Here is a 57,671-nt window from a genome sequence, read left to right as displayed (position 1 = left end):
TTCATCAACTTCATTTTCAAGATCTTTTCTTTCAGAATTGTATTGATCGTCGATCGTGTAATATTTTTCCTTATTCGGAATAAATTTTTCCTTCAGGTCTCTTCGAAAGTAATAGATAAAAACAACTGCGACTGCAAGGATGATTAGAATTGTATTCATGAATTCAAAATATAAATGCACAAAGTATTCTACATAAAATTATATAGGATACTTTGTACATTATTCATGGTACACGGTGAATTTATCGCTGCATATTTTTAGCCTCGATACTCAATGTGGCGTGTGGTACAGCCATTAATCTTTCTTTCGGAATTAGTTTTCCCGTCACTCTGCAAATTCCGTAAGTTTTGTTTTCAATACGGATCAAAGCATTTTTTAAATCACGTACAAACTTCTCTTGTCTTCCGGCAAGAATCGCATTTTGCTCTTTGCTTAGGGTTTCTGCACCTTCTTCAAATGCTTTGAATGTTGGCGAAGTATCATCCGTCCCATTATTTTGGTCATTGATGAAACTCTCTCTGATAAGCATTAAATCTTTCTCTGCTTTATCTATTTTTGCCTGAATAATTACTTTAAATTCTTGTAAGTCGGCATCACCGTACTTTTGTCTATCTTCTCCCATGTCTTTATTTTTTAAATGATACAAAACTGCTTTCTTCTTCTTCGCAATTCACTATCAAATTATTATTTCTTTTGAACTTCTACATTAAATTTGATATCGTCAATCTCAATTTCGTTAAAATTTGAAAGTGAATTTACAATTTCTATTCTATCTGACAATACTTCTGCTGAAATATATGCATTATTGTTGATAATTTCTTTTTCGAAAGGATTTCCAGCTTCCAAGCGTATTGTAACTCTGTCTGTTAGACTAAAATCTTTTTCTTTTCTTAAATTCTGAATTCTATTGATGAATTCTCGCGCAATTCCCTCTGCTTTTAATTCCTCAGTAAGTGTTAAATCCAAAGCGACCGTTAATTTACCTTCGCTGGTAACCGTCCAACCTGGGATATCTTTGGTGAAAATTTCTACATCATCTAAAGAGATTTCATAACCTGCAATTTCCATTTTTCCTTCTTTTTCTAAAGTTGAAATCTGGTCAGCGGTAAAGTTTGTAATTTCTCCAGCCACCATTTTCATGTCTTTTCCAAGTCGCGCTCCCAAAGTTTTAAAGTTTGGTTTAATCTGTTTAATGATTAAATCCGCTGCTTCATCAGCATTAATGAGTTGCAGTTCTTTTACGTTTACTTCCTGTTTTACCAAATCTGAAACTGCTAAAATTTGTGCTTCCGTTTTCTTGTCCAAAACTGGGATCATCACTTTCTGAAGTGGTTGTCTTACTTTTATGTTTTCTTTCTTTCTTAATGAAAATACCATCGACGTAATTTGCTGAGCCAAATGCGTTTTCTCTACCAAATCCTGATCGATCAAACTTTCCTGAGCTTTCGGGAAATCACTTAAGTGAACTGATTCTGCACTATCTTTTCCGGTAATTTTATTCAAATCCTGATACAATTGATCCATAAAGAACGGCGCAACTGGAGCAGCAATTTTCGCTACCGTTTCTAAGCAAGTATATAAAGTTTGGTAAGCAGAAATTTTGTCTTCAGAATAATCTCCTTTCCAGAATCTTCTACGGCAAAGTCTTACGTACCAGTTGCTTAAGTTGTCATTAACGAAATTATTAATGGCTCTGGCAACTTTCGTTGGTTCGTAATCTTCGTAGAAAGAAGTCACGTCTTTTACCAATAAATTCAGTTCTGATAAAATCCAACGGTCAATTTCCGGACGGTTTTCTACGTCTTTTTCGACGTAAGTAAATCCGTCAACATTTGCATATAAAGCAAAGAATGAATACGTGTTGTACAACGTTCCGAAGAATTTACGGCGAACTTCATCAATTCCTTCTAAATCGAACTTTAAATTTTCCCAAGGATTCGCATTCGAAATCATATACCAACGCGTTGCATCGGGACCGTATTTTTCTAAAGTCGCAAATGGATCAACGGCGTTTCCTAACCGTTTCGACATTTTCTGTCCGTTTTTGTCTAAAACTAAACCATTCGACATTACATTTTTATACGCCACAGAATCGAAAACTGAAGTTGCAATGGCGTGTAAAGTATAAAACCATCCTCTCGTTTGGTCAACTCCTTCAGCAATGAAATCTGCCGGGAAGGCTTTATTTGAATCAATCATTTCCTTGTTTTCAAAAGGATAATGCAGTTGCGCATAAGGCATTGAACCTGAATCAAACCAAACATCGATCAAATCAGATTCGCGTTTCAATGGTTTTCCTGAAGCAGAAACCAAGATGATTTTATCAACAATATTTTTATGCAAATCAATCTTCGCATAGTTTTCTTTCGACATATTTCCAACCTCGAACGCCGCAAAAGGATTTTCGGTCATGAATCCCGCCTCCATTGATTTTTGGATTTCAGTCATTAATTCTTCTACAGATCCGATGATGATTTCTTCTTTCAAATCTTCAGTTCTCCAGATTGGCAAAGGAATTCCCCAATATCTTGAACGGGAAAGATTCCAGTCATTAACATTAACGAGCCAGTTTGCAAAACGTCCTTCACCGGTTGATTTTGGTTTCCAGTTGATGGTTTCATTTAATTCTACCAAACGGTCTTTAACCGCCGTCATTTTAACAAACCAAGAATCGAGAGGATAATATAAAACCGGTTTGTCAGTTCTCCAGCAATGCGGATAACTGTGAACGTATTTCTCTACTTTAAAGGCTTTGTTTTCAGTCTTTAAAAGAATTGCTAATTCTACATCCCAAGATTTCTCAGGTGCAGTTCCGTTATCGTAATATTCGTTTTTAATGAATTTCTCTGCAAATAATTCCGGTGTATTTCCACCTTTTAGAAAACGACCTTGCAAGTCAACCAAAGGAACAAGATTGTCGTTCTCATCTTTGATCAGCATTGGCGGAATATCATTTTCTTTCGCAACTCGCGAATCGTCTGCACCAAAAGTCGGGGCGATATGTACGATTCCTGTTCCATCTTCTGTAGTGACAAAATCTCCAATAATTACGCGGAATGCTTTGTCTGCATTTTCTGCAGGTAAAAACCATGGAATCAACTGTTCGTATTCTGTTCCGGCTAATTTATCACCGGTAAATTCCATTAAAACTTGATAAGGAATTGTTTTATTTTCTGAACTGTAGTTTTTGAAATCTTCGTCTGTTCCTTCAAAATATTTTTTACCGAAATTCTTCTGTACAAGTACACTCGCTAAAATAATGTGGATCGGTTCAAAAGTATATTGGTTAAAGGTTTTCACCAAAACATATTCAATATCACGTCCAACTGCTAACGCGGTATTTGATGGTAAAGTCCAGGGAGTGGTCGTCCAGGCAAGAAAATACACATTTGCTTTTGGTTTCTCAGCCTCGAATTCTTCCCAATGCAATGCGCCACCACAAGAGGCTCCAGCGATTTCGGAAGGGTCAATATTTGATTCTGGATAAGCAATAGCGGAAAATTTTTTCCAGGTTTCGCTCGCGTTTTCAGGGGCGCGTTTCAATTTAAATTGCGCAACCACAGTCGTGTCAGAAACATCACGATAAGTTCCGGGCTGATTCAATTCATGAGAAGATAAACCGGTTCCTGCCGCCGGGGAATACGGTTGAATCGTGTAACCTTTGTACATTAAATCTTTATCGTAAAGTTGCTTCAAAAGCCACCAAACGGTTTCCATGTATTTCGGTTCGTAAGTAATATACGGATCTTCTAAATCTACCCAATATCCGATTTTTTCCGTCAGATCATTCCAAACATCGGTGTAGCGCATTACTGCATTACGACAGGCTTGATTGTAATCTTCTACAGAAATCGTCTTTCCAATATCTTCTTTGGTAATTCCCAATTCTTTTTCTACACCTAATTCAATAGGCAAACCATGCGTATCCCAACCGGCTTTACGAAAAACCTGTTTCCCGTTTTGGGTTTGGTAGCGACAGAAAATATCTTTCAGCGCTCTCGCCATCACGTGGTGAATTCCGGGCATTCCGTTAGCAGAAGGCGGACCTTCATAAAAAACGTATTCCGGTTGACCTTCGCGTATATCAACAGATTTTTTAAAAGTCTGATTCTTTTCCCAAAACTGGGTAATGTTCTCGGCAACGGCTGTTAAATCGAGATTTTTATATTCGGTAAACTTCTTCATTTTCAAACAGTTCAATAAGAAATATTCTAATTAATTAAGGTTGCGAATATAATGATTTTTGGGGAATTATGCCATAGGGAAATTGCTAAAGATTACTGAGCGGGAATCTCTAAAACGACCATGGTTCCTGTTGGTTTATCCTCTTTGTGCAAATCATGGTAATCGATTTTGTAATATTTAGAGCCGAAATAGTTTTTCAGCATTCCATCTGCGATTTTTGTTCCTAAAGATTTACTTGAGTTTTGATGACGAATTTTATTTTTAGCCGCTTCTTTTCTGCCAATACCATTATCTATAATTCGTATTTCGATATGTTCATTTTTAGATAAAACATGTACATCGATTTTTTTAGTTTCCAGTAATGCAACGCCGTGCAAAATCGCATTTTCTATGAACGGTTGCAAAACCATTGGCGGAAGTTTAATATCTTCTGGATTAAGGTGCTCATCGATGATTATGTTGAAATCAATTTTTTTATTGAACCTTAAGTTTTCGATATCCACGTACACTTTAATTGTTTGTAACTCTTGTTCTAAGGTAAAATCCTTCACCGTAGAAGAAACTAAAATTGTACGAATGATTTTTGAAAATTTGGTAAGGTAGTTTACCGCATTTTCGGTATCATGTTCTAAAATATAATATTTAATGGAATTAAGTGCATTGAAGATGAAATGAGGATTCATCTGCGTTTGTAGAATGGAAAGTTTTAAATCAGAAATTTCCTGTAAGTATTTAATTTGTCTATTTTCAACCTCGAGTCGTCTTTGATTTTCAATATTTATTTTATCCTTTAATTCAACATTTTTTTGCATTTCTGCAATGAGGTTTCTATTATACGCAACTTTTTCGCGATAATTATTCCGTTGCCGGCGTCCTAATGCAAATGAAAAAGCAATATTTTCTACCAGCAATCCGAGGTAATAAATAAAGTCCCCCATTTTTTTAGTCAAATTTAAAAATGGTAATTGGCGAATGGAATGTTCTCCTAAAATGGAGCAGATGAATAACATAATTCCACCAAAAATAATGTAATATTTAAGTTTGTTTTTAATTTTAGTTAGGATGTAAAACGATACTATTGTGTGAGCAGTAATGAGATAAGGGAATGTTTTTTTAAAGGTTTCAAAATAAAAATCAGTAATGCCAATTTTAAGGATAATAAAAGTGACAGTTGCAATAATTATTAAAATAAAGGGTGGGTAAATTATTATTTTATGCCAGGTTTTATTTTTCTTTTTCACTTTCAGAAACTGGGCGAAGAATAAAAAATAAAGACTGTTGAAAATGATGGTGAAAAGTTGCTTCGACCGAAAATCAAAACCAAGATAATTAGAAAGATCATGTAGAAAACCACTTTCGGCAACTGAAATATAAGCCAGGAAAGAAAAAAAAGTGTAGAAACTATAGAGTAAATAAGATTTGTCACGGTTTTGAAAAAACAAAACCATGTGGTAAGTCGATAACATTAATAATCCGCCAAGAACAGCATAGAGAAGGCTGCCGTAACTGTCTCGCTCGATAATGTTGTTAATTGCTTCGAACATTTTTTGGAGGAATTAATTGTTAGAACTTTTATTAATTTTTTCTAATTATTAAAAGTATCATTTTTAAATAGATTTACTTCATTTTTTTATTTTGAGGTTGAAACTTTTCAAGAATAAAATAAGACAGGAATCCGAAAACGATCGAACAGCATGTTGCTAAAATAAAACTACCTATAATATATTGTGTTAAATTATTTTTGATGAATTCAAAATCAAAACTTTGATTTTCTAAACTGGTTGTATTGCTCACAAACGGCTGACCGACCATCATCGCTAAAAATATAATCAGCGGAATTAACGGAGGGAAAGTGATTTGTGAAGCCATGAAAGTCAACAGTTTATTCATTTTAAAATAAACCGATAAAGTAATTGCTAAAAAAGAGTGGAATCCCCAAAATGGAGAAAGTCCAATAAAAAGTCCCAAAGCGATTGATTTTGCTTTAGTTTCATTGTTGCCATCACTTTCCAATACATTTTCTTTAAAGAATCTCTTCAAACCTTTTCTGCGAAAATAGCGGTAGAACACTTTCTGACTCTGAATGGTATTTTGGATGAATTTTTTCAAAAGTAAGTTGTTGTCACAGCAAATGTAAGGGTTTTGTTTCTTTTATATTTTAATTTAAAACTATTGAAAAAAGTCATAAAACCTTTGTATTAAAAAAAAACTTCTACTTTTGCACAAAATTCCGAGGATGTCAAAAAATTTAGTGATCGTAGAATCACCAGCAAAAGCAAAAACGATTCAAAAATATTTGGGAAAAGATTTCGAGGTGAAATCGAGTTTCGGACATATCCGTGATTTACCTAAAAAAGGAATGGGAATCGACCTGGAAACCTTCACCCCAGATTACGAAGTTTCTGCTGATAAAAAGAAGTTGGTCGCGGAGTTAAAAGCCGCGGTGAAAAAAGCCGATATTGTTTGGTTGGCTTCGGATGAGGACCGAGAAGGGGAAGCAATAGCCTGGCATTTGGCACAAGAATTAAAACTGAAAGAAGAAAATACGAGAAGAATTGTATTTCATGAAATTACAAAAAATGCTATTCTTAAGGCGATTGAAAATCCAAGAACTATTGACCAAAACCTGGTAAATGCGCAGCAAGCCAGAAGAATTCTCGATAGAATTGTTGGTTTTGAAATGTCACCTGTTCTTTGGAAAAAAGTAAAAACCGGACTTTCAGCAGGTCGAGTACAATCGGTTGCAGTTCGTTTGGTCGTAGAACGCGAATTAGAAATAAGAGGTTTTAAACCCAAATCGACTTTCAAATTAGAAGGAGTTTTTCTTAATGATAGTAAACAGGAAATTACCGCAAAACTTAAAAAGGATTTCGTTCAGGAAAAAGAAGCCGAAGACTTTTTAAATCAATGTAAAAGTACCGATTTCAAAGTTTTAAATGTTGAAATAAAACCGGGAACCCGCACCGCTTCAGCACCTTTTACCACCTCAACTTTGCAGCAGGAAGCGAGTAATAGATTAGGTTACGGCGTAACTGCAACTATGAGAGTGGCGCAGCGTTTATATGAAGAAGGATATATAACTTATATGAGAACCGATTCCGTGAACCTTTCGCAAGAAGCTATTAACGGAGCAAAAGCGCAAATTCTTTCTGAATACGGCGAACAATATTCTAATCCAAGAAATTATACGACTAAATCAGCCTCTGCGCAAGAAGCTCACGAAGCAATTCGTCCGACTGATTTTTCAGTTAAAAGTATCGGTGATGCACAATTAAATAAATTATACCAGTTAATTTATAAAAGAACTTTGGCCTCCCAAATGGCGAATGCTAAAATCGAAAAAACCGTTATCGAAATCGGTAATGCTCAACTTCCACAACATTTTGAAGCACAGGGCGAAGTCATTGTTTTCGATGGTTTCCTAAAAGCGTACGGAATTCTAAAAGCAGAAGATGACGATGAAGAAAACAACGAAAAGTTGTTGCCGAAAGTTGCGATAGGAGAAGAGTTAGATTATAAAAAAATAGAAGCGACGGAAAAATTCACACGTCCTTCTGCAAGATATACCGAAGCAGGTTTGGTGAAGAAGTTAGAAGAGCTCGGCATTGGTAGACCTTCAACTTACGCACCGACCATTCAGACGATTCAGAATCGGGAGTATGTAGACAAGCGAGAAATCCTACCACAGGAGCGAGAAATTATGAAGATGACTTTAGGAAAAACCGATCTTAAAAAGGAAGTGGTGACCGAGAAGTTTGGCGGTGATAAAAATAAATTTGTTCCGACTGATATTGGCGAAGTGGTAAATGAGTTCCTGACGCAAAATTTTGCTGAGGTTCTTGATTATGGATTTACGGCAAAAGTGGAGCAGGATTTTGACCACATTGCAAATGGAGAAGAAAAATGGAAAGAAGTTTTACAAGGATTCTATAAAGATTTCCATCCCAGAATTGCTGATGTAGAAGAAAATGCAGACCGTGCAAATGGAGAAAGAATTTTAGGGGTAGATCCGAAAACCGGGAAAAATGTTTTGACCAGGATTGGCAGATTTGGACCCATGGTTCAGATTGGTGAACAGGATGATGAGGAAAAACCGGTGTTCGCAAGTTTAATGGCGAGTCAGAATATCGCGACAATCACTTTAGAAGAAGCACTGGAGTTATTCAAAATCCCATTTGATTTAAATGAGTTTGAAGGTCGAAGTGTAACCATTAGTGTTGGGAGATTTGGACCTTATGTGAAATGGGGTGAAGCATTCATCAGTATTCCAAGAGGGGAGGATCCGCTTTCTATTACGCAACAAAGAGCCGAGGAAATTATTAAAGAAAAGAAAATTGCTGATGCGCCGATTGCCAGTTATAAAGGAGAACCGGTAACAAAAGGAACGGGGAGATTTGGTCCGTTTATTAAATACCAATCTTTGTTCATTAACGTTCCGAAGCGTTATGATTTTGAAAACCTTTCCCAAAACGACATTAATGAATTGATTGAAGCCAAGTTAGAAAAAGAAGCCAACCGATATATTCAACAATGGGAAGAAGAAAAAATCTCCATTGAAAACGCGAGATGGGGACCAATCGTAAAACATGGAAAAAATATTTTTAAAATCCCAAAAACGAAAAGCGACGAGAAATATACGGTCGAAGAATTGGCAACAGTTTCATTAGACGAAGTTAAAAAATGGATTGTCGCTCAAGATAAAAACGCGTTTAAGGTAAAGGCTAAAAAAGCACCAGTCAAGAAAGCGGCTCCTAAAAAAACGGCTGTTAAAAAAGTTGCAACTAAAAAGAAATAGTTATTCTTTTACAATATTCTATAAATCCCACTGACGAGTCAGTGGGATTTGTGTTTTCTGTAGTTATTTGTTGGTTATGTGTCGTTTTTAGTGTATTATAATTATAATTTTATGATTATTTATGTCAGTTGATTAGTGATTTACCGTGCTTTTGTATTAAACAGATAAATTTTATAAAAGTTTTGTAATGAAAGATTGATGTCGTTTAAAAAATATACTTATCTCATTTACAAAATGTTAAAGTAATGTTAACGTGATGATGACAAAGATCAGGTAGTTTAAACAGTCAATTTTTTCGCAAGTTTCTGATAATATGTAGTTTATATTTATATATTTGTTACCACACAAAAAGAAAGAAAAACGAACAACACACAAAAGATGTTAAAAAAATAGCAATATTAATTTGTATAATTTTTTTAATAATGAGAAAGAGTAAACTGTTAGTTTTTTGTTTTATCGCGCAATTCGGCTATTCGCAAGTCCCGAATGAAGCCAAAGCACCCAATAGTTATATTTATGATATTGGTCTAGCACAAGCCAACAATTATGGAGGTTTAGAGATTCCGGTTTCTAAAGCCTACAAAATGTGGGAGAGTTATGAATACTTAAAATCCAATGGTTCCGCAAATCCTATTCCTGCTGGTACTCAAAGTGCATCTATTTATTGGGAAGATGTTCCGGGGCTCATTGAACATGTAGAAATTATACCTGGTACTGATCCCTCAAAATCCAAAATTAAAGTTGAGGTTAATAAAGGAATTGGAAAAGGAAATGCAGTTGTTGCTTTTAAAGTAAATGGTACCATTTATTGGAGTTGGCATATTTGGGTTACCGATAATCCGGAGAATGGAGTTACCTACAATTACGGTATTGAAGCCGATATGGACTTGAATCCTATCACCATTCAATATATGGATCGAAATCTAGGCGCAACATCCAATAGTTTCTTAGATAATCAATGGCAAAAATCCGGTGGATTGATGTACGAATGGGGAAGAAAAGATCCTTTTCCTCCATTAGTTTATAAAGATTCTTATTTCTATGAAATTTCTGGTGAAGTAGGTGTGTTAAAGCACAAACAGATTGATCCCGTAAATACAATTCCTGTTAAGGTGAGACCTTTTGATGAAATTGAAAAAAATATTCAATATTCAGTGAACAACCCCATCACCTATATTATTAATACTGACAACACTGGAAACTGGTTTTCTAGTAGCAGATATAAAGTTGCGGGAGCAAGTCCAAATTATATGACTTGGGATTTATGGTCAGACAATGCAAAAGGAGGAAATAGTAATGCAAACAGTTCAAGTACGGTTTTAAAAAATGAAAGCCGTTCCTATGAATTAAAATCAGAATTGGATCCTTGCCCGAATGGTTGGCGGGTTCCATCTTATTATGGAAGAGAAACACAGAATAATAATTTAGCCTTTTTTGGAAAGAAGGATTGGCAAAATGATGACAGCAATGTAAATTTAAGACAACTTTTTCCTAATTCTCAAAATGCAAGTCTTAATGGTGTTAAAGTCTATCCTGGTTTAGGAATGGATTTTACAAATGCACAGGGCGGATCCAGAAATATTGGAGTTTTACCAATTTCGGGGGGTTATGTTTATTATCCTAATTCAGCGGCACCAACTGCACCGGTAGGCGTTACTTTTCAGGATAATGGAGCAAATGGTGGATTGTGGAGTTCAACTTTTGCGTATGATGGTGCAAGATTATTTTCTATGATTTCTGATCCATTACGTACGAATACTAATGTTGGTCTTCATGCAATCTACATTAATCAAACCAACCCTACCAAAGCAGGGAATGCAGTAAAATGCATGAGAGATCCGAATATGGCAAAAATTGGAAATTTTCCAACGCAATATTATCAGACCAATAGAGATAAATTCAAGGATGGTTTAGATAATCCAAATTCTTATATAGTAATCAATCAAAATCATTTGCAAATTCCTGTTAACAAAGCGTTTGCTGTTTATAGTCAGTTGCTTTCTAATCAGGAAGAAATCGCTTCGGATAATTTGATGGCCAAAGTTTTATGGACCACCAATTCAAATCTAATTACTGCGGTGAAGGTTATTCCCATGGGTAAAGATCGTAGGCTTTCTTTGATTGATCTAGAAATTAATCCTGCTGAAAAAGGGAATGCTGTAATCTCTTTGCATAATGATGATCTTGGAGCACCTGCCCTTTGGAGCTGGCATATTTGGGCGCCTGAAGATGATCCAACAGCCAATTCAATTACTTATACTACAGAAGCACCAATTCCTACTGCTTATAATTTTGTAAATGCGACTAACAGTAAATTACCTGCGATTAAAACAGAATTTATGGACCGGAATCTAGGTGCAGAAAGTAGTGTGTTGGAGTCAGGTTTAGCAAATGGCCTTCATTATCAATGGGGAAGAAAAGATCCGATACCAAACTTTTTGACGGCAAATTCTCAACTCATTCATAGTACGAGTGGTGGTGGTAGAGTTCCAGTACAAAATTCACCAGTTAAACCGCCAAGACCTAAAAACATTACCATTAGTGCAAAAGAATACGGAACAGATTATACCGATTCTTATGAAAACTATGGTTCAAAAAGTGCCAACAAGAATAAAAAGATTCGCGAGAATATTATCTATTCTATCAATAACCCAATGCGTTTTCTTTATCAAAATAGTACAGGAAATCTTTATGATGGAGGTAATCATTATGCAAATGATCTTTCAAAAGTAAACGATTGGGTATCTGATGAAAGAGGTGAGGCTGATAACCGATGGGGGCATGCTGATGAAAAATCACCTTTCGATCCTTGTCCGGATGGATGGCGCGTACCAGATGTTTCGTTCACTAATCTATATACAGGATCCAAAGGAAATTCTCCGTGGTACAATGGATATAAAAATGATGCTTACGGAAAACCGGGCGTTATTCAGGATCAATGGCATGCCATAAACACATTCTATGGTGGGACGATTGAAGGAGAGTACGGCTGGAAATTTACAAGCCCAACCTATAATATTGGTGCTTTTCCGAAAGATGGAATTCGAGGTGAGTTAGGTGGAAGGAATATTCAGATGACGCGTACTGGAGTTTGGACTGCCTCGCTAGCAGACTATAATACAGGATTTGCCTTGGCGCTACAATTTCAGGGAAATACGATGCAAACTGGTACTGGTGTTTATCCGCAAGCAGGAATGAGCGTTAGATGTGCAAAAGATGAAAAGCGGCTTTTGGGTAATCCAGTTCAAGGAAATAAGCAGCCGATTGTAGTTGAAGATAAACCACAAAGTGTAGTCGCGCAGCAAATTGACAATCAATTAAAAGTGTATCCAAATCCGTTCAAAGACCAATTCAATATTAAGGGTAAAGATGTTGAATCTGTAGAATTATACGATTTAAGCGGTAAGTTATTATTGAAAACAAAACTGGTAAATGGAACGGTAAATGCCGGAAATCTACTACAAGGAATTTATATCGTTAAGATTATCATGAACGATCAGTCTTTTGTTACCAAAAAAATGATCAAGCAATAATTATTATTTCATTTTAAAGTAAAAGCATCACCGTTTGGTGGTGCTTTTTTTGTTATTTTTGTTCAAAATCTATAAACCTCATTATGAACCTCGAAGATATTCTAATTCCACCAAGAGCAATTGAAACCGAAAAATGGCAACTCGGAAATACTATTTTTAATGAAATAAAGGAAAATTCAATCGTATTGGTTTTTTGTTCTGATTATCGTGGGATTGAAAATGGAAGCGCAGAAATTCTCGATTTCAGAAAAGTAAGAAATGAACTTTATCGATTGTCGAAATTGGATTTCGAAATTCCAGTTTGTGATTTAGGAGATTTAATTTCCGGTAAATCTCATCAGGATACGCATTATGTTTTGCAGGAATTTTTATCGATGTGTCATAATAAGAATGCGATTCCTGTGGTTATTGGCGGAAGCAATGATTTGGCGCTTTCGCTTTTTTCAGCGTTAAATTTTCATCAAAAGAATATTAACTATACTCAGATTTCTAACCTTATTTCATTGGTAAATGATGGCGAGGAGTTAACAGAGAAAAATTTCCTTTCTAAAATTTTAAGTTCAAAAACCTTTAGCATAAAAAATTATCATCATCTCGGTTATCAGAAACATTTGAATGAAATGGATTCTGTGAAATTAATGAAAGAAGTAGAATTTGATGTCGTTCGTTTGGCTGAATTAATGAACAGCACAGAAAAAACCGAGCCGTTTTTCCGTCGGGCAGATTTGGTGACTTTAAATTGTGACGCTGTAGAAAGTATGGGTGATGGCTTTTCGGTTAATCCACAAGTGAATGGTTTAAATAAACGAGAAATCTGCGCTTACATGAAAGAAATCGGTCTGAGTCAGAAATTGAAATCAGTCGGAATTTTTAATTATAACGTCAATTCACGACATTTTTTAAATCACCAACTTTTAGCACAAATGATTTGGCACCTTATTGAAGGAATTAATATTCAGAAATCACATCCTGTTGAAAAATCTTTTGAAACCTATTGGATAATGATTGACGATGAGAAATATGCATTCCAGCGCGAGACTTTCAGTGATCTTTGGTATTTTGGGGATGAAGAGAAAGTAGAGAAACTGATTCCGTGTTCGCTATCGGATTATGAAACAGCAAAAAGAGGAATTATAAATCCTCGTCTTCTGAGAAATTAAACCGATTCTTATGCGGTTTCGTGGATAGATTAAAATTCTTATTTTTGACGCTTAAACACAATGATGAAAACCGCTCTGTCAAAGATTTTTAACACTCCTTTCTTGCTCATTTTTCTTGCCGTTTTCGTGAAGATTCCTATGTTTTTTACGAAGAATATTCAGGAGGATTCTTTTATTACTTGGCGGGTTGCGCGAAATTTTGTTAAATATGGCGTAATCGGTTTTAGTGGTGATGAAAGAATTTCTGCTTCTACCACACATTTGTACGTTCTTATTACTGCGTTTTTCCAATTGGTTTTTGGCGAAGGATTTATTTATCCGGTGCTTATTTTTAGCGGGATTCTTTTTGCAATCGGTTCTTGGTGGTTGGCGAAAATCCTTTTCCCTAATGAAATAATGAAGCGTGGTTTTTTCTTTCTATTGCTCAATATTACACCGCCCGCTTTAACTGCTTCTTTCCTAGGAATGGAATATGGGATTTTATTTTTCCTATACAATGGATTAATTTATTTCGGACTTTTTAAAAATAAAAAATGGGCGTATTTCCTCTTTCCAATTCTTTTGCTTTGGACGAGATTAGACGCTGTTATCTTTCTCGGGATTTTCTTTTTGGGGGATTTGTATCTAAAAAGGAAAATCAACTTCATTTATATTTTGGGCGGAATTATAGGCGTTGTAACCGTTGTTGGATTTAATTATTTGTATTTTGGTGAAATCGTAAACCATACTATTACTGCGAAAAAGATTGCTTATAAAAATTTAATGCAGAATAACAGTCTTAAATTTTTGCTTTATCAATGGGCATATTATGGTGGATTAATTAAGAAATACGGAATCTTTACGTTTTTGCTTTTCGTAGCATTTCTTACCTTTTTGGGATATGCGATTTTTAAAATTATTAAAAATAATAAAGTTGGAACCTTAACTTCAAAACTTGTTTTGGTTTTAATTCTCGTTTTTGCACTTACTAAAATTACTCTTTTCTCCTTTCTAAAAGCCTATTTCGATTGGTATTATTGGCTTCCACGAGTCTTTCTTTTTGCGGTGATATTGTATTATTTTTTGAATATTAATATCTGGAAAAGGAAAAGTGTTCTTGTTGGGATTTCAATTTTATTTATCGGACTATATTTTTTTCAAATGGTCCAATCTTGCACGATTGGTTATATGGAAGAACGGCAAAGAATGACCATTGCTGCAGATATTAATAAAGATGAGGTTGGTATTGAAAAATCCATTTTGTTGGAGCCGGCGGGAATTATTCCGTTTTATACCCAACTTTATACTTACGATGAAGTTGGTTTGGTGAATGCGCGAATCAATGATGAAATGCTGAATGATGAAGATTATTGGTGGATTAATTCAGTGAATAAATTTCATCCTGATTATATTTTAACCATTGCTAAAAAACCTGGAGATAACGATAGTTTTTATAAAATAAAGCCAGAAAGCATTGCGCAGTTTGATCACGATTATGAATTGGTGAAAGTTTATCCAATTGCAAAAATTCATGACAATGCACCTTTTGTTTTAAAATGGATTTATCAGTTAAGACCAATTGGTAAAGATTATTTTCTTTATAAAAAACGTACTGAAAAACCATAATCTCATGCCGAAAGTTTCCATTATTGTTCCCGTTTATCAAGTTGAGAAATACCTTAGGAAATGTTTAGATTCTTTGGTGAATCAAACTTTGGATGAAATTGAAATTTTGGTTGTTAATGATGGCAGTCCAGATCATTCACAATTGATCATTGATGAATTTCAAGAACGATATCCTTTAAAAATTAAAGCATTCCTAAAAGAAAATGGAGGTTTAAGTGACGCCCGAAATTTTGGTTTAGATAAATCGAACGGAGAATTTATTGGTTTTGTTGATAGTGATGATGAGGTATCAAAAACCATGTTTGAAGAAATGTATTCTTTAGCAAAAAAGTATGATGCAGAAATGGTTATTTGCAATCTGCAGAAAGTTGATGAAAAGAGGAATGTTACTCAGCAATTAACTCAGATTCCGAATATGCCTGAGAAAATAGATTTAAAAAATAATTTTTCAGTGTTTTCTGATCTCTCTTATTTTGCCTGTAATAAAATTTTTAAAAGCGAACTTTTTAAAAATAGAAGATTTAAAAAAGGAGTTCATTTTGAGGATATTCAGTTGATTCCACAATTATTATTGGATTGTAAAACGGTTGCACAAACTCAAAATTACCATTATCAATATTTAGAACGATCCGATTCAATTACAAAAACACATACCAGAAAAGGTCTCGATATTTTGAAGGCTGTAGAAGATGTGATTGTTGCTTTTGAGAACTCCCAGTATTCAGATAAAAAGATAGAACTAAAGAATTTCAATATTTTGGAAGGTGTTTATTCCTACTTGGCGTATTTGGCTTTTGTAAAAGAAGATGATGTTTATCGGGAAATGAATAAGGCGTTAAACAACTTTATTAAAAAGCATCATATTTCTAAGCGAAAAATATTCACCTATCAGCGCTACGAAAAGAATTATCTCTTATCTTTACCGCTAAAGAAAAAAATTTATTACATCCTTTATTTTACAGGACTCGGTCAATTTGCGAGAAAATTAATATAAACACAGAAATTTATTGATGCCAATTCTACATCCTATTTTCATAATCATTTTCCTTTTTCTTGCCTTTGCGAGTTACTGGGAAATTTTTCGATTAGAGAAAAAGCAGAGTATTTTTGTTTGGATTGCTGGGGTTTTAGTAATTGCAGCTGTGGGTTTTCGTCTTAATGCCGGTGCAGATTATCCAGTTTACAAAATGCTTTTTTCTGGCTTTGCAATTTACACCACTTATGGTGATGTTTTAGACAAAGCGCTTTTTCGCTCCAGTTCGGAAGAAATTGAGTGGATCTTTGTTTTGATCAACAAATTGGTATTCGATTTCGGACTGCCTTTCTACATTGTAACATTTATAATGGCTTTGATTGCAGTGAGTTTAAAGTTTACTGCGATTTATAAAAATGTCGCCTTTCCAACTTTAGCTTTGATGTTTTATTTTATGCCTATTATGTTTTTTGAAGATTCAGGACAGATGCGGCAAGGATTAGGAATTGCAGTTTGTGTGGCCTCTTTTAAATTCATCAAAGACCGTAATTTGTTTATGTTTCTCTTATGCATGTACATTGCTTTGGGATTTCATAAAACATCAATCGTGTTTTTGCCGGCGTATTGGATTGTAAAAATTCCTATGAATAGGAAAAGAATATTTTGGGTTTTGGTGGTTGCCCTTTTATCTTCTCCTTTAGAGTTGTATCGACTAGGCGGTGGATTGTTCGGTTCTATAGCACCAGACGATCTTTCGGGTGCTTATACGGGTTATTTAGATGATCGGTATTATGGAACAGAAGTAGAGACAGGACTTAATGATATTGTTAAATTGTTTTTTATTGGTATTTTAATTAAGTATGATAAAGAAGGATGCGATCGGGTTTGGTGGTATGAATATATGAGAAATTTAGCGGTTTTTGGGCTCGCTTTATTTTATTTCTTTAGATCCAATCAAATTTTTGCGGTACGGCTTCCCGGAGCCTATATGTTTTTTGTGACCATGTTCTGTATGACCAGTATTGTTTATGCCGTAAGAGGTAGAACTAGACAAATTCTTTATTTAGGATTTATGACTTATTTTGTGGCGATGTTTTTTTACTTTGGTAAAGGTAATGGTGCCAGAGGAGGATTTTCAAGCGATAATTATACTAACGCACTTTGGTAAATACGATGAATGAAATAGTAAAAGACGGATTAGAAAACTTGGGAATTTCCCTTTTTTATGCAAAATTATTTTTGGGCATGGTATCGTCATTTGCGCTAACTTTTTTTTCTATTCCAACCATCGTAAAGATTTCGCGTAGAAAAAACTTGATGGATGAGCCCGGTCTTAGAAGTTCTCACCTGCGAAAAATACCAAACCTGGGAGGTGTCGCTATTTTTTATTCTTTAGCCGTATGCGCTTCTATCTTCGCTTTTGAACTTTTTGACCTCTATAAATTTTTGTTTGCTTCATTAGTCATCCTATTGTACATCGGTGTGATGGATGATATTGTAGTCATGCGAGCCTACAAAAAACTGTTGGCACAAATAATCGTGACTGCATTGATGGTGCTTGGTTCTGATGTTAGAATCAGAAGTTTTTTCGGAGTATTTGGAATCTATGAATTGAGTTATACCTTCAGTGTTATTTTCAGCATGCTAACCTTCATTCTTTTAATTAATGCTTTTAATTTAATAGACGGTATTGATGGTTTATCTGGCGGATATTCAGTAGTTTGCAGTGCTTTGTTCGGTATTAGTTATTTTCGCTTAGGTGAATTTAATTATCCGTTGGTGGTTTTGTCCGCGGTGATTATTGGGTCGGTTATTGGTTTTTTATATTATAATCTTTCGCCCAATAGAAATAATAAAGTATTCATGGGAGATACTGGATCGATGATTCTGGGCTTTTTATTAGCTTTTACTGCAATTTGTTTTATCGATATATTCATCGATAAAAAACTCCCGGAAGTTCCCAGATATTTCCTTCAATCTGCACCAGCTGTAACGGTTGCTATTTTAATTCTTCCTATTGTTGACACCCTAAATGTGATCATTATTCGTTTGATTAAGGGACATTCTATATTCGAGGCTGATAAAAACCATATCCATCATTCTCTTTTAGAATTGGGCTTAACGCATCGTAGATCCTCTGCTTATATAATGGTTTATTATCTATTTGTTGTTGGTGTTGCCTATTATTTAAGACATATCAATGTGAATTATTTGCTCATCGTCGTCATAGTACTAGGATTCATAGGAGCTTATATTCCCCGCGTTATTTTACGAACTAGAAAGAAAACCTATTAATAATTTGTTATTTTTGCAAAACTACATTACAACTGATGAAAATACTTAAAACACCTTTACTACTTTTTCTGCCTTTTTTACTTTTTTCGTGCATTTCAACTAAAGATGTGCGGTATATGCAACCTAATGAAAGTTTGGTGATTAATGAAGAAGGTTTGGTTCCCTACAATGTTCCTATTTATCGCATTACCAAAAATGATATTCTAACCCTAAATGTTGTAACAACACCCAAAGGTGACGCTGCGCAATTTTATTCATCTCTTAATGCTTCGACTGGAGGTGGAGAAGGAGGTGGAAATGTGACTTTTTCTAATCAAGGTGGTCAGGGTAGCAGCCAAGGCGGAAATACCACCATTTATTTCAATGGGTTAAAGGTTGATTCTAATGGCGATGTGAATATTTTTGGAATCGGTTATATTAAAGCTGAGGGACGCACCATTGAAGACATGACCAAAGAAATTCAAGAGAAAGTAAACCAGAACTTTGTGGAAGGTAAATCTGAAGTTCGTCTTAATACAGATGGTATTACCTATTATATTTTAGGAGATGTAGAAACGGTAGAGATTAGCGGTGAGAAAAAAGCCCATAAAAATACCTTAACAATTACAGAAGCTTTAGCAATTAATGGAGGTTTGAACCGTACAATCGATCGTACCAATATTGTGATTCACAGAAAATTGCCAGAAGGAATAAAAAAAGCCAGAATAGATCTAACAAGAGAAGATGTCATGAATTCACCTTATTATTGGGTTCAGAATGGTGATGAAATTTTTCTTAATACCCGATCAAAAAACCTAAATGGTTTCGGAAAAGACCCAATTCAGACCTTAACAACTGGAGTTACTCTTGTAACAACCGCTATGACGATTTACTTACTTTTAACAAAACTCTAAGATGATTCCGGGAAAAGAAAACACAGATACATCTGCGACACAGGATAAAATTGGATCTTTTGCAATTTTCGATTTTGAGCATTTCTTGAGAAAAGTTTTAAAAAACTGGTATTGGTTTGTAATGATGGCCTTATTAGGGTACGGGATTTCCTGGGTGTACAGTAAATATTATGCACAAAGGATTTATGCCTCCTCATTGTCTTTAAGTATTTCCAATAATACCGCAAGTTACTTTACACCAAATCAGTCCATTAATTTTATTTGGGGTCAAACTGGAAATCAGGATGGAGTTTATCTTAAAAAGATGCTTCTTTCCCGTTCGCACAACGAATATCTCGTAAAGCAGTTAGATTTGTACGTCAATTATGCAACCAAAGGATTGATTAAGCAAACCTATCTGGATAAATATGACTCGCCGGTATTTTTCGAAATTGATAAAACATATCCACAACAGGTTGATTATGATATTACCATTATTCCCAAAGGTGGCAACCGCTATGAAATTGTCTTGCCTAAAGAAGGTCAGTCTACATCGGTTTATTCATATGTAGAAGAGGGTTTTAAAACCATTCCCAAATATGGCAGACCCGAAAATAAAATTATCGCTCTGAATCAATGGTATACTTCACCAAATCTTAAATTCAGATTAGTATCGAATCCACAACCGAGCCCAATTATTTTCGAAAATTTAGTAGTAACTCTTTCTACAGTTAATAATACCGTCAATAATTTGGTAAACACCATTAATGTTGATTTTGACAAAGAGATTAACACGATTATGATTATCGGAAAAAAAGGCTACAACCTAAATGGAACCGTTAATTTTCTTAATACTTCGGTGGATGAACTTCAGAAAAAAAGATTGATTGACCGAAATGTAGTCGATAAAAACACCGAGGAATATTTATTAGATAACCTTACTAAAATCCGAAAAAAATTAGATTCCAGTGCGACGATTTTGAATCATATGAAAGTTTCCGAAGGTTTATATAACATTAAAGACCGCGATGAAAAATCATTAGAAAACATTAAAAAACTTGATGCTAAAAAAGCAGAGTTTCTTACCCGAATCAATTCTTTAAACAGTATTAAAAATGCTTTAACTTCTCAGAATTTAGATCAAATGATTAGCACTAATGCCGCAGGAGTTGAAGATGGGGTTTTTAATGCAACAGTTTCTGAACTCAAAGCCTTGTATGCAAAGCGTAGAGAAACGGCCTTAATTTACACGCCGAACTCAGAGCCGATGCGAGAGATTAATCGGTTGATTAATGAAGCAAGAACAAATTCCAATGGTTCGCTTAAAAATTATTACAGTACTTATCTTAACGAAATTAATAAAATCGATAGCGAAATTGCCAGAGCCAATATTGATTTGGTTTCTTACCCAGAAAAGGAGCGCAAGTATATTGATGCTGAGCGGGGTTACAATATGATTGAAGCAACTTATAATACTTTGCTTTCCAAACAGAATGAAACGCAAATTAGAGTTGCCACTAATAAATCTGATATCAATGTAATTGACCCAGCGAAGAATTTGGGACAGGGACCTATTGCGCCTAATATTGCCAAAACAAAATATTCCATTATTGGTGGATTAATGCTTTTGCCACTGTTTCTAATTCTTATCGGGCAAGTTTTGGATAACAGAATAAGAAACATCAAAGAATTATTGCAAGCGACCAAAATTCCGCTTTTAGGCGTTATTGGGAAAAACACTCATGATAATAACCTTACTGTTTTAGAGCAGCCTCGTTCTTCAATTTCTGAAGCATTTAGGGGAATTAGAGCCAACCTTCGCTTTTTGCACAAAGAGGACAATCAATCAAAAGTGATTCTACTAACTTCGTCAATTGGTGGAGAAGGAAAAACGTATGTCTCCATTAATATTGCCTCTGTTTTGGGATTAAGTGGAAAGAAAACAATTCTTTTGGGAATGGATCTTAGAAAGCCGAAAATTTTTGGTGATTTTAAAATTAATAATCAATACGGAATCTCCAACTATTTGACAGGGGAAGTCCAAATGGATCAAATTATCAATAAGACTTCAATCCCAGATTTGGATGTGGCGACTTCAGGTCCAATTCCACCGAATCCATCTGAGTTATTGATGAGTCAGCGAAACATTGATTTTATTAATGAATTAAAGAATTACTATGATTTCATTATTATCGATTCGCCGCCCGTAGGTTTAGTTGCAGATCCATTTGAATTAATGAAATATGCTGACGCCAGTATTTATGTTGTAAGGCATGAGTATACCGAGAAGTACATGCTGAAAATGATCACCGAAAAATACCATAACCACGAAGTGAAAAATTTGGGATTGGTCTATAATGATTTCCAGGCTGATCACGGTTACGGGTATGGTTACGGTTACGGGTATGGTTACGGATATGGCTACTTTGAGGAAGATGCCAACTATCAGGAGCCAACCTTAATTAAGATTAGAAATAAAATTAGAAAAATATTTGGAAAAAGTTAAAAAATAAGACCCTCTTTTTTTGAGGGTCTTATTTTCCTAAAATCATAAAAAGAAGAATTCAACGTTTTGATAGCAAAAAATTATGCTTTTTTGAGGTTAATTAACAAAAAATTAAGAATTTCTTTAAGCTAAAAATGTTTTATATTTGCAAAATTATTTATGAAAATTGATGTACAGTCATTCATGCTGAAAAAAGTTATCTACTCACTCATTGCATTGTTTTTTATTTCGGTTTCCTATAAGGGACAGCGCCATGAAATAGGAGTGCAACTGGGTATGAGTAATTTGGTTGGAGATATCGGAAGAACAAACTATATTTTTCAGAAACCTGTAAGACGTAATATTGCTGATTACGGAGTTCCTTTCTACGGGAGTATTCTTTACCGAATGAATTTTAATCCTTATCAAACGGTAAGGTTGAATTTAGCGTACAATCATATTCAGTTTATTGATGCTTTGGCGAAAGAACAGTACCGAAGAAATAGAAAATTGTGGGGAACCAACTCAATCGTAGAAGCAGACTTGATTTTTGAATACAATTTTTTTCCAGTAAACGAGGAGCAAAAAGGAATGTTAAGTCCTTATATTTTTGGGGGCTTAGGGGCAATGCTGGCAAGTGCACCACAACTTGTTGTTGAAAATGATTTTAGAAGAGATGCGAATGGAAATGCAATCACGCCAACCAATGCAAGTGATTTTGAAACCAATTCAACTTACACATCGGGAAAGAAATTAACCATGGCAATTCCTTTTGGAGTTGGGTTAAAATATAAATTTAATTATAACTGGTCGCTGTTTGGCGAGTTCATGTTTAGACCAACGTTTTCAGATTCTATCGACTACAGTATGATTGATGATAAAAGCGTGAAAGTAACTTATAATAAAGATATTTTGGCGGCAGGAAGCACCAGCAAATCGATTTTGCAGGAAGATCCTTATAAAACGGTAGCAGAAGCTAACGTAGCAAAACTTCTTGAAGATAGACAAGTAGGAAATATCAACTCTAAAGATTGGGTAAACACTTTTTCTATAGGATTGAGTTATTCATTCGGTAGACCACCATGTTATTGTGATTAAAATGCAGTCGATAAAAGAAAAACTAAATCTGGAACATCTTCCAAAACATGTTGCCATCATTATGGATGGGAATGGGAGATGGGCGAAATCCCGCGGGAAGGAGAGAACCTTTGGGCATAAACATGCAATCCAGGCAGTGCGAAATGCAGTGAATGCCTGTAATGAAATTAACATTCCTTACCTTACCCTTTATACCTTTTCTTCCGAAAATTGGAAGAGACCAGATGATGAAGTCAGTACGCTGATGGGTTTGATTTCTGAAACATTGCTTTTAGAAGCTGAAGATATTTTTAGCAAAGGATTACGAATGCACATTATTGGTGATATTGAAAAATTACCGCCATTAGTGCAGGAGCAATTGATGCAGTTGGTAGAAATGACCAAAAATAATACGAGAGGAAACCTTATTCTAGCGCTAAGTTATGGCTCGCAAAAAGAAATTTTAAATGCAGTAAAGCAAATAGGTTCCAAAATAAAAAGTGGGGAATTAAATGAAGAAGACATTACGGAAGAAGTTTTTGAAAATCATTTATATACCAAAGATTTCCCACCAGTCGATTTGTTGATCAGAACCAGTGGCGAAGTGAGAATCAGTAACTTTCTGCTTTGGCAAATTGCTTATGCAGAATTGCAGTTTTTAGATCTTCTTTGGCCAGATTTCGGCAAAGAAGATTTCTTCAAATGCATTTATGATTACCAGTGTAAAGAAAGAAGATTCGGTAAAACAAGTGAACAACTTGACGAACAATTATAGATAAAAAGAAATAGTTAGCAAGATAAAAAATGAAGTTTAAATTCTTACCCATCATTATGTTTGTGGCATCCGCCCATTTTTATGGTCAGGTTACGCCGCCGCAAAACACCCAGGAAAGCACAACTGTTCAAGCTCAAGATGAAGCCGGAACTTATATCCTGAAAGACATTGTCGTAGATGGTGTAAAAAAATATACTGCTGCCCAAATTTTAAGATTTACAGGTCTTAATAAGAACGAAAGCGTAGAAATCCCAGGACAAAAAATCAGCAACGCGATTAAAAAATTGTGGGAAACACAGTCTTTTTCCGAGGTTGAAGTCTATATTGAAAGCATTGAAGGCGATCAGGTTATTCTGCGTTTTAACCTCCAGGATTTAAAAGAATTAGGGGAAGTTAAATTTAAAGGCAAAGGAATTGGTAAATCCAAAAACGAGAAGTTAGCAAAAGATAATAATCTAAAGCCGGGAACCAAAATTACCCAGAATTTAATTTCAACGCTTAAAACCAATATTCCAAAAGAATATGTAAAAAAAGGTTTTGCGGATGCTAAAGTGACCATTCAAGATCAGGTAAATGCGGGTGACCCTAATTTAGTTGACTGGACCATCACCGTAGATAAAGGCAGAAAAATTAAAATTAGCCATATCGAATTTGAAGGAAACGAAAACATTTCCGATAAAAAACTTCGTAAGAAAGGATTTAAAGAGACCAAACAAAAAAGTTTGAGTATTAAAGGAATCTTAAAACCTTCTAAATTCATAGAAGAAAAATATGAAGATGATAAAGACAACTTAATCAACTATTATCGTTCTTTAGGTTTCCGTGATGCGCAAATCGTTTCTGATTCAGTATGGAGAAATCCGAAGAATCAATATGAAATTAATGTAAAACTGAAAGAAGGTAAAAAATACTATATCGGTGATGTTAATTTCTTAGGAAATACTGCATTTACAACTGATTATTTACAAAAAGTATTAGGTTATAAAACAGGAGATATTTACGATGCGGTAGGTTTCAACAAAAAAGTTGGAGAAGATGGTGGTAAAGAAGATGATTCAGACATCAAGTCGATGTATATGAATAGCGGATATCTTTTCTCTAATGTTACCCCGATTGAAAAATCAGTAGTTGGTGATTCTATCAATTTAGAAATTAGAATTAATGAAGGAGAAAAAGCAACCTGGAATCGCGTTACCTGGAGTGGAAACACAACCACGCATGACCACGTAATTCTTCGTTCATTAAGAACTAAGCCTGGTAGTTTATTTGCAAAAAGTGATATTAAAAGAACTTATTTTGATTTAGCGGGAATGCAGTTTTTTGACCCACAGCAAGTTGGTCAACAAATTGTTCCTAATCCACAAGATAATACGGTAGATGTTCACTGGACTTTGGTTGAGAAGGGTTCTTCTCAAGTACAGTTGCAAGCTGGTTACGGTGGAGGTTCATTTATTGGAACTTTAGGACTTACTTTTAATAACTTCTCTTTAAGAAACTTCTTGAAGTTCAAAGACTTTAAGCCAGTTCCCCAAGGAGACGGACAAACATTATCGATTCAAGCTCAGGCAGGTCAGTTTTTCCAGAATTATGGTATTTCATTTACAGAGCCATGGTTATTCGGTACCAAGCCAACTGCACTTTCTATAGGAGTTAATCAGTCTTTGGTAAGATATACTGATCAGTTTGGAGCAACACAGAAATTAAATATTTTCTCAGCAAGTGCTGGTTTAAATAGACTTTTAAGATGGCCTGATGATTATTTCTCTTTGTACACTGGCATCCAGTACCAGAGTTATGATTTTGAAAACTATCCGTTCCAGTTTGGAAATACAACCGAATATAATGGATCTGCGAAAAACTTTAGTTTTAATATCGGTTTAAGCAGAAACTCTGCAGGTTTAGATCCAATCTTCCCAACTCAAGGTTCTAACATAGAAGCTTCTGTTAAGTTTACGCCGCCATATTCACTCTTTAGTGACAAAGACTATTCTACAATGTCAGCAATTGACAAGTACAAATGGTTAGAATTTTACAAAGTGAAAATGAAAGCCGATATTTACAATACTGTTGTAGGAAAAGTAGTTTTAAGAAGTACCGCTGAAATGGGATTCTTGAACGGTTATAATAAAGAATTGGGTGCGCCGCCATTTGAAAGATTCTATGTAGGTGGAACCGGACTTTTCGGTGGAAGATATGATGGTAGAGAATTAGTTCCGCTTAGAGGATATGAAAACGCTTCTTCTACAGGAGGAATGTTGGATGATGTTACGCCTTACGGTGGAGCTACAATCTATAACAGATTTGCCTTAGAATTACGATATCCAGTATCAATGAATCAAACGGCGAAGATTTATGCACTTACTTTCTTGGAAGGTGGTAATGCTTATAACTCATTCGGAACGTATAATCCATTCCAATTGAAGCGTTCAGCCGGTGTTGGGATTAGAGTTTACATGGGTGCATTCGGTTTAATTGGATTTGATTTCGCTTATGGATTTGATAAAACGACAATGGGTACAGAACCTGCAGGTTGGAAAACACACTTCCTGATGAATCAATCACTATAAAATTAGTAACTATGAAAAAGTTTCAATTATTATTCATATTCCTTCTTGCTTTTGCAACAACTGCAACTGCACAGAAAATAGGAGTGGTTGATACCAATTATATACTCGAACGATTGCCTCAGTACAAGGAAGCAGAGTCCCGATTGAATGAGCAAATTACCAATTGGCAAAATGAAATTCAAACTTTACAGTCAGAGTTTGAAAAGAAAAGAACCACTCTTGAAAATGAAAAAGTTTTATTAATAGGTAATCAGTTGAAACAACGCCAAAAGGAAGTTGACGATTTAGACAAAAGAATTAAAGCAATGATCAATAATCGTTTTGGTTCAATGGGAGAAATCAACAATGCAAGGTCTAATTTGACCAAACCTTTCCAGGATTTAATCTGGGGCGCAATTAAGACGGTGTCAGAGAAAAATACCTTGGGCATAGTTCTTGATAAAAGCAATAACATTAGTGTAATTTTCCTTGATAAAAGATATGATTATACAGATAAAGTATTAGATTTGTTGCTGAAAAATTCTCCTTCCATAAAGACGGAAAATAGTCAAAACTCAACAAAATCTAATGGCAGAAGTATGGATGAGAGAAATGAAAAGATGAAAATTCTGAAGTCAGAAAAGAGCCAGAGATCGGATGGGAATGCCGAAAAAATAAAGTAATTAACAAAAACCAACTATAAATTTATTTAACCTCAATTATGAAAAAATTAAGTGTATTATTTGCAGCAGTTTTGATGTTTGCAGCCACAGGAGTTGCTCAAGCGCAGAAGTTTGCAATGATGGATTATGACGCAGTATTATCTGTAATGCCAGAAACAAAAAAAATGACTACTGAATTAGAAGCTTTTAGTAAAACAAAAGGTGACGAATTAGGTAAGCAAGCAGAAGCTTTTCAAAAAGAAGTACAACAATATCAGCAAGTAGACGGTCCTAAAATGACTGAAGCGCAAAGAACCGCTAAAGAAGCTGACCTTCAGAAAAAACAACAGAATTTACAACAAATTCAAACAACTGCTCAAAACGACTTAGCTCAAAAAAGAGATACAGCGGTAAAACCAATTATCGAAAAATTGAACAAAGCAGTAGAGAAAGTTGCTAAAGCAAACGGTTACGACTTTATTATTGATGCACAAGCATTAATCTACAAAGGTGGTCCAGATGCGACTCCATTAGTGAAAAAAGAATTAGGACTTTAATAGATTATTTTATTATCCTAAACCATCCCGATTATCCGGGATGGTTTTTTTAATTTTGTACCATGCAAAAAGAAATTTCAAGCCTCTCCAGAATTCGATTTAGCGACTGTGATCCTATCGGGCACCTCAATAATGTGAAATACCTGGAGTATATGCTCAATGCCCGAGAAGACCATGTAGAATCTGGCTATGGCTTTACCTACGAAGAATATACCCGGAAAACAGGATGTACCTGGATTACCATTCAAAATGAAATTGCTTATCTAAAAGAAGTTCGCTATAATGCCAGAGTCGTTATTTCCAGCAAAACAATTGAAGTAGGCGACCGCATCTCTAAAGTTGAGATTTTAATGAAAAGTGAAGACGGTAAAACCATTCACTGTGTTTTGTGGGTGACCGTTATTTATTTCAATATGAAAACGCGTTCTTCCGATTCCCATCCTGAAGATACCAAAAGGTTATTTGAGAAATTTCTTGTCAATTTAGAGGAAAAAGATTTTAAAAGCAGAGTCGTACATTTCAGAAGACAAAATAAAAAAACAAAAGAAGCATGAAGAAAATTCTCGTCATTGGAGGAAATGGACAACTGGGAAACTGTTTCAAAAAAATAGCACCTGATTTTAGTAATAATTTCGAATTTAATTTCGCAGGATCTGAAGATTTAGATATTACAGATAGTAATGCGGTAGATAATTTTTTCGAGGATTATCAACCCGATTTTTGCATCAATGCAGCAGCGTATACTGCGGTAGATTTAGCAGAAACCGAAATTGAAAAAGCATTTGCTGTAAATGCCAGTGGAGTTGCAAATGTAGCAGAAGCCTGCAGAAAGTCAAAAACGATTTTAATCCATATCTCCACAGATTATGTCTTTGATGGTGAAAGTAATATTTCCTATTCCGAAGATAATTTCACCAATCCACAGGGAGTTTACGGTGCTTCTAAACTGAAAGGTGAAGAACTTGCGCTCGAGCACAATCCCAAAACGATTGTTATCCGAACTTCTTGGTTGTACTCGGAATTTAATAAAAATTTCGTGAAAACGATGCTGAATCTTTTCACCATCAAAGACGAATTGGGAATTGTATCAGATCAGTTTGGCCAACCGACAAATGCTAATGATTTAGCCACTACAGTGATGAAGATTATTTCTTCGGAACCGAAAGTTTTTGGAGTTTTTCATTTTTCTAATTATCCAGAAACAAACTGGTTTGATTTTGCAAAGAAAATTGCAGAATTTTCCGACTCTAAAATTAAACTGAAAGCCATTACAACAGAAGAATTTCCTACGCCTGCAAAAAGACCGAAACGCAGCACCATGGCTTTAGATAAAATAGAAGAGGTGTATGGTGTGGAACCAATCCATTGGGAAAACGCTTTAGAAGAATGTATCGAAATTTTAGCAACAACCCACGAATGAAAAAATTTCTCTTTTTATATTTAATCGTATTTTCACCTTTCTTTTTTGCTCAAAATGTCGTGTTGAATAAAGTAGTGAAATCCATTTCCAACAGCGATAAAATGTTGTATAAAATTAATCCTGATTTACCAGCAGCGGAATATTTGGGAGAAGTTGAAGTACAGGGATTTTCAGATAATGATGCTGAAGTATTTGGAATGATTTATAAAAAAGCAAAAGAAATTGGTGCAAACGCTTTTTCATACCAACCATTTGAAGAGGTCGATGGAACTTTTTCTAAATTCGATCCCATTCATTATAAACTGAGTTTGTATTATGTGCCGGTTTCAGATTTCCCGAAAGAAGAAAATACGGTATACTTTATTTCATCGCCTTATAAAAAACAAACGATTTCCATTAACAATGAAAAAATGGTTTTCGAGCCTAGAACCTATTCTGTTTTAAAACTTGCTCCAGGTGAAATTTATACAGTATCTACCAGAAAGTTATTAGGTTCGAGTATAAAAATTGCGGCGCAGGAAAATCAACCTGTTCAGTTTTTTCAACTTTCAGGTCTTTCCGTAAATTCAAATCAAAATGGAAGTCCCGGAATTAATCTGAAATCTGGAGATATTATAAGGTTGGAACAATCTTACGCACAATTTCTAACAACCATTTATCAATATTTTAATAATTAATATTACCGAAATGAAAGTAGATATTTTAGCAATCGGCGCGCATCCTGACGATGTAGAGTTGGGCTGTGGCGGAACTTTAGCAAAACTGATTTCCGAAGGTAAAACAGTCACTGTAGTCGATTTAACACAAGGCGAACTTGGAACACGTGGTACTAATCTTACCAGAGCCGAAGAAGCCGCAAATGCTTCCAAGATTCTGGGATTTTCTGATCGCGTAAATCTTAAGATGAAAGATGGTTTTCTTCAGAATTCCGAGGAATACCAAATGCAGATTGTAAGAGTGATCCGGAAATACCAACCTGAAATTGTTTTTGCGAATTCTATTGATGATCGTCATCCCGATCACGCAAAAGCATCGAAGTTAATTTCTGATGCCTGTTTCCTGTCTGGACTCGTAAAAATAGAAACTACTTTAGATAACGAAAATCAAAAAGCCTGGCGACCAAAACAGATTTTCAATTATATCCAGTGGAAAAATGTGACGCCCCATTTCGTTGTTGATGTTTCTGATTTCATGTCTAAAAAAATAGAAGCGTGTCTTGCTTATAAAACTCAGTTTTACGATCCTACTTCGAAAGAACCGATGACTCCAATTTCATCAAAAGATTTTTTAGAAAGCCTTACTTATCGCGCTCAAGACTTGGGTAGACTCTCTGGAGTTGACTTTGCAGAAGGTTTTACGAGTGAAAAGTTGCTCGCATTTAAAAATTTCGACGGAATAGTTTTGTAGTATATCGAAAAATCTTATATTTGCAACCTCAAATGGTGATTGTAGCTCAGTTGGTTAGAGCGCCGGATTGTGGTTCCGGAGGTCGGGGGTTCGAGACCCCTCATTCACCCCAGTTAAAACGCATTGATTTTCAGTGCGTTTTTTCTTTTTAAAATGATTTCGGCGGAACCTTTGGTTCCGCCGAAATTGTATAAACTGTAAATCTTAGCCTAAGATTTAAACGTTGAAAAAGTAAATTACTTGCTCAACTGCTGGTAACTTTTCTGAATAAAATCGGTTAAATCTTTTCCTTTCAATAAATTTTGGGAAAGTTTCGCTAAATCTAGCGCATATTTTATTTTGGAATTTTTGGTTTCTACATCTTCATTTTTTAAAATCTCAGCAGCCAGTTCACTATTGGAGTTCACTACCAGATTGTACATTTCAGGGAAACCACTCATTCCAAACATTCCGCCGCCACCAGTTGCCTGCATGTCCTTCATTCTTCGCATAAATTCTGGCTGGGTAATAATGAAGGGTGCATCCGAACTTTCTAAATCTTCAACCTGAACGGTGAACTTGGTATCATTCACGGCTTCTTCAATATTTTTCTTTAAAGATTCTTTTTCAGTTTCATTCAGTTTGAAAATTGCGGAATCTTCTTTTTTAATCAAGTTATTGATATGATCTGCATCAACTCTCGCGAAAGAAATTTTCTCTTTTGTAGATTCTAATTTCTGAATTAAATGCGGTACAATTGGTGAGTCTAAAAGCAGAACTTCATAGCCTTTGTCTTTCGCTGCCTGAATGTAACTGTGTTGCTCATCTGCATTTGTTGCGTATAAGACAACGAATTTTCCGTCTTTATCTGTTTGAAGAGGTTTTACTTTTCCTTCTAATTCAGACCATAAATAATAAGTTCCGTCGGTTGTTGGGTATAAGGCAAACTTATCAGACTTATCAAAGAACTTATCCTCAGAAATCATTCCGTATTCGATCACTATTTTGATGTCATTCCATTTTTTCTCGTAGTCTTCACGGTTTTCATTAAATAAAGAAACCATTTTATCAGCGACTTTCTTAGTGATGTACGAAGATATTTTCTTCACCGCACCATCTGCTTGAAGATAAGAACGCGAAACGTTCAACGGAATATCTGGCGAATCAATTACACCGCGCAATAACATTAAGAAATCTGGAACAATTCCTTTCACCTCATCGGTTACATAAACCTGGTTTTGGTATAATTGAATTTTATCTTTCTCAATATTTAGACCGTTGGTCAATTTTGGGAAATAAAGAATCCCCGTTAAATTAAACGGATAATCTACATTTAGGTGAATATTAAATAACGGCTCATCAAACTGCATTGGATATAATTCATGATAGAATTCTTTATAATCAGCCTCAGAAAGTTCACTCGGAGTTTTCGTCCAGGCTGGAGTAGGGTTGTTAATAATGTTATCAACTTCAACAGTTTCTGCTTTTGCATCTTCTGCAGCATCTTCTGGCAAAGGCAACGTTTCTTTTTTGGTTCCAAATTTAATTGGAACAGGCATGAATTTGTTGTACTTTAATAACAGTTCACGAATTCTGAATTCTTCCAAAAACTCTGTAGAATCTTCAGCAATATGAAGGATGATTTCTGATCCTCTGTCTGTTTTATCAGTCGTTTCTTCTAAAGTATATTCCGGACTACCGTCGCAAATCCAACGAACTGCTGGTTCATCTTTGTAGGACTTCGTAAGAATCTCAACTTTTTCCGCCACCATAAAGGCAGAATAAAAGCCAAGACCGAAATGACCGATGATCCCAGAATCTTTTGCTGAATCTTTATATTTTTCTAGAAACTCTTCCGCTCCCGAAAAAGCAACTTGATTGATGTATTTTTCAACTTCCTCCCCAGTCATCCCAATTCCCTGGTCAATGATTCGAAGTGTCTTTGCTTCTTTGTCAATGATAACTTCGATTTTCGGATTGCCATAATCTATTTTGGCTTCACCAATGCTGGTCAAATGTTTTAATTTCAGCGTAGCATCTGTTGCATTAGAAATCAGTTCACGCAAAAATATTTCGTGATCGCTGTAGAGAAACTTTTTAATTAAGGGAAAAATATTTTCCACCGATACATTAATATTTCCTTTTGTCATGTTAATTGATTTTTAAATTATGAAATTCAATTCTCAAATAAAACACCATTCTAAAGAAAGTGACACTTTGTCAATTTTTTTTGGGCAATTCCCTCGCAGCCGCTTACAATTTTTTTTCTACAATTTTCCCACCGCTCGGGTCGGGCTATCCACTGCAACTCCTCAAGCCATTGCATTCCCAACGCCTTTTCCGGGGTTTCCGTTTCTATCCCTATTGCAAAGCAGGATTTCAGTAAAGAAGACCGGTTTTCAAAAAATATAAGAAATTTTAATGTGAGTGAAAATGCGAATATAATTATGTCTTAAAGTCCGCCGCAATTACTAAAACTAATTTCCGAAAAAACAGCTCGATTCTTGACGATTCAATTTTTAAAACAAAAAAGACAGCGCAATCGCTGTCTTTAAATTTAAAGCCGTATAAATATCAACTCGATATTCTATGCTTTTTTATTTTTAATCTCTTCTCTGATTTTACCTTCCAGTTCTTCAGCAAGTTCAGGATTATCTTTCAACATATCTCTAACCGCATCACGACCTTGTCCCAATTTGGTATCTCCATAACTGAACCAAGAACCGCTTTTCTTCACGATTGCCATATCAACAGCCGCATCTAAGATTTCTCCGGTTTTAGAAATTCCTTCCCCGTACATGATGTCAAATTCTGCCATTTTAAATGGAGGTGCAACTTTGTTTTTCACAATCTTCACTTTCACACGACTTCCTACTGCTTCATCACCTGTTTTTATCGGCGCACTCGCTTTTCTGATATCAATCCTTACCGAAGCGTAAAACTTCAAAGCATTTCCACCCGTTGTCGTTTCAGGGTTTCCAAACATTACACCGATTTTCTCTCTCAACTGGTTGATGAAAATTACGGTACATTTTGTTTTAGAAATAGTTCCTGTTAATTTTCTCAACGCCTGAGACATTAATCTTGCATGAAGTCCCATTTTAGAATCTCCCATTTCACCTTCGATCTCCGCTTTTGGAGTCAAAGCCGCAACAGAGTCAATAACGACAATGTCAACTGCGCCCGAACGGATTAAATTATCCGCAATCTCTAATGCCTGTTCACCATTGTCTGGCTGAGAAATAATCAGGTCATCTAAATTAATTCCTAATTTGGAAGCATAGAAACGGTCGAATGCGTGCTCAGCATCAATAAACGCTGCAATTCCGCCGGCTTTTTGTGCTTCTGCAATCGCGTGTAAAGTTAAAGTCGTTTTCCCCGAAGATTCCGGACCATAGATTTCAATAACTCTTCCTCTTGGGTAACCGCCCACACCTAAAGCCATGTCAATCCCTAATGATCCCGACGGAATTACTTCGATGGTATCATCAACAGAAGCGCCTCCCAAGGTCATTACCGTTCCTTTACCGTAGGTTTTATCTAATTTGTCTAGCACTAAAGCCAGTGCTTTTTTCTTATCTTCGATGCTGCTCATTTGTAAAATTATTTTTTCAAAAATACGGAATTTAAACTTGAATAAAAGTCAATTGAAATTATAATTATTACTTTTTTAAATTTTTTTTGAAAAATAATTGTTTGATAAGAAATAATTTTCTAGATTTGCACCACCAAAATAATGACAGACCCATGGTGTAACGGTAGCACTCCGGTTTTTGGTACCGTCAGTTGGGGTTCGAATCCCTGTGGGTCTACAAATTAAGGTTAAACGCTCTGAGAAATCAGAGCGTTTTTTGTTGCAACTAAGTTGAAAATGATGCTTTCATTTAACATCTTAAATAAAAAAGCCGTTTCACAAAATAACTTGTGAAACGGCTTTTAATTATTTAAAAATTCTAATGTTCTTATTCTTTTGTGAAAGTGAAACTTTGACCAGCTTGATTCAGTTTGAAACTTTTCTTGTCTTTAGCGAACTCTAATTCAATTCCCGCCATGGTGAAACTGAATTTATCTGATCCATCATAATCCAATGGAAAAGCAGGTTGACCTTCAACTTGAGCTACCAATTTATTATTTTCTTCTTTCAAAACTATTTTTATGGGAACTTGCTTACTCGTAAATGAACCGGTATAATTACTTAAAATAATTTTTTCGGCATTTCCAGATTCCATTTTTAAGATGTTGTCTGCAGGATTCGCATCAGGCAAACTTCCTTTTGGATCTAATTGGACCGACAAAATTTCTTTTTTGGTTGGAACTTCAAAAGTCCATTCCGTATTTCTTTTCCAAATTTCTACTGGTAATTTTATGTTTTGAATCGTTCCATCTTTAAATTTAATGTCTAAGTTTACAGGCATTGGCAATTGTCCGATGTTTTCAATTTTAATAATTACTCCTTTTGTAAAATCACCGTTTACGTATTTTGCGCTTTTTACGGCTTGGTCGATTTTCCATTTATTTAAAAACCAACCTCTCCAAAACCAGTTCAGTTCTTCTCCTGAAACATTTTCCATGGTTCTGAAAAAATCATCTGGAGTAGGATGTTTGAAAGCCCATCTCTTAATATATTCTCGAAGCGCTTTATCGAAACGCTCTTCACCCAAAATATTTTCACGCAACATTTGCAGTCCCGCACTTGGTTTATAGTAACCTAAAAACCCAAGATTTCTTTCCTTTAAATTATCTGGCGCTGTCATGACGGGTTCCATATTATCATTATTAAAACCGAAAGACATTTGCTGAAGTGTTTTCGGTTGATAATATTCTCCATTATTAAAGTCCTTTTCAGAAATACCATTGATGAATGTATTTAATCCCTCATCCATCCAAGCATATAATCTTTCGTTAGAGCCTACAATCATCGGAAACCAATTATGGCCAAACTCATGATCGGTTACTCCCCAAAGATCTGCTCCCTTTGAATTCATGTGACAAAATACAATCCCTGGATATTCCATGCCACCTTCATTTCCTGCAACGTTTACAGCGGTTGGATAGGTGTATTCATACCATCTTTTTGAGTAATGTTCAATAGAACTTTTGGTGTATTCTGTCGATCTTCCCCATGCTGCATTTCCATCACTTTCTACCGGATAAGCAGAAATTGCTAAAGATTTCTTTCCACTTGGTAAATTAATTTTAACTGCATCGAGAATAAAGGACGACGAAGAAGCCCACGCAAAGTCCCGTGTGTTTTCAATTTTATATTTCCAAGTTTTAGTTGATGTAGAAGTTTTTGCAGTAGCGTTTGCTTCTGCAGCAGAACGAATAATTACCGTTTTGTCACTGTTTCTCGCTTGATCCCATTTTTTGTTTTGGTCGTTAGAGTAAACTTCTTTTGGATTTAATAATTCACCGGAAGCAACTACATAATGATTGCTTGGGACGGTTAAGTTTGCAGTGATATCGCCATATTCCAGATAAAATTCACCGGCGCCTAAATAAGGTAAAGTATTCCAACCCATGATGTCATCGTAGACACACATTCTTGGAAACCATTGCGCAATGGTGAAAATCTTACCATTTTTCGTGGCTTCTACTCCCATTCTGTCGGAACCATAATTCGGTGAAACAAATGAATAATTAATTACAAATTTTATAACGCCACCTTTCGCTTTCAAATCTTGTGGAAGATCAATCTGCATTCTTGTATCTGAAATCGTGTAGGTTGGATTTACCTTTAAGTTTTTTCCATTAGCCGAAAGAATTTCTATTGATTTAATGGTATAACCACCATCGAATTCTTGGCTTTTTGCTCCATTTCTACTTCCAGACATTGGAACTACGGCATTGCCGCGGGAATCTTTTTTGAATAAATTTTGATCCAATTGCAGCCACAGAAAACCTAAATCATCAAAACTGTTATTGGTGTAAATAATTTCCGCGGATCCTGAAATTTCATTTTTTGCTTCATTCAATGTTGCATTTAAAACGTAATCAGCACTGTTCTGCCAATAGTTGTGTCCGGGTTGTCCGCTTGCAGAACGAGTTTCTGTTCCATTATTGAGATAGAAATACGGTTTAAACGCGTCGGTATAACTGTACTTTGGTGCATCATTCTGAGCAAATAAATTTACAGAAAAAGCAATTGCCAATGCGACCATTGGCTTTAGAAATTTAAAATTCATGAGGTAGATTTTTAATATAAGTATAAAAAAAGCTCAATATTGTTACATATTGAGCTTTTATATTTTGAATTAAACTTAATTGGATTTTTTCGCTTTAATCATCATTTCAAGCATATCCCACATTTCCTGCGGTATTTCTTCAAGCATATTAAACTCTCCCGCACCTTGCAGCCATTCGCCACCATCGATGGTTACAACTTCACCATTCATATAAGCAGAATAATCGGATACTAAATAAGCAGCCAAATTCGCTAACTCTTGATGTTCACCAACTCTTCTTAATGGTACTTTTTTACGCATATCGAATTTCTCAGCCAAGTCTCCTGGTAATAATCTTTCCCAAGCACCTTTGGTAGGGAACGGTCCTGGCGCAATTGCATTAAAACGGATTCCATATTTCGCCCATTCTACGGCTAAACTTCTGGTCATCGCGAGAACTCCGGCTTTCGCACAGGCAGATGGAACTACGTATGCAGAACCTGTCCAGGCGTAAGTGGTGACAATATTTAAAACCGTGCCAGGGATTTTATTTTCAATCCAGTATTTTCCGATGGAAAGGGTGCAGTTTTTTGTTCCTTTTAAAACAATATCTAAAATAGAATCAAAGGCTGAATGAGTTAATCTTTCGGTTGGTGCAATAAAGTTTCCGGCAGCGTTGTTTAAAAGAATATCGATTTGTCCGAATTCTTTTATAGCCGCATCTTTCATGGCTTCAACTTCTTCCCAGTTTCTTACATCACACTGCACGCACAAAACTTTTCCGCCCGTTTCTTCTTCCAATTCTTTTGCAGTGTTTTGTAACTTTTCTAAATTTCGGGAAGTGATGACTACTTTTGCTCCTAACTGCAGGAAATATTTTGTCATTGCTTTTCCGAGTCCACTTCCACCGCCAGTTACAACGGCTACTTTATCTTTCAATGCATCTTCTTTGAGCATTGGCTGTGTATATAAATTCATACTTTTAATTTTGATTTAAATTTAAGATTAAATTTTCGTCTTAGGAAATTATATAAAATGTTATGAATATCAAATTGAAATCACAATTCATATTCCTCGATAGAATAACCACATGTTTTTAGTATAAAACGAATGTGTTAAAATACCAGAAACTTCGCCCCGACTTGAGTGGAGCTCTTTTTAATTGGTGGCTGAGCTTGTCGAAGTCACCAATTAAAAAAGCGGGAACGGAAGGCGGAAACAGGCGTCCAAATAAAAGTTAAAATAAAAAATGGCTAAAGTCGGAGCAGTTAAATTGTTAAAATGATTTTTAAGGAAATCATTTTAAAATCCTAATTCTTTTCATCTGAAATCATTCCTTTCACCAAAAACCACTGCGCAGCAATGTAAGTAATCATCACCATTAAATTGAGAATTAGCAAGGGTTTCAAGAAAAGATTAATGGAAAGCAGCGTATCTGAAATGAGAAATAGAAGTGCCCCAATAATCAAATTTCTATTGTGCGTTTTAATTGCGTTGTACATCATCGTCGCAATTACAATCGCATAAATAGTTACTGGAATTTTCATTTCTTTTAAATAAGGAAAAAGAAAAACGAATAAGATTGAGGCATAGATACTAAGTATTATCGGCCAAATTTCAGATATTGGTTTTTGCAATTTCTTCTTAAACGAAATTATATAAAATAAATGAGCCACTAAAAAACTTCCTAATCCGGGTAGAAAACCCCATTTAAAAAGAAGAAACAAATCTCCAAAAAAACTGAGCACTAATCCCGAAATAAAAAATAGATTCAACTGAGTTTTTTCTGATTTCACTCTAGAGAAATACATTAAAATCAAAATAGGAATCAAAAGCGGTTTGGTGAAAAAACGCAAATCTATTTTATTAGTGAAAATCAAAAACAAGTCAATTGCAAAAACGATGATTAATATAATCTGTGAAATTTTTGACTTCATTGATGTGATTTTTTTGACTCCAGTTATGTGCTAATGTTATTTTGAAATAAATTGTAATTACCTGTCAAACAGCAATCTTTCGCCATGTTTTTCTTCTGAAATTTTTCCATTTTCAAAAACTAAAAATCCATTGACAAAAGTATGCGTGATTTTAGAATGAAATTCTGTTCCTTCCAATGGACTCCATCCACATTTGTATAAAATATTTTCTTTGGAAACAGTGTAGCCATCATTTAAATCGACCAGAACTAAATCTGCTTTATATCCTTCTTTAATAAAACCACGTTTTTCAATTTCAAAAAGAATGGCCGGATTATGGCACATTTTCTCCACGATTTTCTCTAAAGAAATTTTACCCTTTTTAAAGTTTTCCAGCATTATGTTTAAAGCATGCTGAACCAATGGTCCACCAGACGGCGCTTGCAGGTATTTCTGAGATTTCTCTTCTAGAGTATGCGGAGCGTGATCGGTTGCAATTACATCAATTCGATCATCCAAAAGCGCTGCCCAAAGTCCGTCCTTGTCTTTCTGCGTTTTAACTGAAGGATTCCATTTGATGAAGTTTCCTTTGGTTTCGTAATCTTCATTGGTGAAAGTAAGATGATGAACGCAAACCTCCGCCGTGATTTTTTTTTCTTTTAATGGAATGTCACTTCTAAAAAGTTCGGTTTCTTTCGCCGTGGAAACATGAAATATATGCAATCTCGCTCCGGTTTTTTTTGCCAACTCAATCGCTTTACTCGAAGAAATAAAACACGCTTCCTCGCTTCTAATCAAGTGATGTTGGGAAACTGGAATGTCTTCACCATATTTTTGTTTTGCAATCTCAGTGTTTTTTCTAATGGTGGCTTCATCTTCGCAATGAACGGCAATCAGCATTTTTGTACTGCTGAAAATCTTTTCTAAAGTTTCTGGATTATCGACCAACATATTTCCAGTTGAAGAACCGAGAAATAATTTTATTCCCGCCACATTTCGTGGATTGGTTTTTAAAACTTCTTCTAAGTTATCATTCGTGCCACCCATTAAAAATGAATAATTGGCAAATGATTTCTCGGCGGCAATTTTATATTTTTCTTCTAATAATTCTTGCGTCACTGCATTCGGAACCGTATTTGGCTGTTCCATAAAACTGGTGATTCCGCCTGCAATTGCTGCTCTAGATTCACTTTCAATATCTCCTTTCCAGGTTAAGCCTGGTTCGCGAAAATGTACTTGATCATCAATAATTCCAGGTAAAAGATATTTCCCAGAAGCCTCAATGATTTGATCGATGTTTTCTTCAGAAATGTTCTTTTCTATTTTAGAAATAAGTTCATTTTCAATAAGAATATCGCTTTCAGAAATCTGATTTTCATTAACAATTTTAGCGTTTTTGATGAGTGTTTTCATTTTGACTTAAAGGTGAAATTAGACGAATTTTAAGAGATTTATTAGTCCAACAAATGTAAAATTTAAGGTTGGTTTAAAAAAATGAATATTGAGGATTCTCCTTTATTGACTTCTAAAATGGAATCGCTATTTTAATTATATTTGCAGAAATTCAGAAATTTTGTATAAAAAATTATTGGGACAAACGGCAATCTATGGTTTAAGCACTGTTATTATTCGGCTTTTTCCGTTTATTATTGCGCCATTTGTTACAGAAAGATTTGGTCCTTCGGCTTTAGCGCCGTTTATTGATTTTTATTCTGTGGCGGGAATAATCATCGTTCTCCTCTCACACGGTATGGAAACTACTTTTTTTAGGTTTGCGGAAAAAGTGGAAGATTCCAAGAAATTAATATCTACCGCAACCTTGAGTGTTGTAACTGCTTCTTTAATTTTTGTTATTTTTTCTTATCTGTTTCGAACGGATTTAGCCATTGCTTTTAAAACACCAGATCAGGTCAATCTCTTAATTTTAATTGTTACTGTTCTGGGATTAGATGGTTTAAGCACGATGCCCTTTGTAATTTTACGAAAAACAGGAAGGCCTAAAAAATTCGCAATTATTAAAATTATTAATGGTATTGTCAATTTCTTACTGGTTATATTTTTTATTGTTCTTCTTCCGAAATTAGGGAATACTGGTTTCTTAGGTTTTAAGTATAATCCAGATTTTGGAATCGGATATGTTTTCGTAGCGAATTTGGTTGCAAGTGCAGTGACATTTATTCTCCTTTTTCAGGAATTAAAAAGCGTGAGTTTGAAAGCGTTTGATTGGTCACTCTGGAAAAATATGATGGCGTATTCCTGGCCAATTACCGTAGCGGGTTTAGCAGGTGTAGTGAATGAAACAATGGATCGCCAGTTTTTAAAATATCTTTTACCAGACGGAACCAATACTGAGCAAATGGCGATTTACGGTGCAGTTTGTAGAATTGTAACCTTTATTACGCTTTTCAGACAAGCTTATCTTTTGGGAATTGAACCTTTCTTTTTCTCCCATGCTAAAAATGAAAACTCAGGACATTCTTATGCAAGATTGATGGATATGTTTGTCTTGGTCAATTGTATTTTCCTCTTAGCATTATGCGTGAATTTGGATTGGATTGCGCCATTGTATCTGAGAAATTCTGATTATAATGTTGGAATTGCAATTGTGCCGATTGTTTTAATCGCAGCTGTGTTTTTGGGAATTTATCTCAATATGTCGGTGTGGTATAAACTTTCAGATAAAACGATATTTGGAGCGTACCTTTCTGTTTTAGGGGCGGCAGTTACAATTGGTATTAATGTGTATTTTATTCCAGTATATGGTTTTTGGGCATCGGCTTGGGCAACTTTTTTCTCTTATTTCACTATGATGACGGTGTCATATTTCCTAGGTCAATATTTTTATCCAGTTCCGTATAATATGAAGAAATTAATAGGGTATTTGAGTTTAAGTATTTTATTTTCAGTGGTTTCTTATTATGTGCTTGATGGAAATTTACTCATTGGAAATGCTCTCTTTTTATTATTTTTAGCCATCGTTATTTACGTAGAAAAAGATACTTTAAGAAAAATCAGAAAAGTTTAATATGAAAATAAAAATCATTAATAAATCACAACATCCTTTACCGAAATACCAGACCCAACAATCTGCGGGAATGGACTTATATGCGAATCTCGATGAAAGCATAACTTTAAAATCACTGGAAAGAAAATTGATTCCAACCGGATTGTTTTTAGAACTTCCAGAAGGATTAGAAGCGCAAATTAGACCCAGAAGCGGATTAGCTATTAAAAATGGAATAACGGTATTAAATGCACCAGGAACAATCGATGCGGATTACCGTGGCGAAATTGGGGTTATTTTAGTAAATTTGGCTTCCGAGAATTTTACCATTAATAATGGGGATCGAATTGCGCAAATGGTGATTGCTAAATATAAAACTGCAGAGTGGGAAGAAGTCTCTGAAATCAGCGAAACTGAGCGCGGTGCAGGTGGATTTGGAAGTACCCAATCTTAATAAATATATATATATATATATATATATTACAAAACTCCTATTTTAAATTGATCAAAATCAAAATAAACGAAGAGTAAAACAAAAATAAACTATGAAAATAATTGTGCCAATGGCAGGTCGTGGTTCTAGACTTAGACCTCATACTTTAACAGTTCCTAAACCTTTGATCCCGATTGCAGGGAAACCAATTGTACAACGTTTGGTAGAAGATATTGCAAAAGTTGCGGGGGAAAAGATTGATGAAATTGCATTTATTATCGGTGATTTTGGTGCCGAAGTCGAAGTGTCTTTAATTCAAATTGCCGAAAGTTTAGGAGCAAAAGGAACTGTTTACACGCAAGATGAACCATTAGGAACTGCTCATGCAATTAAATGTGCGGAACAGTCTATGCAAGGTGATGTTGTCGTAGCATTTGCGGATACATTATTTAAAGCGGATTTTGTTTTAGATAAAAATTCAGATGGCGTAATTTGGGTGAAGAAAGTTGAGGATCCATCTGCTTTTGGAGTAGTAAAATTAGATGATTATGGTTTCATTACCGACTTTGTAGAAAAACCGAAAACATTTGTTTCTGATTTAGCAATTATTGGAATTTACTACTTCAGTTCTGCAGAAAAATTGATGAGCGAAATCAATTATATCATGGATAATGATATTAAGCAAGGTGGTGAATTCCAGTTAACTACAGCATTAGAGAATCTTCGTCAGAAAGGCGCGAAATTCTCTCTGGGTAAAGTTGATGACTGGATGGATTGTGGAAATAAAAATGCAACCGTTGAAACGAATGGTAAAGTGTTGGAGTATGAAAAAGAGGAGATGTCTCAGCATCCAGCTTCTGCAAAAATTGAAAACTGTATGATAATTCCACCGTGTTTTATCGGTGAGAATGTGGAGATTGTAAACTCTAAAATTGGACCAAGAGTTTCTATAGGCAATAATACGAGAATCATTAATTCAAATATTGACAACTCATTGATCCAGGAAAACACCATCATTGACCATGGAAACTTAAGCAACTCAATGATTGGAAATTCTGCTGAGTATTTCGGAGTAGCGAGAGAGATTTCTTTAGGAGATTATTCGGTTTTAGACTTTCTATCAAAAAATGAAAGCAGATAAATCGTTATAGAAATATTGCGTTGCAAACCACACAAAACAATTTGTGTGGTTTGGCGTTAATATTGTAAACTTCCGAGAAAGTTTAAACAAAAATTAAATGAAAAAATATATTCTTGCGACGGGTTTGATGATGTTAATGGTTTCTTGTAAAACAAAAACAGGAGTCGAAAACCCAATCAGTACCAACACGCCAGTGGCTTCAAGCGCCGGATTCTTTAAGAAAATTAATGAAAAGACTGATTTTCAGCAATTGAAAATTAATTCTAGGATCACAGCAGAAACGGGTAAATTTATTCCACCTTTAGATGCCACGATCTATATTGAAAAAGATAAAAAAGTCTGGATCAATATGATTGCAATTTTCTTGAATGTAGGAAGAGGAATCGCCACACCAGAAGGAATTAAAGGATATGAAAAATGGAACAAAACCTATATTGAATCAGATTTCACCTATCTTAATAATTTGCTGAATGTAAATTTTATTGATTATAATTCTTTTCAGGATTTATTGCTCGGAAAAACTTTTATCCCAGTGAAAGAAAATGAGTATCAATTAACCAAGAATGCACAAGGATATCTTTTGAAATCAACAAACAATATCCGTTTTAAAACTGATGGGAAAATAGCTGAATACGCCGTATCTTTGGAATATAGTGATCAGTTTGATTTGACCAAAGTATCTTTACAAAAAGTAGATCAACCAGATTATCTGGAAGTATCTTATTCTAATTGGGAGAGTTTTGAGAATGTAAAACTCCCCAAAAATGTTAAAATAGTAATAAAAGGAGCAAAAGACAGCCAAATTTTACTGGAAAATACGAAATTTGACTTTTCTAAAATGGAAGCACCTTATTCCGTCCCCAATAATTATACGAAAACTGAGATCAAATGATTAAAAGATTAAGCTTTTTAATAGGCATTTTTCTGTTCGGCTTTTTTTCTGCGCAGAAGAAGGAGCAACTTCAAAAGCAGAATGCGGACCTAAAAAAACAAATTTCCTCCATCAATTCAAACTTGGCTAAAACCCAACAGCAGTCAAAACTTTCTTTAGCATACCTGAATGAAGTTGAGAAAAAAATTGGGCTTCGAGAAAAAGTATATACCAATACTCAAAAAGAAAAAAAATTAGTTGAAGACGAAATCTATTTACGTCAGTTAGAAATTAATCGTCAAAATCGGGAACTTGCCGTACTTAGAAAAAACTATGCTGAAGTTTTGGTAAAAGCGTATAAAAATAAAGGTTCACAAAATAAAGTGACCTTCATTTTATCTTCAAAAAATTTAGGTGAAGCGTTACGAAGAATTCAGTACTTAAAAGATTATTCCGATTATCAAGATAAAAAAGCAGCAGAGATTTCTAATGCTGCAAAAGTTCTTCAACAAAATATTACTTTAAAACAGAAATCTGTCAAGGACAAGGAGATGATTCTTTCGAATCAGCAGAAAGAGTTGCTCACCATTGAAGCGGAGAAAAAAACAAAACAGGCATTACTGGAAGAGTTTAAGAAAAATGAAACTCAACTTACTGCAGAACTCAAACAAAAACAAGCCGAATCTAAAAAATTAGAAGGTCAGATTCGATCTATTATTGCAGAAGAGATTAGAATCGCTAAAGCGAAAGAAGAGGAAAATAGAAAGATAGAAGCGGAAAAAATTCGTCTCGCAAAAATTGCTGCAGAAAGGGAGAAAGCAAGAATCGATGCTGAAAATAAAGCAAGAATGGAGGCTTTGGCTTTAGAAAAAAAGAAAGCCGATGATGAGGCGAGAAGATTAAAAGAAATTTCTGAAAAGAAAGCTGCTGATGAGGCTGAGAAAGCAAAATTAGCCGCCGCTGCTGATGCTAAAAAAACAGAAGATTCTAAAAAAGCTGCTGATGCTGAAAGAGCAGAAGCACGCAGATTAGCCGCTGCAAAAGATGCAGCTGCAGCTGCAGCAAATGCAAAAGCCGCAGCAGATAAAGCCGCAGATGTAAGGGTGGCAGAAGCAAATATGGTGAAGAAAAATGACGAGGAGAAAAAGGCGGCTGAGAAAAAAGCCATGACCAACTATGGAGTTTCTGCAAACGTAGGAAATAATTTTGCAGCCAACCGCGGAAAAATGGGAATGCCAGTTTATGGAACTATCACGCACAGATTCGGCAGACAGCCGCATCCAGTCTTTAAAAATATTGTTGAAGAAAATAACGGTGTTAAAATTGCAGTGACTAAAGGAACTGTTGCGAAATGTATTGCACCAGGAACGGTATCTCGCGTTATGGCTTCGGGAGATGGATCTAAAACGGTTATTGTTAAGCATGGTGATTATTTTACCATTTATGCAAACCTTTCAAGCACCATGGTTTCAGCAAATCAGCAGGTTTCTGCGGGGACATCTGTTGGGGTTGTAGGTGAAGATTTCGATGGCAGTTATACGTTAGATTTCCAGATTTGGAATGGTAGTAATCCGGTGGATCCATTAGGTTGGGTGAATTAAAAAAATACTATAACTTTGTAAAAATTTTTAAGATGAATACATTAACAATACTCGCACTTTCTTGGCAACACTTATTAATCGTTGGAATCATCATTTTGGTGTTTTTCGGCGGTAAAAAAATTCCTGAAATGATGAGAGGTTTAGGCTCTGGGATTAAAGAATTTAAAGATGCCGTAAAAGAAGAAGACAAAAAACCAGAAGAGCCTAAAAGCAATTCTAGTTCAGATACCCTTTAAAAAATATTTTCTGATGAAATTTACAGAAATTGCCTGGAAGGTTTTTAACGAATCCATTGCAGCATATCATGTTGAAGATAATGTGGATACTCTTGTAAACAATCCTTATCCGGCTGAAAGTTTGGAACGACTTTTGTATGCTAAAAACTGGATTGATACCGTTCAATGGCACCTGGAAGATATTATTCGTGATGAAAATATTGACCCGAATGAAGCCTTAAAACTTAAAAGAAGAATCGACTCTTCAAATCAGCAAAGAACTGATTTGGTAGAGTTTATCGACAGTTGGTTCCTGCAGAAATATAAAGATAGTACTCCAAGAATCGACGCTAAAATCAACTCCGAAACTCCTGCTTGGGCAGTAGATCGGCTGTCGATTTTAGCATTAAAAGTTTATCATATGAACCTGGAGGCTCACCGAGAGTCTGCAAGTGATGAGCACAGAAAAAAATGTTCTGCTAAATTAAATACTTTGCTAGAACAACAAAAAGATCTTTCTGAAGCAATTGACCAATTGCTTTTTGATATAGAGAACGGTAATGTTAAGATGAAAGTGTATAAACAGATGAAAATGTACAATGATGAAAGTCTTAATCCGATCCTTTATCAAAATGTAAAAAATGCGTAAATCTAACTTTGGTTACATTCTAATTTTACTTCTGTCGCTATCTTGTTCTGCGGAAAAGATAAATTTGTCGCCAGTTGGTGGAATGAGTTTGCAAAGTTCATCTTACTCTTATAGTGAAAGAAAGAATCTCATCGTTTATTCTTCAGAAATTAGTAATTTAATTTCTTCTTTCCCTAAATTTAAAAATGATGCGGTGAACCTTGAAGTTGTAAATTTAAAATATCATCTTAAAGATTATATCGGTGCAATTGAGTCTTATAATATAAATGGACTCAATAATGCACAAAGAAACTTCGAGAAATCTTATAAAAAACTTCAGAAACTTAGAAAATATTTGAATGCTGATGACGATCAGGTACTTAACAGGTATTTGGTGAGAATCAAAACAAATATGACTTTTCTCGAAAGTAATATTTCTAAAGATCCAGCATCCATAAAATAGCAACAAACTCAATGTTAAAAATTCAAGCTGAATCAAACGTTCCTACCGAATATGGGGAATTTCGTATGATTGCATTTTCCGAATCTGAAAACGACTGGATGCCGCATATCGCTGTGATTGCTAAGAATACTGATTTTACAAAACCTGTCAATGTACGTTTCCATTCCGAGTGTATTACAGGAGAAGTTTTTCATTCTAAAAAATGTGAATGCGGCCAGCAACTTGATGAAGCAATGAAATTCATCAATGAAAATGGTGGAATCATTGTTTACCTGAGACAGGAAGGAAGAAACATTGGCATCATCAATAAATTAAAAGCATATGCTTTACAAGAACAAGGTTTTGATACCGTAGAAGCAAATCTTAAATTAGGACTTCCTGCAGATGACAGAAGTTTTGATAGCGCTATCGAAATCCTTACTATTCTTAACATTAAAGAAATAAATCTTCTCACCAATAATCCTGAAAAAATCAAATTTGTGGTGGAAAGTAATATTCACCTCAATAAAAGAATTCCTTTGCAGATGGATTCTACAAAGGAAAGTGAAGTTTATTTAAAAACTAAAAAAGATTATTTCGGTCATCTTCTTGATGATGAAAATATCGTTTATTAATTTCTATATTTTGATAGCAGTTTCTAAAGCTAATTCAATCATTGGCGTTAATGCGGTTTCTCGCTGATCAGCAGAAATTTCATCACCCGTAGGAATAACATCTGAAACAGTAAGAATCGTTGCTGCGTTTTTACCCAAATACTGTGCATTAGCAAACAAAGCAAACGCTTCCATCTCTACAGCTGAACAATTATATTTCGTTACAATTTCAGGAAGTAGTTGAGATTTTCTATAGAAAATATCGCTGGTATGAATATTTGTTGGCTTTGTATTTAAGTTTAATTCTTTTGAAGTTTCATTGATTAATCCAAATGCATTTCCTTGGTGCAACAAAAGGTCTTCTTCTATTTCCCAAGCATATTTAGCATACGTAGATTCGCTTGCTGCATGTTCTACATTTAAAAGATCAAAAACCTTCAAGTCAGTAGAGTAGGCTCCACAAGTTCCGATTCGGATAATCGTATCTACATCGAATTCTGTAAATAACTCGTAAGAATAAATTCCGATACTTGGGATTCCCATTCCACTTGCGCCAACAGATACTTCTTTTCCTTTATAAAGACCGGTGAAATAAAAAACATTTCTCGTTTTACTTACTAATTTTACATCTGTTAAGAAATTGTCAGCGATGTATTTAGCTCTCAAAGGATCACCAGGTTGTAAAACGGTTTTAGCAATTTCTCCTTTTTTAGCGGCAATATGAACACTCATTATTAAAAAGTTTAAGTTAATTTTTGAATTTATAAAGTTACTAAATTATCAACGATTATAAAATTATAAGCGGTCCTTTTAACCTGACATATAACACAAAAACCACTGCAAATGCAGTGGTTTTATTTGTTTTAAATTATAATAATTTATAAATTCTTAATTTTAGAATCGTCGATCTTAAAATATTTTATTACGCTATCATAATCAGAATAATCTACACTAACGTTTTTTCCGCCCGGTGACGCCGGAACTAGAACAACTCTGAAAGTTTGATTATTTAAATAAGTTGGCGTTGTAGAAATATCGTAGTTTCCATTCGCGTAAATCATGATGTCATTTTTGCTGAAATCGAAATCATAATCAAGTTCTTTTCCATCTGCGAAGTAAAGTGTTCTTGGGATTGACTGCCAAACTGGGGAACCATCTGTAGTAGAATCTGCTTTTCTGTAGATTAACACCACATCTGAGTTAAACAAAGGTTTTGTAAATGATCTGCTGATGTTGTAACCATCTTCTGCATTATAAGAGAAATTAACATTGTTAATATCCAATACTACAGAATACGTATCATTGTCTTGTACGATCACATCATCATTTCGGTTATCGCAACTTACTGCTGTAATGGTAAATATTGCCATTAGCATTATTGTAAAATATTTTTTCATTTTAAATTTTTTATGGTTTATTTATTTTTCATGGTCAATATGTATGCCAAGCACAATCTGTTTAAAAATTAAAAATTGTATTTTTGTTCACCTTTATCCCTATAAATAATGAAAAACATCAAAATAAAATTTTCGTTTTTTTTAATCTTTCTTTTTTGCTTTAATATCGCTAGGTTAAATGCGCAATATCAGCCGAAGAATATTTCCTCACCAGACGTTCAAAAAGGAAATCAATGGGTAGAAAAAACCTACCATTCACTTTCTCAAGATGAGAAGTTAGGGCAACTGTTCATTGTTGCTTTATACACCAATAAAGATGAAACTCACATTAATTCAGTTAGGAATATTGTTTTAAATGATAAAATTGGGGGTTTAATCTTAATGCAGGATGATGCTGCGAGAGAAATAAACCTGGTAAATGAATTTCAGCAAAAATCGAAAATCCCTTTAATGATTGGCATGGATGCAGAATGGGGATTGTATCAAAGGATTGCGGCAGCACATAAATTCCCTTGGGCAATGACTCTTGGCGCGATTCAGGATAAAAGATTGATCACAGAAATGGCAGCGAAAATTGCTGAAGATTGCAAAAGAATGGGAATCAATTGGGATTTCGCTCCGGTGGTTGATGTGAATACCAATCCCAATAATCCGATTATCGGCAACCGTAGTTTTGGCTCAGAAGTTCAAAATGTGATTAATTCTGCTTTGGCTTATTCGAATGGTTTACAAAACAACAATATTCTCGCAGCCATTAAACATTTCCCGGGACATGGCGATACCGATCTGGATTCTCATCTGGATCTCCCTCTAATTTCACATTCTTTGCAAAGACTCAATGAAGTAGAACTAGCACCTTTCAAAGCCTTAGTGGATAAAGGAATTGGTGGAGTAATGGTTGCGCATCTTTACGTTCCCTCTTTAGAAAAAACGAAAGGAATTCCGGCGTCGATTTCTAAAAATATCATTACGGGAATTTTAAAAGACCAATTGGGTTACAAAGGTTTGATTATCACAGATGCACTTAATATGGGAGCGGTCGCTAACAAATTCAAAGCAGGCGAATTAGATGCCATGGCATTTGCAGCAGGAAATGACATTATGCTCTTCTCGCAAGACGTTGCGACTGGAAAAAAACTAATTCAACAAGCCATTGATAAAGGAGAAATCTCACAAAATCGAGTAGAGGAAAGCGTAAAGAAAATTTTGCTCACCAAATATTATCTTGGTTTAAATCAATACGAACCGAGAAATCCAGAAAATATTAATTATGATTTGAACAATGCTTCACACTCCGCGATTGTTCAGAAAATGTACGCAAATGCATTGACTTTAATTAAAGATGATAAAAAAATGCTTCCGTTGAATTGCAAGGAAACTTATTATTATGTTCCGCTAGAAGAAGCGCCTTATCAAACTTTTCTGGATCAATTAAATTTGAACTCGACTATTATCTTAAAAAAACCTTCTGAAATTTCCACAATTCCTGCGAATTCAAAAGTAATCGTTGGTTTTCACAAAGATAATTCTACAGCGTATAAACCTTATAAAATATCAAACGAAAGCAAAAAGATTTTGGCCGATTTAACGAAGAATCAAAATGTTATTTTAAATGTTTTCGGTTCGGCTTATGCTTTAAAAGATGTTGATGTTTCTAAAGCTTCTACTGTTTTGGTTTCTTATGAAAATAACGATGATTCGATGATTGCAACTGCGAAAGCGTTTTGTGGTCAAACTAAAATCTGGGGTAAACTGCCGGTTTTGGTTAATGATGATTTAAAAGCCGGAATGGGATTAGAACTTAATCCTTCTTCTAGAATTGATCTGCCTTCTTCAAAAAATAATAAAACAGTAATTGAGTAATTTCAATTTAAAAATAAAACACATGAAAATCGGAATTCTCTGTTATCCCACTTACGGTGGAAGTGGCATCGTTGCTACAGAACTTGGTATGGCACTCGCTGACAAAGGGTATGAAGTGCACTTTATCAGTTCGGCTTTACCTGCGAGATTAGACATTACCAATCCTAATATATTTTTTCATAAGGTGAACGTTCAAACGTATCCGCTTTTTCAATATCAACCCTATGATATCGCGCTTTCGTCGATGATTTACCGCGTTGTGAATTTGTACAAACTCGATTTACTGCATGCTCATTATGCAATTCCATATGCTTATGCAGCGTTTACTGCAAAGCAAATGTTGAAGGAAGAAGGTAAAGATATTCCTTTAGTAACAACCCTTCACGGAACGGATATTACTTTGGTTGGGCAACATCCAAGTTATAAACACGCCGTTGAATTCTCTATCAATCAATCAGATACCATCACTTCTGTTTCTGAAAGTCTTAAAAAAGACACCTTGCAATTATTTAAAATCACCAAAGAAATTCAGGTCATTACCAATTTCATTGATAATGGTGAATTCACCTTTAATACGGATTGCCAAAGACGACAATTCGCGACTGATGATGAAAAGATATTGATCCACGTTTCCAATCTTCGTCCAGTAAAAAGAGTAGGAGATGTTCTGCAGATTTTTAAGAATGTAAATGCCCGCGTAAAATCAATGTTAATCATCATCGGTGAAGGTCCTGATATGGAAATTATCAATCAGTTTTTAGAAGAACATCCTGATCTAATTGGGAAAGTTCGCCTTCTTGGTAAAGTGAATGATTTATATCGAATTTTACAGTTATCTGATGTATTCTTGCTTCCATCTGAACAGGAAAGTTTTGGTTTGGCAGCACTTGAAGCGATGGCTGCAGAAACCCCTGTAATCAGTTCCAACGCTGGTGGAATTCCGGAAGTGAATATTCAGGGAGAAACTGGTTATCTGGCAGAAATCGGAAATGTTGAAGCCATGAGTAATTATACCATTAAACTTCTGAGCGATGAGAATTTATTGACTCAAATGAAAAAGAATGCGAAGGAGCAAGCCTTAAGATTTGATCTAAAAAATATTCTTCCATTGTACGAAAAAATGTATGCAGAAACGTTGCACCATTTTCAAAAATAGTCTTTTCACTCTTTCCTAATCAGAATTTGCTTTGTTACTTTGTAATCAAAGAGTTCTGACCGTGAATGAAAAGTTGCTTCAATATCTATGGAATTTCAAAATTTTTAAAAGTTTTGATTTCAAAGATGTGGATGGAAATGACCTAGAGATTCTTGATTTCGGCAGATGGAATTTCGACTCCGGACCAGATTTCCTATTTGGCAAAATAAAAATCAAAGGTTTGACTTTGGTTGGAAATATTGAACTTCATGTAAAATCATCTGACTGGATTTTTCATAAACATTCTGGGAATCCTGAGTTTGAAAACATTATTGCTCATGTGGTTTTCATTCATGATGTTGAAATAGAAGAATTTACATACAAGAATATTCCAACTTTAGAACTGAAAGATTATATCGATGAAAACATTCTTTCAAAATATGAAATTTTACTTCAGGAAACTCAATTTATTCCCTGCGAAAAAATTTTTAATCCTAACGATCTCCCCGTTAATTTTCATGAAGAAAATCTGCTGCAAAAGTTAGATGAAAAATCAATCGAAATTGAAGAATCGCTTAAACTTTATCAAAATAATTACGAAGCAGTTTTATTTCAGCAACTCGCCTATGCATTCGGATTAAAAGTAAACGCGCTTATTTTCAAACAGTTGGCGGAAAGTATTGACTATTCCGTTTTCAATAAAATTCGTCAAAACCAAACACAATTAGAAGCGCTGTTTTTCGGAATCTGTGGCTGGCTCGCAAATCTAACTGATGAACAAACCAAAATCTGGAAGCGGGAATTTGAATTTTTAAAAATAAAATATGCTCTTCCAGAATTTTATATTCATCCCAAGTTTTCAAAACTGCGACCGCCGAACTTTCCAACGATTCGGCTTTCCCAATTAGCATCTTTATATCATCAAAACCAGAATCTATTTTCGAAACTTATTAATGCAAAGAATATTGATCAAATTCACGACATTTTTAATAAGGTAAAAGCCAGCGAATATTGGGATAATCGATTTAATTTTGGAAAAATATCATCCGTTCACGGCGAAAAAACTTTAACTAAAGATTTCATAGAGTTGGTTTTAATTAATGCTGTTCTGCCTTTAAAATATACTTACCATAAAAATACCGACGAGAATATTCCCGATGAAATTCTGACTTTATACCAGCATATTTCGCCAGAGAAAAATACGATTATCAATCAATGGAAATCTTTACAGGTGAAACCCAAAAATGCGCTTGAAACGCAATCACTACTTTTTCACTATCGCAATTACTGCCAGAAAAAAGAATGTTTACGCTGCAGTATTGGAATTCGTTTGATGAATAATTTACAAGTCAAGTAATGTAATGTGATACATTTCATTATGTTCGATTCTCTATTGATGATTATTAATCTTATTTTTACGTGAAAATAAAAAAATAGAGAAGATGTTTGATTGGTTAAAATTACTTTTATTACCTGGCGAAGTTCCTTCTGTAACGCAATCTATTGTTGCCATAATGCTCGCTATTGGAACGGGTGTTTTTTTTGGAAGACTCAAGATGGGGAAAATTACTTTTGGTGTTTCTGCTGTCATGTTTACAGGTTTAATTTTGGGGCATCTGGGTTATAGAATTCAACCTGGTATTTTAGATTTTATTCGTGATTTTGGTTTAATACTTTTCGTTTACGGGATCGGTTTACAAGTTGGACCATCCTTTTTTTCCTCCTTTCGGAATGAAGGTTTAAAGTTTAATATTCTGGCAGTTTCCACTGTGCTTTTGGGCGGAGTTATTACGGTCGGACTTTTTTATTTCACCGGTCTCAAAATTGAAGATTTAGTTGGAATCATGAGTGGTTCTGTGACCAATACGCCGGGTTTAGGAGCTGCTAAAAACACCATTGAAGAAATAACCAATTCATTTCCTGATAAAAAATTTAATGACCCCACCATTGGTTATGCCATAACTTATCCACTCGGAGTTTTTGGTATTATCGCAACTATTATCATTTCGAAATTGCTTTTGAAAATCAATCCAGATGAAGAAATGAAGAAATTCCGGAAATCAAAAATTAACCGCGAACTTCCTTTGGTTCATAAAAAAGTTCGAATTACAAATCCTGACTATTTTGGTAAAACATTAAAACAAACCATCGCAGATTTCGGAAGAGAAGTTGTGGTTTCACGGTTGAAACATAGTGGATCAGTTGCGGTAAAATCTCCAATGTTGGATACTGAATTGCGAGATCGTGATGTTTTGATGTTAGTAGGTTTAGAGAAAGATTTAGACGATTTCATTGCAACGGTAGGGCGACCATCTTCTGATTTATTCATTGAATCCGATAAACAAATTCTAAAGAAAAATATTTTTGTGACCAATGCAAATGTTATTCATAAAAAACTTTCAGAATTAGATCTTTACAATACGTTTGATTTAAAGGTAACGAGAGTTTTTCGCGCCGGTAAAGAAATTTTACCGAGACCGTCACTGGAATTATTTTATGGAGATAAATTGCGGGTCATCGGTTCTGCAGAAGCCATTGAGGAAGTAGGAGAAATTATTGGAAATTCCGAAAAGAAACTTTTAGAACCCGATTTCCTTTCTTTGTTTGGTGGATTATTATTGGGTGTAATTTTAGGATCAATCCCGATTGCCATTCCGAGTTTACCCGTACCAATTAAATTAGGATTTGCCGCTGGGCCTTTGATTGTCGCATTATTAATTTCGCGCTATGGTGGGATTGCGTTTATCCATTCATATATTAATACTGGCGCAACCTATTTTATGAAAGATTTAGGGATTTGCCTGTTCTTCGCCGCAGTTGGGATTCACGCAGGCGATGGCTTTTACAATAATTTCATTCAATATAATGGATGGCTTTGGTTATTATATGGCTGTGCGATTACATTTATACCATTAATTTTAATGGTTGTTATTGGACGCTTCATTATGAAAATTAATTACCTGCAATTGGTCGGAATTATGAGCGGAAGTTATACGGATCCGGCAGCACTTTCGTTTAGTACAAACTATTTAGATTCTGATATTCCGATTCAAACCTATGCACAGGTTTATCCTTTGGTAACGATATTCAGGATCTTTGTTGCGAGTTTACTGATTTTATTCTTTAGCTAAATTGAAGGCATTATTGGTTTTATTTTAATTCCTTACATTTATATTAAAGTTTACTGAACTCGTTTCAGTAAACTTTTTTTAGGAGTACAAACAAAAAAGCAACCTCATTGAGATTGCTTTATAAATAGTTCTTTCGAAAATATTATTTCGTTTCGTCTGAGTTGTTAGGAAAACGCTGTTGGGTAAATTCTCTTGAAATCGCTGCTTTTTCAAATTTTAATTTCCCAGAAAGGGTTTCGATTACCACACCATCTTCTTGTATTTGGGCAATTCTACCGTGCAATCCAGATGTGGTTACCACTCTGCTTCCTACTTTCAATTCAGATTGAAAGTTTTTTTCCTGTTTTGATTTTTTCATTTGTGGACGAATCATCAGAAAATAAAATCCGACGAACATTAAGCCCATCATAACCAAAGTTGGAGTCATTGTGCCTTCCGCTGCTGGTGCTTGTAAAAATATTGATATCATTATTTAAGTTTAATTTAATTAAGGTTGAATATCTGCCGAGAAGGTAAGCATAATTGGTGCTTTCTCAACATTTGCGTACACTTCTGCTTGTTTATATACCATTCCATCAAAACTTGAAGAATCAAATTTTAAAGTAATTTTCCCTTTTTTTCCTGGAAGAATTGGTTCTTTGGTATAGTCAGGAACCGTGCAGCCACAACCTGGTTTTACTTGAGAAATAATTAATGGATTTTTGCCCATATTGGTAATTTCATAAGTATGTTCTTTGTGATCCCCTTTTTTAATTTTACCGAAATCAAACTGTGCTTCAGATAAAGCGATCGTTGTTAATGGTTTCGACTGCGCTTCTTTCAATAGATCCTCGTTTGATTCAACTACTGGTACTTCAGGAGCAGGTTGAGCAGTTTCTTGCTCGGTTACAAGTTGATCTGCAGTCTGGTCTTTTTTACAACTTACTAAAGTTAAAGCAACTACGATTGGTGCTATTTTAATAAAATTTTTCATAGGTACATATTTATTTTTTTAAAGTTCATATGGTATCGCCAATCTTTATTGATGTTTTGTTTCCAAATTTGTAAAAGGCGATTTCATATTAACTTCTATTTAAATCTTTGGTGTATTTATCTAAAATCCCATTGATGAAGATGTTGGAACGATCCGTAGAAAATACTTTAGCGATCTCGATATATTCATTAATAATAACTCGGGCAGGAGTTAATGGGAAATAATCAAGTTCTGAAATAGCGGCAATCAAAATGATTTTATCAATTAAAGCAACACGGTCTAGATCCCAGTTGTCTAATCGGCCTTCCAGTTTTTTCTCGTTTTCATCCCAGTGATTTAGGGATTCTTTTAAAAGTTTACGGGCAAATTCGCGGTCTTCTTCATCTTTAATCATTTTAATTAAAGTGTGACTCGGTTGATTTTCTTTAAAGAAACCGATGGTCTTTTGAATCATCGAATTGGAGATATGAAAATCATCAGCCCAACTCAATTCTTTTTCTTCCAGATGTTCGTGAAAATCTTCGTTTTCAGCGATATATCTTAAAAAGAGTTTACCGATAAATTTTTGGTCTGCTTCGAAGGAATGGCCTTCTTCTTTCATGAAATCTTGATATCTCTTACCAGCCGACATTCTCTGAAACGTTTTCACTAACAAGTCATCATACAAATCCCATTTTAAATCCTGATTTTTAGAAGTAAATGAAAGGCGCTCCTCATTTTCTTCTAGTTTGATTAATATTTGATTGTTGATGAATTTTTGGTTAGGATTGATTTCTTTATCAGTTTGAATGTATTTATTCTTACCGATTTCGATTTGTCTTTCTGCTAAATCTTTCAGAGCCACCAAAAAATTAAGTTGGTAAATGTAAAGATGATAGATTTTATCGATTTCTGAGAACATATTCTTCTCTAGTATATCGAATTTAATAGGGTTTTGGTAATATGAATACAGCGATTCTACTACCTTTTCGCGGATTTGTCTTCTTCCTAACATTTCAAAGAGCTTTTATGCGTGCAAAGATAATAAATTTGTCTGAAGTGGAAACTTAAAAGGCATAACTTATGTTAAAGTATTCGCCGACATCAATTATTGGAATGCTCAATGATTGCAAATTAAAAACAAAATCAATTTTCAATTTCTTACTTTTGCAACGGTTTATAAGCAATCAAACTGTTGAAAACCGATCGATATTTATGAACGCACTTAAAACACTTAATCCCTATTTCTGGAAACATAGAAACCTGTTGTTTTATGGGTTTTTATTCATTGTTGCCAGCAATTTTTTCAATATTTTCAAAGTTCAATTCGTTGGTAAATCAATTGATGAAATCTCAAAAACCACTAATCTGGGTTTCAATAAACAGGTTTTAATTTATGTCGGGATTATTGTTGGATCTTCGCTATTAACAGGATTCTTTACCTTTATGATGCGCCAAACCATCATCGTTTCTTCCCGAAGAATTGAGTACGAATTGAAAAATAAAATTTATAATCATTATCAGGAATTATCATTAACGGACTTTAAGAAAACCACCATCGGTGACTTGATGAATCGTTTAAGTGAAGACGTAGTTGCGGTTAGAATGTATCTTGGTCCTGGCGTTATGTATGTTGCCAATTTGTTGGTCTTACTCATCATTACGAGTATTTATATGCTCAACACCAACGTTGCGATGACACTTTGGTCGCTGCTTCCGTTGCCGATTCTTTCTTTCCTCATTTATAAAGTAAGTTCGATCATCAATAAGAAATCGAAAATAATGCAGAAAAGCCAGTCTGCGATTTCTACTTTTGTACAAGACAGTTTCTCTGGAAT

Annotated in this window: 48 protein-coding genes and 2 tRNA genes (2 of these 50 running past the window's edge); 34 read left to right on the top strand and 16 right to left on the bottom strand. The window is 34.9% G+C overall.

The annotated features are described in order from the left end of the window. From PUH65_RS01250 to PUH65_RS01230, 5 genes are all read right to left on the bottom strand, one after another. Positions 1–159, bottom strand: the 5' portion of a protein-coding gene (locus PUH65_RS01250) for a DUF6576 domain-containing protein (protein ID WP_305518039.1). The gene continues 90 nt to the left of window position 1, outside the view; the window shows 159 of its 249 coding nt (coding positions 1–159); its start codon is at positions 157–159; the stop codon falls past the left edge of the window. A gap of 82 nt (positions 160–241) precedes the next feature. After that, positions 242–622, bottom strand: coding sequence for a TraR/DksA C4-type zinc finger protein (locus PUH65_RS01245; protein ID WP_305518038.1), 381 nt, complete (start codon positions 620–622; stop codon positions 242–244). 62 nt (positions 623–684) lie between these two features. Then, on the bottom strand, positions 685–4,185 hold the full coding sequence (ileS, locus tag PUH65_RS01240; RefSeq protein ID WP_305518037.1) for an isoleucine--tRNA ligase: 3,501 nt from the start codon (positions 4,183–4,185) through the stop codon (positions 685–687). Positions 4,186–4,277: 92 nt separating this feature from the next. Continuing rightward, entirely contained in the window at positions 4,278–5,729 is a 1,452-nt protein-coding gene (locus PUH65_RS01235; protein ID WP_305518036.1) for a sensor histidine kinase, read from the bottom strand. A gap of 73 nt (positions 5,730–5,802) precedes the next feature. Beyond that, positions 5,803–6,294, bottom strand: coding sequence for a DUF2062 domain-containing protein (locus tag PUH65_RS01230; protein ID WP_305518035.1), 492 nt, complete (start codon positions 6,292–6,294; stop codon positions 5,803–5,805). 127 nt (positions 6,295–6,421) lie between these two features. On the opposite strand from PUH65_RS01230, the gene topA reads away from it, so the two are divergent. The 19 genes from topA to PUH65_RS01135 all read left to right on the top strand — a co-directional run bounded on the left by topA (position 6,422) and on the right by PUH65_RS01135 (position 30,459). Then, positions 6,422–8,980 carry a type I DNA topoisomerase gene (gene topA, locus PUH65_RS01225; RefSeq protein WP_305518034.1) on the top strand — a complete coding sequence of 853 codons (2,559 nt, stop codon included), beginning with the start codon at positions 6,422–6,424 and terminating at the stop codon, positions 8,978–8,980. 422 nt (positions 8,981–9,402) lie between these two features. Then, positions 9,403–12,513 carry a T9SS type A sorting domain-containing protein gene (locus tag PUH65_RS01220; RefSeq protein ID WP_305518033.1) on the top strand — a complete coding sequence of 1,037 codons (3,111 nt, stop codon included), beginning with the start codon at positions 9,403–9,405 and terminating at the stop codon, positions 12,511–12,513. A gap of 83 nt (positions 12,514–12,596) precedes the next feature. Next, positions 12,597–13,673 carry an arginase family protein gene (locus PUH65_RS01215; protein ID WP_305518032.1) on the top strand — a complete coding sequence of 359 codons (1,077 nt, stop codon included), beginning with the start codon at positions 12,597–12,599 and terminating at the stop codon, positions 13,671–13,673. A gap of 60 nt (positions 13,674–13,733) precedes the next feature. Continuing rightward, entirely contained in the window at positions 13,734–15,278 is a 1,545-nt protein-coding gene (locus PUH65_RS01210; RefSeq protein ID WP_305518031.1) for a hypothetical protein, read from the top strand. A 4-nt stretch (positions 15,279–15,282) separates the two neighbouring features. After that, positions 15,283–16,272, top strand: a complete 990-nt coding sequence (locus PUH65_RS01205; protein ID WP_305518030.1) for a glycosyltransferase — start codon at positions 15,283–15,285, stop codon at positions 16,270–16,272. A gap of 16 nt (positions 16,273–16,288) precedes the next feature. Next, positions 16,289–17,419 carry an EpsG family protein gene (locus PUH65_RS01200; RefSeq protein ID WP_305518029.1) on the top strand — a complete coding sequence of 377 codons (1,131 nt, stop codon included), beginning with the start codon at positions 16,289–16,291 and terminating at the stop codon, positions 17,417–17,419. Between the two features lie 5 nt (positions 17,420–17,424). Next, a complete protein-coding gene (locus PUH65_RS01195) occupies positions 17,425–18,546 on the top strand; it encodes a glycosyltransferase family 4 protein (RefSeq protein WP_305518028.1) in 1,122 nt (373 codons plus the stop codon). A gap of 35 nt (positions 18,547–18,581) precedes the next feature. Next, complete coding sequence (locus tag PUH65_RS01190) at positions 18,582–19,439, top strand: polysaccharide biosynthesis/export family protein (protein ID WP_305518027.1); 858 nt, start codon at positions 18,582–18,584, stop codon at positions 19,437–19,439. 1 nt (position 19,440) lies between these two features. Further along, the gene (locus tag PUH65_RS01185; protein WP_305518026.1) at positions 19,441–21,924 is read left to right on the top strand and encodes an exopolysaccharide transport family protein; all 2,484 of its coding nucleotides are present in this window, start codon (positions 19,441–19,443) and stop codon (positions 21,922–21,924) included. 159 nt (positions 21,925–22,083) lie between these two features. Beyond that, a complete protein-coding gene (locus PUH65_RS01180; RefSeq protein WP_305518025.1) occupies positions 22,084–23,001 on the top strand; it encodes a DUF6089 family protein in 918 nt (305 codons plus the stop codon). A gap of 1 nt (position 23,002) precedes the next feature. Further along, positions 23,003–23,755 carry an isoprenyl transferase gene (locus tag PUH65_RS01175; RefSeq protein ID WP_305518024.1) on the top strand — a complete coding sequence of 251 codons (753 nt, stop codon included), beginning with the start codon at positions 23,003–23,005 and terminating at the stop codon, positions 23,753–23,755. 29 nt (positions 23,756–23,784) lie between these two features. Beyond that, the gene (locus PUH65_RS01170) at positions 23,785–26,322 is read left to right on the top strand and encodes an outer membrane protein assembly factor (protein ID WP_305518023.1); all 2,538 of its coding nucleotides are present in this window, start codon (positions 23,785–23,787) and stop codon (positions 26,320–26,322) included. Positions 26,323–26,333: 11 nt separating this feature from the next. After that, complete coding sequence (locus tag PUH65_RS01165) at positions 26,334–26,984, top strand: OmpH family outer membrane protein (protein ID WP_305518022.1); 651 nt, start codon at positions 26,334–26,336, stop codon at positions 26,982–26,984. A 38-nt stretch (positions 26,985–27,022) separates the two neighbouring features. Continuing rightward, the gene (locus PUH65_RS01160) at positions 27,023–27,520 is read left to right on the top strand and encodes an OmpH family outer membrane protein (protein WP_305518021.1); all 498 of its coding nucleotides are present in this window, start codon (positions 27,023–27,025) and stop codon (positions 27,518–27,520) included. Between the two features lie 62 nt (positions 27,521–27,582). Then, positions 27,583–28,074: a thioesterase family protein gene (locus PUH65_RS01155; RefSeq protein ID WP_305518020.1), complete on the top strand. Its 492-nt coding sequence runs from the start codon at positions 27,583–27,585 to the stop codon at positions 28,072–28,074. Then, entirely contained in the window at positions 28,071–28,940 is an 870-nt protein-coding gene (gene rfbD, locus PUH65_RS01150) for a dTDP-4-dehydrorhamnose reductase (RefSeq protein WP_305518019.1), read from the top strand. The genes PUH65_RS01155 and rfbD overlap by 4 nt, the downstream gene beginning before the upstream one ends. Then, a complete protein-coding gene (locus PUH65_RS01145; protein WP_305518018.1) occupies positions 28,937–29,617 on the top strand; it encodes a hypothetical protein in 681 nt (226 codons plus the stop codon). The genes rfbD and PUH65_RS01145 overlap by 4 nt, the downstream gene beginning before the upstream one ends. Positions 29,618–29,627: 10 nt before the next feature. Then, positions 29,628–30,347, top strand: a complete 720-nt coding sequence (gene bshB1, locus PUH65_RS01140; RefSeq protein WP_305518017.1) for a bacillithiol biosynthesis deacetylase BshB1 — start codon at positions 29,628–29,630, stop codon at positions 30,345–30,347. A gap of 35 nt (positions 30,348–30,382) precedes the next feature. Beyond that, positions 30,383–30,459 (top strand) — tRNA-His (locus PUH65_RS01135). Positions 30,460–30,583: 124 nt separating this feature from the next. Here the strand turns inward: PUH65_RS01135 and htpG are convergent. Together htpG and recA are read right to left on the bottom strand one after the other, a co-directional pair. Continuing rightward, positions 30,584–32,476 carry a molecular chaperone HtpG gene (gene htpG, locus PUH65_RS01130; RefSeq protein ID WP_305518016.1) on the bottom strand — a complete coding sequence of 631 codons (1,893 nt, stop codon included), beginning with the start codon at positions 32,474–32,476 and terminating at the stop codon, positions 30,584–30,586. 437 nt (positions 32,477–32,913) lie between these two features. Continuing rightward, positions 32,914–33,921 (bottom strand): recombinase RecA, encoded by a 1,008-nt coding sequence (recA, locus tag PUH65_RS01125; RefSeq protein ID WP_305518015.1) that lies wholly within the window; start codon positions 33,919–33,921, stop codon positions 32,914–32,916. Positions 33,922–34,067: 146 nt separating this feature from the next. Between recA and PUH65_RS01120 the strand changes: the two genes are divergently transcribed. Then, a tRNA-Gln gene (locus tag PUH65_RS01120) sits at positions 34,068–34,138 on the top strand. 150 nt (positions 34,139–34,288) lie between these two features. Here PUH65_RS01120 and PUH65_RS01115 read toward each other — a convergent pair. The 4 genes from PUH65_RS01115 to PUH65_RS01100 form a co-directional block, all read right to left on the bottom strand. Beyond that, entirely contained in the window at positions 34,289–36,511 is a 2,223-nt protein-coding gene (locus PUH65_RS01115) for a M1 family metallopeptidase (protein ID WP_305518014.1), read from the bottom strand. A 75-nt stretch (positions 36,512–36,586) separates the two neighbouring features. Next, positions 36,587–37,468 carry an SDR family oxidoreductase gene (locus tag PUH65_RS01110; RefSeq protein WP_305518013.1) on the bottom strand — a complete coding sequence of 294 codons (882 nt, stop codon included), beginning with the start codon at positions 37,466–37,468 and terminating at the stop codon, positions 36,587–36,589. A 332-nt stretch (positions 37,469–37,800) separates the two neighbouring features. Further along, positions 37,801–38,427, bottom strand: a complete 627-nt coding sequence (locus PUH65_RS01105; protein WP_305518012.1) for a lysoplasmalogenase — start codon at positions 38,425–38,427, stop codon at positions 37,801–37,803. 57 nt (positions 38,428–38,484) lie between these two features. Continuing rightward, positions 38,485–39,819 (bottom strand): dihydroorotase, encoded by a 1,335-nt coding sequence (locus PUH65_RS01100; protein WP_305518011.1) that lies wholly within the window; start codon positions 39,817–39,819, stop codon positions 38,485–38,487. Positions 39,820–39,979: 160 nt separating this feature from the next. Between PUH65_RS01100 and PUH65_RS01095 the strand changes: the two genes are divergently transcribed. From PUH65_RS01095 to ribA, 9 genes are all read left to right on the top strand, one after another. After that, positions 39,980–41,431, top strand: coding sequence for a lipopolysaccharide biosynthesis protein (locus PUH65_RS01095; RefSeq protein WP_305518010.1), 1,452 nt, complete (start codon positions 39,980–39,982; stop codon positions 41,429–41,431). A gap of 1 nt (position 41,432) precedes the next feature. After that, entirely contained in the window at positions 41,433–41,864 is a 432-nt protein-coding gene (gene dut / locus PUH65_RS01090; RefSeq protein WP_305518009.1) for a dUTP diphosphatase, read from the top strand. Between the two features lie 91 nt (positions 41,865–41,955). Then, entirely contained in the window at positions 41,956–42,984 is a 1,029-nt protein-coding gene (locus PUH65_RS01085; RefSeq protein ID WP_305518008.1) for a sugar phosphate nucleotidyltransferase, read from the top strand. 97 nt (positions 42,985–43,081) lie between these two features. Continuing rightward, complete coding sequence (locus tag PUH65_RS01080; protein ID WP_305518007.1) at positions 43,082–43,876, top strand: DUF4292 domain-containing protein; 795 nt, start codon at positions 43,082–43,084, stop codon at positions 43,874–43,876. Beyond that, positions 43,873–45,456, top strand: coding sequence for a murein hydrolase activator EnvC (locus tag PUH65_RS01075; protein WP_305518006.1), 1,584 nt, complete (start codon positions 43,873–43,875; stop codon positions 45,454–45,456). Before PUH65_RS01080 ends, PUH65_RS01075 begins: the two co-directional genes overlap by 4 nt. 32 nt (positions 45,457–45,488) lie before the next feature. Next, on the top strand, positions 45,489–45,692 hold the full coding sequence (locus PUH65_RS01070; protein ID WP_305518005.1) for a twin-arginine translocase TatA/TatE family subunit: 204 nt from the start codon (positions 45,489–45,491) through the stop codon (positions 45,690–45,692). Between the two features lie 13 nt (positions 45,693–45,705). Beyond that, the gene (locus PUH65_RS01065; protein WP_305518004.1) at positions 45,706–46,320 is read left to right on the top strand and encodes a DUF4254 domain-containing protein; all 615 of its coding nucleotides are present in this window, start codon (positions 45,706–45,708) and stop codon (positions 46,318–46,320) included. After that, positions 46,313–46,762, top strand: a complete 450-nt coding sequence (locus tag PUH65_RS01060) for a hypothetical protein (protein WP_305518003.1) — start codon at positions 46,313–46,315, stop codon at positions 46,760–46,762. The genes PUH65_RS01065 and PUH65_RS01060 overlap by 8 nt, the downstream gene beginning before the upstream one ends. An 11-nt stretch (positions 46,763–46,773) precedes the next feature. Continuing rightward, entirely contained in the window at positions 46,774–47,376 is a 603-nt protein-coding gene (ribA, locus tag PUH65_RS01055; protein ID WP_305518002.1) for a GTP cyclohydrolase II, read from the top strand. 3 nt (positions 47,377–47,379) lie between these two features. Here ribA and deoD read toward each other — a convergent pair whose 3' ends face one another. Then, entirely contained in the window at positions 47,380–48,087 is a 708-nt protein-coding gene (deoD, locus tag PUH65_RS01050) for a purine-nucleoside phosphorylase (protein WP_305518001.1), read from the bottom strand. A 146-nt stretch (positions 48,088–48,233) separates the two neighbouring features. Continuing rightward, positions 48,234–48,752, bottom strand: a complete 519-nt coding sequence (locus PUH65_RS01045) for a hypothetical protein (RefSeq protein WP_305518000.1) — start codon at positions 48,750–48,752, stop codon at positions 48,234–48,236. A gap of 108 nt (positions 48,753–48,860) precedes the next feature. Here PUH65_RS01045 and PUH65_RS01040 point away from each other — a divergent pair, with 108 nt between their 5' ends. The 4 genes from PUH65_RS01040 to PUH65_RS01025 all read left to right on the top strand — a co-directional run bounded on the left by PUH65_RS01040 (position 48,861) and on the right by PUH65_RS01025 (position 54,881). After that, positions 48,861–50,615: a glycoside hydrolase family 3 protein gene (locus PUH65_RS01040; protein WP_305517999.1), complete on the top strand. Its 1,755-nt coding sequence runs from the start codon at positions 48,861–48,863 to the stop codon at positions 50,613–50,615. A 22-nt stretch (positions 50,616–50,637) separates the two neighbouring features. Next, positions 50,638–51,771, top strand: a complete 1,134-nt coding sequence (gene bshA / locus PUH65_RS01035; RefSeq protein WP_305517998.1) for an N-acetyl-alpha-D-glucosaminyl L-malate synthase BshA — start codon at positions 50,638–50,640, stop codon at positions 51,769–51,771. Between the two features lie 61 nt (positions 51,772–51,832). Further along, positions 51,833–53,107, top strand: a complete 1,275-nt coding sequence (locus PUH65_RS01030; protein ID WP_305517997.1) for a DUF2851 family protein — start codon at positions 51,833–51,835, stop codon at positions 53,105–53,107. Between the two features lie 85 nt (positions 53,108–53,192). After that, on the top strand, positions 53,193–54,881 hold the full coding sequence (locus tag PUH65_RS01025) for a putative transporter (protein ID WP_305517996.1): 1,689 nt from the start codon (positions 53,193–53,195) through the stop codon (positions 54,879–54,881). Positions 54,882–55,023: 142 nt separating this feature from the next. Here the strand turns inward: PUH65_RS01025 and yajC are convergent, their stop codons facing one another. The 3 genes from yajC to nusB form a co-directional block, all read right to left on the bottom strand. Then, entirely contained in the window at positions 55,024–55,350 is a 327-nt protein-coding gene (gene yajC / locus PUH65_RS01020; RefSeq protein WP_305517995.1) for a preprotein translocase subunit YajC, read from the bottom strand. A gap of 18 nt (positions 55,351–55,368) precedes the next feature. Further along, positions 55,369–55,854 (bottom strand): DUF1573 domain-containing protein, encoded by a 486-nt coding sequence (locus tag PUH65_RS01015; protein WP_305517994.1) that lies wholly within the window; start codon positions 55,852–55,854, stop codon positions 55,369–55,371. 88 nt (positions 55,855–55,942) lie between these two features. Further along, the gene (gene nusB / locus PUH65_RS01010; protein WP_305517993.1) at positions 55,943–56,848 is read right to left on the bottom strand and encodes a transcription antitermination factor NusB; all 906 of its coding nucleotides are present in this window, start codon (positions 56,846–56,848) and stop codon (positions 55,943–55,945) included. 200 nt (positions 56,849–57,048) lie between these two features. Here nusB and PUH65_RS01005 point away from each other — a divergent pair, with 200 nt between their 5' ends. Next, a protein-coding gene (locus PUH65_RS01005) for an ABC transporter ATP-binding protein (RefSeq protein WP_305517992.1) crosses the window boundary here: on the top strand, positions 57,049–57,671 show its 5' portion. It continues 1,039 nt past the right edge of the window; the window shows 623 of its 1,662 coding nt (coding positions 1–623); the start codon lies at positions 57,049–57,051; its stop codon lies beyond the right edge, outside the window.

This window comes from Kaistella sp. SH40-3, assembly GCF_030686865.1.
In the GTDB taxonomy this organism is placed as follows: domain Bacteria; phylum Bacteroidota; class Bacteroidia; order Flavobacteriales; family Weeksellaceae; genus Kaistella.
This window is presented reverse-complemented; position numbering and strand designations above follow the sequence as displayed.

Excerpts from the sequence above, each read along its gene's own strand:
- PUH65_RS01245 (WP_305518038.1), bottom strand. The coding sequence starts at position 622 with ATGGGAGAAGATAGACAAAAGTACGGTGATGCCGACTTACAAGAATTT.
- ileS (WP_305518037.1), bottom strand. The coding sequence starts at position 4,185 with ATGAAGAAGTTTACCGAATATAAAAATCTCGATTTAACAGCCGTTGCC.
- PUH65_RS01235 (WP_305518036.1), bottom strand. The coding sequence starts at position 5,729 with ATGTTCGAAGCAATTAACAACATTATCGAGCGAGACAGTTACGGCAGC.
- topA (WP_305518034.1), top strand. The coding sequence starts at position 6,422 with ATGTCAAAAAATTTAGTGATCGTAGAATCACCAGCAAAAGCAAAAACG.
- PUH65_RS01220 (WP_305518033.1), top strand. The coding sequence starts at position 9,403 with ATGAGAAAGAGTAAACTGTTAGTTTTTTGTTTTATCGCGCAATTCGGC.
- PUH65_RS01215 (WP_305518032.1), top strand. The coding sequence starts at position 12,597 with ATGAACCTCGAAGATATTCTAATTCCACCAAGAGCAATTGAAACCGAA.
- PUH65_RS01210 (WP_305518031.1), top strand. The coding sequence starts at position 13,734 with ATGATGAAAACCGCTCTGTCAAAGATTTTTAACACTCCTTTCTTGCTC.
- PUH65_RS01205 (WP_305518030.1), top strand. The coding sequence starts at position 15,283 with ATGCCGAAAGTTTCCATTATTGTTCCCGTTTATCAAGTTGAGAAATAC.
- PUH65_RS01200 (WP_305518029.1), top strand. The coding sequence starts at position 16,289 with ATGCCAATTCTACATCCTATTTTCATAATCATTTTCCTTTTTCTTGCC.
- PUH65_RS01195 (WP_305518028.1), top strand. The coding sequence starts at position 17,425 with ATGAATGAAATAGTAAAAGACGGATTAGAAAACTTGGGAATTTCCCTT.
- PUH65_RS01190 (WP_305518027.1), top strand. The coding sequence starts at position 18,582 with ATGAAAATACTTAAAACACCTTTACTACTTTTTCTGCCTTTTTTACTT.
- PUH65_RS01185 (WP_305518026.1), top strand. The coding sequence starts at position 19,441 with ATGATTCCGGGAAAAGAAAACACAGATACATCTGCGACACAGGATAAA.
- PUH65_RS01180 (WP_305518025.1), top strand. The coding sequence starts at position 22,084 with ATGAAAATTGATGTACAGTCATTCATGCTGAAAAAAGTTATCTACTCA.
- PUH65_RS01175 (WP_305518024.1), top strand. The coding sequence starts at position 23,003 with ATGCAGTCGATAAAAGAAAAACTAAATCTGGAACATCTTCCAAAACAT.
- PUH65_RS01170 (WP_305518023.1), top strand. The coding sequence starts at position 23,785 with ATGAAGTTTAAATTCTTACCCATCATTATGTTTGTGGCATCCGCCCAT.
- PUH65_RS01165 (WP_305518022.1), top strand. The coding sequence starts at position 26,334 with ATGAAAAAGTTTCAATTATTATTCATATTCCTTCTTGCTTTTGCAACA.
- PUH65_RS01160 (WP_305518021.1), top strand. The coding sequence starts at position 27,023 with ATGAAAAAATTAAGTGTATTATTTGCAGCAGTTTTGATGTTTGCAGCC.
- PUH65_RS01155 (WP_305518020.1), top strand. The coding sequence starts at position 27,583 with ATGCAAAAAGAAATTTCAAGCCTCTCCAGAATTCGATTTAGCGACTGT.
- rfbD (WP_305518019.1), top strand. The coding sequence starts at position 28,071 with ATGAAGAAAATTCTCGTCATTGGAGGAAATGGACAACTGGGAAACTGT.
- PUH65_RS01145 (WP_305518018.1), top strand. The coding sequence starts at position 28,937 with ATGAAAAAATTTCTCTTTTTATATTTAATCGTATTTTCACCTTTCTTT.
- bshB1 (WP_305518017.1), top strand. The coding sequence starts at position 29,628 with ATGAAAGTAGATATTTTAGCAATCGGCGCGCATCCTGACGATGTAGAG.
- htpG (WP_305518016.1), bottom strand. The coding sequence starts at position 32,476 with ATGACAAAAGGAAATATTAATGTATCGGTGGAAAATATTTTTCCCTTA.
- recA (WP_305518015.1), bottom strand. The coding sequence starts at position 33,921 with ATGAGCAGCATCGAAGATAAGAAAAAAGCACTGGCTTTAGTGCTAGAC.
- PUH65_RS01115 (WP_305518014.1), bottom strand. The coding sequence starts at position 36,511 with ATGAATTTTAAATTTCTAAAGCCAATGGTCGCATTGGCAATTGCTTTT.
- PUH65_RS01110 (WP_305518013.1), bottom strand. The coding sequence starts at position 37,468 with ATGAATTTATATACACAGCCAATGCTCAAAGAAGATGCATTGAAAGAT.
- PUH65_RS01105 (WP_305518012.1), bottom strand. The coding sequence starts at position 38,427 with ATGAAGTCAAAAATTTCACAGATTATATTAATCATCGTTTTTGCAATT.
- PUH65_RS01100 (WP_305518011.1), bottom strand. The coding sequence starts at position 39,819 with ATGAAAACACTCATCAAAAACGCTAAAATTGTTAATGAAAATCAGATT.
- dut (WP_305518009.1), top strand. The coding sequence starts at position 41,433 with ATGAAAATAAAAATCATTAATAAATCACAACATCCTTTACCGAAATAC.
- PUH65_RS01085 (WP_305518008.1), top strand. The coding sequence starts at position 41,956 with ATGAAAATAATTGTGCCAATGGCAGGTCGTGGTTCTAGACTTAGACCT.
- PUH65_RS01080 (WP_305518007.1), top strand. The coding sequence starts at position 43,082 with ATGAAAAAATATATTCTTGCGACGGGTTTGATGATGTTAATGGTTTCT.
- PUH65_RS01075 (WP_305518006.1), top strand. The coding sequence starts at position 43,873 with ATGATTAAAAGATTAAGCTTTTTAATAGGCATTTTTCTGTTCGGCTTT.
- PUH65_RS01070 (WP_305518005.1), top strand. The coding sequence starts at position 45,489 with ATGAATACATTAACAATACTCGCACTTTCTTGGCAACACTTATTAATC.
- PUH65_RS01065 (WP_305518004.1), top strand. The coding sequence starts at position 45,706 with ATGAAATTTACAGAAATTGCCTGGAAGGTTTTTAACGAATCCATTGCA.
- PUH65_RS01060 (WP_305518003.1), top strand. The coding sequence starts at position 46,313 with ATGCGTAAATCTAACTTTGGTTACATTCTAATTTTACTTCTGTCGCTA.
- ribA (WP_305518002.1), top strand. The coding sequence starts at position 46,774 with ATGTTAAAAATTCAAGCTGAATCAAACGTTCCTACCGAATATGGGGAA.
- deoD (WP_305518001.1), bottom strand. The coding sequence starts at position 48,087 with ATGAGTGTTCATATTGCCGCTAAAAAAGGAGAAATTGCTAAAACCGTT.
- PUH65_RS01045 (WP_305518000.1), bottom strand. The coding sequence starts at position 48,752 with ATGAAAAAATATTTTACAATAATGCTAATGGCAATATTTACCATTACA.
- PUH65_RS01040 (WP_305517999.1), top strand. The coding sequence starts at position 48,861 with ATGAAAAACATCAAAATAAAATTTTCGTTTTTTTTAATCTTTCTTTTT.
- bshA (WP_305517998.1), top strand. The coding sequence starts at position 50,638 with ATGAAAATCGGAATTCTCTGTTATCCCACTTACGGTGGAAGTGGCATC.
- PUH65_RS01025 (WP_305517996.1), top strand. The coding sequence starts at position 53,193 with ATGTTTGATTGGTTAAAATTACTTTTATTACCTGGCGAAGTTCCTTCT.
- yajC (WP_305517995.1), bottom strand. The coding sequence starts at position 55,350 with ATGATATCAATATTTTTACAAGCACCAGCAGCGGAAGGCACAATGACT.
- PUH65_RS01015 (WP_305517994.1), bottom strand. The coding sequence starts at position 55,854 with ATGAAAAATTTTATTAAAATAGCACCAATCGTAGTTGCTTTAACTTTA.
- nusB (WP_305517993.1), bottom strand. The coding sequence starts at position 56,848 with ATGTTAGGAAGAAGACAAATCCGCGAAAAGGTAGTAGAATCGCTGTAT.